Annotated in this window: 45 protein-coding genes (1 of these 45 running past the window's edge); 20 read left to right on the top strand and 25 right to left on the bottom strand. The window is 41.3% G+C overall.

The window, feature by feature from the left end:
- Positions 1–1267, top strand: the 3' portion of a protein-coding gene (nadB, locus tag VK664_RS17025) for an L-aspartate oxidase (RefSeq protein WP_461399890.1). 335 nt of this gene lie to the left of the window's left edge; 1267 of the gene's 1602 nt are visible here — the last part of the coding sequence; its start codon lies beyond the left edge, outside the window; the stop codon is at positions 1265–1267.
- A gap of 22 nt (positions 1268–1289) precedes the next feature.
- Positions 1290–2003, top strand: coding sequence for a nucleotidyltransferase family protein (locus VK664_RS17020; protein ID WP_461399889.1), 714 nt, complete (start codon positions 1290–1292; stop codon positions 2001–2003).
- Between the two features lie 8 nt (positions 2004–2011).
- On the opposite strand, the gene VK664_RS17015 is transcribed toward VK664_RS17020, so the two are convergent.
- From VK664_RS17015 to VK664_RS16975, 9 genes are all read right to left on the bottom strand, one after another.
- A complete protein-coding gene (locus tag VK664_RS17015; RefSeq protein ID WP_461399888.1) occupies positions 2012–2791 on the bottom strand; it encodes a LytR/AlgR family response regulator transcription factor in 780 nt (259 codons plus the stop codon).
- Positions 2788–3906, bottom strand: a complete 1119-nt coding sequence (locus VK664_RS17010; protein ID WP_461399887.1) for a sensor histidine kinase — start codon at positions 3904–3906, stop codon at positions 2788–2790. The genes VK664_RS17015 and VK664_RS17010 overlap by 4 nt, the downstream gene beginning before the upstream one ends.
- Positions 3903–4988: a sensor histidine kinase gene (locus VK664_RS17005; protein WP_461399886.1), complete on the bottom strand. Its 1086-nt coding sequence runs from the start codon at positions 4986–4988 to the stop codon at positions 3903–3905. The genes VK664_RS17010 and VK664_RS17005 overlap by 4 nt, the downstream gene beginning before the upstream one ends.
- A 215-nt stretch (positions 4989–5203) precedes the next feature.
- Positions 5204–6985, bottom strand: a complete 1782-nt coding sequence (locus tag VK664_RS17000) for an AMP-dependent synthetase/ligase (protein WP_461399885.1) — start codon at positions 6983–6985, stop codon at positions 5204–5206.
- Positions 6986–7257: 272 nt separating this feature from the next.
- Complete coding sequence (locus VK664_RS16995; protein ID WP_461399906.1) at positions 7258–8274, bottom strand: tetratricopeptide repeat protein; 1017 nt, start codon at positions 8272–8274, stop codon at positions 7258–7260.
- A gap of 92 nt (positions 8275–8366) precedes the next feature.
- On the bottom strand, positions 8367–9629 hold the full coding sequence (locus VK664_RS16990) for a DUF1015 domain-containing protein (protein WP_461399884.1): 1263 nt from the start codon (positions 9627–9629) through the stop codon (positions 8367–8369).
- 18 nt (positions 9630–9647) lie between these two features.
- Positions 9648–10733: a 3-phosphoserine/phosphohydroxythreonine transaminase gene (gene serC, locus VK664_RS16985; protein WP_461399883.1), complete on the bottom strand. Its 1086-nt coding sequence runs from the start codon at positions 10731–10733 to the stop codon at positions 9648–9650.
- Between the two features lie 174 nt (positions 10734–10907).
- Entirely contained in the window at positions 10908–11873 is a 966-nt protein-coding gene (locus tag VK664_RS16980; RefSeq protein WP_461399882.1) for a zinc dependent phospholipase C family protein, read from the bottom strand.
- Positions 11874–11880: 7 nt separating this feature from the next.
- Positions 11881–12525, bottom strand: coding sequence for a DUF502 domain-containing protein (locus tag VK664_RS16975; protein ID WP_461399881.1), 645 nt, complete (start codon positions 12523–12525; stop codon positions 11881–11883).
- Between the two features lie 188 nt (positions 12526–12713).
- Here VK664_RS16975 and VK664_RS16970 point away from each other — a divergent pair, with 188 nt between their 5' ends.
- The 5 genes from VK664_RS16970 (at position 12714) to VK664_RS16950 (ending at position 20560) form a co-directional block, all read left to right on the top strand.
- On the top strand, positions 12714–13412 hold the full coding sequence (locus tag VK664_RS16970; RefSeq protein ID WP_461399880.1) for a TetR/AcrR family transcriptional regulator: 699 nt from the start codon (positions 12714–12716) through the stop codon (positions 13410–13412).
- Positions 13381–14763: a TolC family protein gene (locus VK664_RS16965; RefSeq protein WP_461399879.1), complete on the top strand. Its 1383-nt coding sequence runs from the start codon at positions 13381–13383 to the stop codon at positions 14761–14763. Before VK664_RS16970 ends, VK664_RS16965 begins: the two co-directional genes overlap by 32 nt.
- Positions 14764–14802: 39 nt before the next feature.
- Positions 14803–15966: an efflux RND transporter periplasmic adaptor subunit gene (locus VK664_RS16960; RefSeq protein ID WP_461399878.1), complete on the top strand. Its 1164-nt coding sequence runs from the start codon at positions 14803–14805 to the stop codon at positions 15964–15966.
- Between the two features lie 118 nt (positions 15967–16084).
- Complete coding sequence (locus tag VK664_RS16955; RefSeq protein WP_461399877.1) at positions 16085–19663, top strand: efflux RND transporter permease subunit; 3579 nt, start codon at positions 16085–16087, stop codon at positions 19661–19663.
- Between the two features lie 105 nt (positions 19664–19768).
- Positions 19769–20560 (top strand): TIGR00266 family protein, encoded by a 792-nt coding sequence (locus tag VK664_RS16950; RefSeq protein WP_461399876.1) that lies wholly within the window; start codon positions 19769–19771, stop codon positions 20558–20560.
- A gap of 162 nt (positions 20561–20722) precedes the next feature.
- Here VK664_RS16950 and VK664_RS16945 read toward each other — a convergent pair whose 3' ends face one another.
- From VK664_RS16945 to radA, 8 genes are all read right to left on the bottom strand, one after another.
- A complete protein-coding gene (locus VK664_RS16945) occupies positions 20723–21478 on the bottom strand; it encodes a Bax inhibitor-1/YccA family protein (RefSeq protein WP_461399875.1) in 756 nt (251 codons plus the stop codon).
- A 116-nt stretch (positions 21479–21594) separates the two neighbouring features.
- Positions 21595–22464 carry an alpha/beta fold hydrolase gene (locus tag VK664_RS16940; RefSeq protein WP_461399874.1) on the bottom strand — a complete coding sequence of 290 codons (870 nt, stop codon included), beginning with the start codon at positions 22462–22464 and terminating at the stop codon, positions 21595–21597.
- Positions 22465–22553: 89 nt separating this feature from the next.
- Entirely contained in the window at positions 22554–24065 is a 1512-nt protein-coding gene (ricT, locus tag VK664_RS16935; RefSeq protein ID WP_461399873.1) for a regulatory iron-sulfur-containing complex subunit RicT, read from the bottom strand.
- Positions 24066–24244: 179 nt separating this feature from the next.
- Positions 24245–25444 (bottom strand): DNA polymerase III subunit, encoded by a 1200-nt coding sequence (locus VK664_RS16930; protein WP_461399872.1) that lies wholly within the window; start codon positions 25442–25444, stop codon positions 24245–24247.
- A 405-nt stretch (positions 25445–25849) separates the two neighbouring features.
- Positions 25850–26359: a glutathione peroxidase gene (locus VK664_RS16925; RefSeq protein ID WP_461399871.1), complete on the bottom strand. Its 510-nt coding sequence runs from the start codon at positions 26357–26359 to the stop codon at positions 25850–25852.
- Positions 26360–26482: 123 nt separating this feature from the next.
- The gene (locus tag VK664_RS16920) at positions 26483–27874 is read right to left on the bottom strand and encodes a choice-of-anchor Q domain-containing protein (RefSeq protein ID WP_461399870.1); all 1392 of its coding nucleotides are present in this window, start codon (positions 27872–27874) and stop codon (positions 26483–26485) included.
- 114 nt (positions 27875–27988) lie between these two features.
- Positions 27989–28687 carry a ComF family protein gene (locus VK664_RS16915; RefSeq protein WP_461399869.1) on the bottom strand — a complete coding sequence of 233 codons (699 nt, stop codon included), beginning with the start codon at positions 28685–28687 and terminating at the stop codon, positions 27989–27991.
- A 60-nt stretch (positions 28688–28747) separates the two neighbouring features.
- Positions 28748–30139, bottom strand: a complete 1392-nt coding sequence (gene radA, locus VK664_RS16910; protein ID WP_461399868.1) for a DNA repair protein RadA — start codon at positions 30137–30139, stop codon at positions 28748–28750.
- Between the two features lie 547 nt (positions 30140–30686).
- On the opposite strand from radA, the gene VK664_RS16905 reads away from it, so the two are divergent.
- From VK664_RS16905 to VK664_RS16895, 3 genes are all read left to right on the top strand, one after another.
- Positions 30687–31379, top strand: a complete 693-nt coding sequence (locus VK664_RS16905; RefSeq protein ID WP_461399867.1) for a zinc metallopeptidase — start codon at positions 30687–30689, stop codon at positions 31377–31379.
- 142 nt (positions 31380–31521) lie between these two features.
- On the top strand, positions 31522–34563 hold the full coding sequence (locus tag VK664_RS16900) for a SusC/RagA family TonB-linked outer membrane protein (protein ID WP_461399866.1): 3042 nt from the start codon (positions 31522–31524) through the stop codon (positions 34561–34563).
- A gap of 42 nt (positions 34564–34605) precedes the next feature.
- Positions 34606–35994: a RagB/SusD family nutrient uptake outer membrane protein gene (locus tag VK664_RS16895; protein ID WP_461399865.1), complete on the top strand. Its 1389-nt coding sequence runs from the start codon at positions 34606–34608 to the stop codon at positions 35992–35994.
- A gap of 234 nt (positions 35995–36228) precedes the next feature.
- On the opposite strand, the gene VK664_RS16890 is transcribed toward VK664_RS16895, so the two are convergent.
- From VK664_RS16890 to VK664_RS16880, 3 genes are all read right to left on the bottom strand, one after another.
- Positions 36229–37782: an Rne/Rng family ribonuclease gene (locus tag VK664_RS16890; protein WP_461399864.1), complete on the bottom strand. Its 1554-nt coding sequence runs from the start codon at positions 37780–37782 to the stop codon at positions 36229–36231.
- A gap of 324 nt (positions 37783–38106) precedes the next feature.
- The gene (locus tag VK664_RS16885) at positions 38107–38952 is read right to left on the bottom strand and encodes a tetratricopeptide repeat protein (protein WP_461399863.1); all 846 of its coding nucleotides are present in this window, start codon (positions 38950–38952) and stop codon (positions 38107–38109) included.
- 23 nt (positions 38953–38975) lie between these two features.
- On the bottom strand, positions 38976–39296 hold the full coding sequence (locus VK664_RS16880) for an HU family DNA-binding protein (protein WP_458922178.1): 321 nt from the start codon (positions 39294–39296) through the stop codon (positions 38976–38978).
- Between the two features lie 286 nt (positions 39297–39582).
- Between VK664_RS16880 and mutY the strand changes: the two genes are divergently transcribed.
- The 8 genes from mutY to VK664_RS16840 all read left to right on the top strand — a co-directional run bounded on the left by mutY (position 39583) and on the right by VK664_RS16840 (position 49037).
- The gene (mutY, locus tag VK664_RS16875; RefSeq protein ID WP_461399862.1) at positions 39583–40710 is read left to right on the top strand and encodes an A/G-specific adenine glycosylase; all 1128 of its coding nucleotides are present in this window, start codon (positions 39583–39585) and stop codon (positions 40708–40710) included.
- Between the two features lie 179 nt (positions 40711–40889).
- Entirely contained in the window at positions 40890–41333 is a 444-nt protein-coding gene (locus VK664_RS16870; protein ID WP_461399861.1) for a single-stranded DNA-binding protein, read from the top strand.
- Positions 41334–41524: 191 nt separating this feature from the next.
- Positions 41525–42859 (top strand): gliding motility-associated protein GldE, encoded by a 1335-nt coding sequence (gldE, locus tag VK664_RS16865; protein WP_461399860.1) that lies wholly within the window; start codon positions 41525–41527, stop codon positions 42857–42859.
- A 38-nt stretch (positions 42860–42897) separates the two neighbouring features.
- Positions 42898–43476 carry a gliding motility lipoprotein GldD gene (gene gldD / locus VK664_RS16860; RefSeq protein WP_461399859.1) on the top strand — a complete coding sequence of 193 codons (579 nt, stop codon included), beginning with the start codon at positions 42898–42900 and terminating at the stop codon, positions 43474–43476.
- Between the two features lie 103 nt (positions 43477–43579).
- A complete protein-coding gene (locus tag VK664_RS16855; RefSeq protein WP_461399858.1) occupies positions 43580–45427 on the top strand; it encodes a tetratricopeptide repeat protein in 1848 nt (615 codons plus the stop codon).
- Between the two features lie 53 nt (positions 45428–45480).
- Complete coding sequence (locus VK664_RS16850; protein WP_461399857.1) at positions 45481–46071, top strand: DUF3109 family protein; 591 nt, start codon at positions 45481–45483, stop codon at positions 46069–46071.
- A 47-nt stretch (positions 46072–46118) separates the two neighbouring features.
- On the top strand, positions 46119–47507 hold the full coding sequence (locus tag VK664_RS16845) for a LutB/LldF family L-lactate oxidation iron-sulfur protein (protein WP_461399856.1): 1389 nt from the start codon (positions 46119–46121) through the stop codon (positions 47505–47507).
- Between the two features lie 195 nt (positions 47508–47702).
- Positions 47703–49037: a polysaccharide deacetylase family protein gene (locus VK664_RS16840; RefSeq protein WP_461399855.1), complete on the top strand. Its 1335-nt coding sequence runs from the start codon at positions 47703–47705 to the stop codon at positions 49035–49037.
- 273 nt (positions 49038–49310) lie between these two features.
- Here VK664_RS16840 and VK664_RS16835 read toward each other — a convergent pair whose 3' ends face one another.
- Both VK664_RS16835 and VK664_RS16830 read right to left on the bottom strand, forming a co-directional pair.
- Positions 49311–49493 (bottom strand): hypothetical protein, encoded by a 183-nt coding sequence (locus VK664_RS16835; RefSeq protein WP_461399854.1) that lies wholly within the window; start codon positions 49491–49493, stop codon positions 49311–49313.
- 164 nt (positions 49494–49657) lie between these two features.
- Positions 49658–49855, bottom strand: a complete 198-nt coding sequence (locus VK664_RS16830) for a hypothetical protein (RefSeq protein ID WP_461399853.1) — start codon at positions 49853–49855, stop codon at positions 49658–49660.
- A gap of 935 nt (positions 49856–50790) precedes the next feature.
- Between VK664_RS16830 and mnmG the strand changes: the two genes are divergently transcribed.
- Positions 50791–52653 (top strand): tRNA uridine-5-carboxymethylaminomethyl(34) synthesis enzyme MnmG, encoded by a 1863-nt coding sequence (mnmG, locus tag VK664_RS16825; RefSeq protein ID WP_461399852.1) that lies wholly within the window; start codon positions 50791–50793, stop codon positions 52651–52653.
- Positions 52654–52733: 80 nt separating this feature from the next.
- On the opposite strand, the gene VK664_RS16820 is transcribed toward mnmG, so the two are convergent.
- Both VK664_RS16820 and VK664_RS16815 read right to left on the bottom strand, forming a co-directional pair.
- A complete protein-coding gene (locus tag VK664_RS16820) occupies positions 52734–54149 on the bottom strand; it encodes an ATP-binding cassette domain-containing protein (protein ID WP_461399851.1) in 1416 nt (471 codons plus the stop codon).
- 439 nt (positions 54150–54588) lie between these two features.
- Positions 54589–55089, bottom strand: a complete 501-nt coding sequence (locus VK664_RS16815; protein WP_461399850.1) for a hypothetical protein — start codon at positions 55087–55089, stop codon at positions 54589–54591.
- A gap of 204 nt (positions 55090–55293) precedes the next feature.
- Between VK664_RS16815 and VK664_RS16810 the strand changes: the two genes are divergently transcribed.
- Positions 55294–55881 carry a hypothetical protein gene (locus VK664_RS16810; RefSeq protein ID WP_461399849.1) on the top strand — a complete coding sequence of 196 codons (588 nt, stop codon included), beginning with the start codon at positions 55294–55296 and terminating at the stop codon, positions 55879–55881.
- 293 nt (positions 55882–56174) lie between these two features.
- Here VK664_RS16810 and VK664_RS16805 read toward each other — a convergent pair whose 3' ends face one another.
- Positions 56175–57245: a methyltransferase gene (locus VK664_RS16805; RefSeq protein WP_461399848.1), complete on the bottom strand. Its 1071-nt coding sequence runs from the start codon at positions 57243–57245 to the stop codon at positions 56175–56177.
- Positions 57246–57671: the final 426 nt, after the last annotated feature.

Genomic DNA, 57671 nt, shown 5'->3' with positions numbered 1-57671 from the left:
TGGAAAAGAAGGTGGACACAGTGAGTTCCGGATCCTGCATCATAAAGATGTAACGGGTAAGGAAATGGAACGTGCATTGGTCGATGCGGTTGAGAAATACCCGAACATCGAAATCGTTAAACATTGTTTTGTTGTTGATCTCATAACCCAGCACCATCTCGGTTATCTGGTCACAAAATCTACTCCGGATATTGTGTGTTATGGCGTTTATGCACTGAACACAGAAACAAATGCTATTGAAACCATTCTTGCACGTATAACAATGATCGCAACCGGGGGCAATGGCCAGGTTTACAGGTCTACTACTAATCCTCTCATCGCCACGGGCGACGGCGTTGCGATGGTGTATCGTGCAAAGGGAAGGATTGAGAATATGGAATTTATCCAGTTTCACCCTACAGCTCTTTATGAACCGGGTGTACGTGGGCAATCATTTCTTATCACTGAAGCTGTAAGGGGTGATGGTGGTATTCTTCGTAATGTGAAAGGGCAGGCCTTTATGGAAAGATATGACCCGCGTAAAGATCTGGCTCCGCGCGATATCGTCGCCAGGGCCATTGATAGCGAAATGAAGATCAGCGGAACAGAACATGTATACCTTGACGTGCGGCATATACCAGTTGAAAAATTTATTGAACACTTTCCCAATATTTATGACAAGTGCAAATCAATCGGCATCGATATTTCACAACATCTGATCCCGGTAGCACCGGCGGCACACTATAGTTGCGGAGGTATTAAGACAGATGAGTGGGGAAGAACATCTATCAGTAACTTATATGCTGCAGGTGAATGTGCCAGTACAGGCCTCCATGGAGCTAACCGGCTTGCAAGCAACTCTTTGCTGGAAGCCATGGTGTTTGCACACCGGGCTTATATGGATTCTGTACAAAATCCAATTCCGGAAATTGAAGTAACCAGGCAAATCCCCGATTGGAATGCTTCCGGAACAACCGAACCAAAGGAGATGATCCTGATAACCCAAAGTTTAAAAGAGGTACAGCAGACGATGAGTGATTATGTCGGGATCGTAAGAACGGATACCAGGCTGGGCAGGGCCATGAAAAGGCTGGATCTTTTATGGGACGAAACTCAACACCTTTATGAAAGAACAACACTGTCTCCGCAATTATGTGAATTAAGGAATATGATTACTGTCAGTTACCTGATTGTTAAGGGTGCTAACTTTCGTCATGAAAGTCGTGGCCTGCATTACAACACAGATTATGAGTTCAAGAATGATATACCACAGAACATTGTGTTATAGCTGAAGAAAATTAATCAATAATATGCGCGCCATTATTTTTTGTGCTGGTCTTGGAACCAGGTTTAAACCCTGGACCGACAAACATCCGAAGGCCCTGGCCATCATCAATGGTAAATCTCTTCTTCAAAGAAACGTTGAATATCTTCAAAAATATGGTATCAAAGATATCATCGTAAATGTCCATCATTTTGCGGAGCAGATTGAAGAAGCAATTGCAAATGCCAATGGATGGGGATCTGAAGTCCGGATCAGTGATGAAAGAAACGAGGTGCTCGAAACCGGGGGAGGTTTGCTCAAGGCTGCGCATCTCATGGGACAGGAAGATTTTGTTGCACTGAATGTTGACATCCTTACAGATCTGGATCTTGGGGTGATGATAGATGCACATAAAACCGGGCACGCAATTGCAACACTGGCAGTTTCAAAGCGCAAAACAAGCAGGTACTTTCTTTTTAATGAAATGAATTTGTTAAGCGGCTGGAGAAACGTAACTACCGGGGAAGAAAAAATCAGCAGGGATACACGAAACCTGGTTGAAAAAGCATTTAGCGGCGTTCATATCATCAGCCCGCGTTTGTTCGGGATGATATCTCAAAGAGGTAAGTTCTCGATTGTTGATGTTTATCTTGAAATCTCTGTCTCTAACCCTATTATTGGTTTTGATCATACCGGGAGCAAACTCATCGACGTCGGAAAACCTGAAGCTGTTCAGACTGCTGAGGCAATGTTTGGATGAAGCCGGCATCATTTTCCCATCCACTTTTTAAAATCACTGACTTTCTCACGGCTAACTATTGCTTCTTTATCCACTTCGGGTTTTAAATTAAGCAGAAGCCGGTTTCCAAAATAATCATGTATCTGATCAACACTGTCAACTGCTATATAAAATGACCTGCTGATACGAAAATATCTTTCGGGGCTAAGCATCTCTTCGAGCTCATCCATAGTATAATCAACAACATATTTTTTGTTGTCGTAAGTCTTAAAAAAATTCAAGCGGCCATCGCTGAAAAAAAATGCGATTTCCTCAACTTCGATAGATACCAGCTTCTGTGCATTTTTAACCAGGAATCTTTTTCTATACTCTTTAGGCTGTAGTTTATTGCGCAGCTCATTGATGAGGCTTTCCACATTCATATCCTTTCCTGCTGGCTCAGCATTGTACATCTTTTTCATTTGATGAAACTTTTTAAGTGCTGCCTCGAGATCTTCTTTCTGAACCGGTTTTAACAAATAATCAATGCTGTTAACCTTAAAAGCCTTCAAGGCATATTCATCATAGGAAGTGGTAAAAATTACAGCACTTTTCAACTGAACCCTGCTGAAGATTTCGAAACTCTGACCATCAGAAAGTTCTATATCCATCAGTATCAGATCAGGTGACGGGTTTTCCTCCAGCCATTCAACCGTTGATTTAATACTATCTGTTATTGCCACTACACTGGCTTCAGGATCTACTGCGGCCAGTGTTTTCTGTAATTTCTTTACTGCAAGTTCTTCGTCTTCTACTATTAAAATGTTCATAACTCAATTTTCGGTTTTGAGGGTCCGGTATTTATGGGATTGGTCTTGTTCTTTGCGATTGATAGTTTCTTTTCAGCATTTACATTCCATATCAATGGAAGTATTACAGTAAAATTTCTTGAATCTTCCATCACCTGGAAGCCCGGCTGATTTAGCAACTCAAATTTATGCCTGATATTTTCAAGTCCAACTTTATTTGAAGGAGCCTTTATTCCTTTGATCTGTGAGTTATTGTTAACCGCCAGTTTGTTACCTACCATGGCAAAAATATCTATCACCAATGGCTGCTGCCTGGAAACCACGTTGTGTTTTACTGCGTTCTCCACAAGTAATTGCAGACTTAACGAAGGGATCAGGTATGGATCATATCTTTTGTCCACTTCAAGCTGTAGTTCGATAGCATCTCCATGTCTCGTTTTCAGCAGGCGGTAGTATGATTCAATAAACCGGAGTTCGTTCTGAACTGTACTTAATCCATCCTCATTGTTTCGTAAAAGATACCTGTACACTTTGCTCAACTCATCCAGGAACTTTTCTGCTCTTCGCGGGTCTTCACTTATAAGAGATGATAATGTATTAAAACAATTAAAAAGGAAATGCGGATTTACCTGGTTCTTTAGCGCATCAAACTCATGTTGGATGGCAAGCTGCTGAAATTGTTCTTTCTCAGAAAGGCTTTCCTTCCATTTTCTCAAAAAATATTCAGCTTCCCAGGTTGTAGTTGCGATAAGAGTTAAACAAATAGACATCCATATAACACTTTTCATAGTTCCTGGTACATAGGTAAAACCAAGGAAATGATTGTAATCATATGCTTTAAATAATACCCAGAAAGTAGTTACGGACATTATTATATGGGTAATAGTCAACAGGCTAAGCCTTAGTAGGGTTTGATTCAACCTTGGTAATCTGACCCGGTACCAATGCATGACCAGGATATGAAAATACCAGAAGAAAAACAGGTCGATAAAAGTCACCGGGAAAGAATAAGCTAAGATCAGTCCATCACTATAAACCCTGTCGCCAAATAACATGATGTTGAAAAGCAGCGTAAGAACCGGTGCCAGCAACAGGAATGTAATGAATTCTATTTTTGTTGGCTTCCAGGGATTCATACAATTGATTTTTCAGATTGACGAATCAGTGGTAACTCAATAATATTATAATCTGCAGTCTTTGTCACAATGATGTTTTGCTGGCATAAAAGCCTGAACTTATTTGCGACATTTTCCAGGGCCGACTGGTCAGCCACTTCATCTACTACCTTTTTCTCAATATTGTTTTTTACACTCAGCCAGCCATTATTTAATGACTTGATTTCGATGCGAAGTGGTCGGTCTTTGTTAACAGTATTCTGGTTATAAGCAGCTTCAACCAACATCTGGAGAGTTAGTGGAGGAAGGGTCAAGGCGAGATCAGATTCATTTACTTCAAAGTGGATCTCTATACCATCACTGTATCTTGACTTCAACAGGAAAAAATATGATTTTACAAACTGCAGTTCAGTGTCAAGGGTCACCAGCTGATCATCTGTATTCCTAAGCAGGTAACGATAAACTTTGCTCATCTCATCAAGAAATTTTTCGGCCTTTTCCTGGTCTTCGCTGATAAGACTCGACAATGAGTTTAGGCTATTGAAGAGGAAATGCGGGTTAACCTGGCTTTTTAATCCAAGCAACTGACTCTGCATGTATTCTTTTTTCAGCTGTTCGGTTTCGATCATGGTAGCTTTCCAGTTTCGGAACCCGGCTTCACCTTCGAGCACTAAAGTAACAAACACGTTTAGGATTATACCAATGAACAGTGACCAGCGATAACGTTTTTCGTCATAGTCGTATCCGAGAAAACCCGTGCTGTCATAAACCCAATGAATCAAGGTTAAAGAGAGAGTGGTCACAATTACATAAAGACAAATCGTGGTAAACATTCTTTTGTAGGGATATTTGTCGCTTGCGAAATGGGTTTTTGTTAGCGCTGATATATTGTTCAATAGGTACCAAAGAAAAGTACCGAAGACAAATCCCAGAAATCCCGATACAAGAAAGACTGAAATGGAAGAGAAAAACCTGAAACCGAATAAAGAAATGTTTAGCAACAGGGCGATTAAAGGTATAACCGCCCAGAAAAGATGAGGTTCGTTACCTGCAAATTTTGGCAGCCTTTTCAGCAATGTGCTATAATTTACTATCGGAGTCATTAATGCGACAAATTACCGCCTTTTTAGACACTTAAAAAGGCGGGAACAAGCGTAATGACCGTTTTTTTGAATGAATTGACAATTCAGGAACATGAACTGTCGGGCACCTACGGAACATGTTCAATTTTGTGACAAGTTGGATGAGAAACGGCCCTGATAGCCAACGAAATGCAATTGATTCGTAGATTATGCCAATTTATACGTATGGAATGAAATCACCCATAGATCCTGTCAATCGCGTCACGGAATTTTTCCATAACTACTTTGCGTTTGATGCTCATCTTCGGGGTCATCTCGCCACTCTCAACGCTCCATTCATTTGGAAGTAATTCAAATTTTTTGATCTGTTCAACATGATTGAAGTATTTATTGAACGATTCAACCAAATCTTTATACATGGCCAGTACCTTCTGATTGTTGATCAATGCCTGGTGCGATGTATCCGTAATTCCATGTTCCCTGGCCCATTCTTTCAGATTGGAGAAAGAAGGTATAAGAAGGGCGCCAACAAATTTTTCCCCGGAGCCAACAACTATTACTTGTTCAATATAACGTGATTCCTTCAACTTATTTTCAATCGGTAGCGGTGCTACATATTTTCCACCACTGGTTTTGAATAGTTCTTTTTTGCGATCGGTAATCTTAAGAAACTTATCGTCGATCATCATACCAATATCACCGGTATAATACCATCCGCCTTTTACGTTTTCGGCGGTGAGTTCTGGTTGTTTATAATACCCTATCATAACATTAGGCCCCTTACAAAGGATTTCCCCATCCTCAGCAATCTTTACTTCAACATTGTCGATCACTGGCCCGACCGTGCCGAATTTCCGGTTATGTACTTCATAACGATTAACGCTTATTACCGGTGAAGTTTCTGTAAGACCATAGCCTTCAAGAATAGGGATTTTGGCAGCGGTAAAAATTCGTATTAGTCTAACCTGGCATGCCGCTCCACCACTTACTATACAGGTGAGATTGTTGCCAAGTGCTTCACGCCACTTGTTAAAAATGAGTTTATTTGCGAGGGCAAGCTGCATCTTATAAACAGCACCCAAAGGTTTATTGATGTCGTACCTGGCAGCAAGACCATGAGCCCAAAAGAAAAGCTTCTTCTTAACGCCTGTGAGTTCTGAACCTTTTGCCATGATTTTATCATACACTTTTTCAAGCAGACGGGGAACAGTTGTAAAGATATCAGGCTTCACTTCTTTCAGATTATCTCCGATTGTATCAAGGTTTTCCGCATAATAGATGGAGGTGCCCGTGAACAGGTAGAAATAACTTATCATTCGCTCAAAGATATGATTGAGCGGAAGGAAGCTGAGTGCGCGCATATTCTTTTTTGGAGGAAGACAGGGGATACAGGCCAGGACATTTGAAACTATGTTCTCATGAGATAACATTACTCCCTTTGGTTTGCCGGTTGTGCCCGAGGTATAAATGATGGTAGCAAGATCTTTGTAATCTATCCTGCTGGCGATTTCCGGAATTGTGGCAATTGTGTCCACACTGCTTTTCTCCATCAGTTCTTTCCAGTATTTCGCATTCACAACATGTTCGAAACTGTAGATTTCTTTGATAGAAGAAACCTTGTCCCTGATGCTGAGAACTTTGTGAAATGTTTCTTCATCATTTACAAAAACAATCTTTGCTGCAGCATCCTGTAAAACAAATTCAAGTTCATTCACATTGATAGTGGGATAAATCGGAACCAATACCGCACCTATCTGTTGAACCGCAAGGTCTGTAATAATCCATTCGGGTCGGTTTTTGGAAATAATAGCGATTTTATCGCGTCCTTCCGGGCTCATGTCACCACAGGTAATTCCTGAATTTAGCAAACCTGCAGACAGCTTGTCTGCAGCATCTTTAACATCCTGGGTACTGTATTTCACCCATTTTCCATTCTCCTTTGCAGCAAGCATATCTGGAATAGGACCATTTTCTAAATGAAACTGAAGGCAATCAAACAATCGTCGGAATTCAGTCATATACGCAAGGTTAATAAATTAAACTGGTGAGCAGGCCTGCTTTGTCGCGACTTAAACTTACGCGACTTAAACTTAATTACAGCAGCCCTTTGAAATTAGTAAATATATGTGAATAGAAATATGAGTTATGAATTATGAATTATGAGATATGTTGTGTGAGCCAGTGCCCATGACTCAGGCGACTGGAATCTGGAAGGAAGCAACCAAAAATTTATCAAATCTGCCGGCAACACGATATATCAGGAACTGAGTAGAAAGGAAGAAAAAAAAATCTAATTGATTTTTTGATAATACTGACCCTTGGGAAGTTTAAAAACCCTGTTTTTCTGAAAGTTGGTGAAATTGTTTACCTCTTCAATATGATTGGCCGCCCATTGCTGGTATTGGGTGGCATTGGCGGCACTGAATACCCATTGATTGTATGCATCGAACATGCCCGCCTTAATCAATTGCTGTTGATGTGCGAAGAGGCGGTAAGGGAATCGTGTTGCATCCTTTTGAAACCAGTCGGCTATAAAGGCTTTGCGAAGTTTATTGAGAGACTCTACCGAAATGCCTCCCGCAACCAGGCCTGCATTTTTCTTCATATTTTCAAGGACCGCATTCGCAAAATCACTACGATGTTGTTGGTTCTTCATGATATCCGGATCAGTAAATAGTTTTTTATAACCGTCGATGAGTTGAGTCTGGATTTCGGTTGTGCGTTGGCTGTAACTTTCAAGATTGATAAAAACCTCACCATATAAAATACCCCATACTTTATCTGCCGAGAAATAGTAAAACTTCGCAGCATTATAATAGTTACCAGGGTAGCTTGGTTCAGATAAAATTCCTCTTTCCCATTGCTTCACCGCATTGGCAAACTCCTGTTTGGTCCAAAGCATCTCACCATATTCATTATAAAGTACGCCGCTGTTTGGGAATCTTCGCAGACCTTCTTTGTACATCTTCTCACATTCTTTTCTTTCCTCGATTGCTTTGAACATCATCCCAAGGATCTGAAAGCTTTGTACATCAGCATCCTTTCTTTTCACAATTGGTTTTGCTAATTCAAGCCCTTTCACAAAATCGCGTTTCATATAATACGCGTAAGCCAGGTCTTTCTGGATTTCCAGGTCATTTGGATTTGATGCGGAGGCCCTGTTAAGGAGCATGATCGCATTGGTATAATCACCCTGGCGAAGGAAAATCTTAGCCTTACCTTCCGGCGAAGTTGAATCTGGTTGCTGGGCGTTAAGGTTGCCGGATATAATTAATAAGAGGCCAGTAACCAGGATGCTATATTTCATACGCGTCAAAGATAAGTGATTGAATGAACAGCCACCCGGTCCAGAAGTTAAAATTGCAATCCGGATTAAGCTGCGATATGAGATGTAACTGACTAAGCACTAATAAGATGAGTGAGTAAACCATCTCTCAGTTTAGGCTCGAACCAGGTACTTTTTGGTGGCATCACCTGGCCACTGTCAGCTATATCGAATAACTGTTGAATGGTTACCGGGTGCAGGCTGAATGCCACTGCCATTTCACCGTTATCAACCCGTTTTACCAGTTCGTTAAGACCGCGTATACCACCCACGAAATCAATTCTTGTGTCTGTACGCTGATCTTTTATACCCAGTAGTGGATCAAGAATGTTTTGGGAAAGAATAGTGACATCCAGGATTCCGATTGGATCTTCATTATAAGTGCCTGGCCTCGCCGTAAGCTGGTACCATGAACCGTCAAGGTACATTCCGAAATCATGCAGGTTAGCAGGGGCTACTGAAGATGATTGTGGAACGATTTCAAATTTCTCTTCCAGCCTGGCGATAAAATCTTCTTTGCTGAAGCCATAAAGATCTTTGACCACCCGGTTATAGTCCATTATATAAAGCTGATTCGATGGAAACAGTGTTGTCAGAAAAAAATCAGCGTTTGTATCAGTCCCTGCTCCCTGCTTACCACCAACAGCAGTGGCTTCTTTTTTATATTCACGCACTTTGGCAGCGGAAGCGGCCCGATGGTGTCCATCAGCAATATAAGTCGATGGAATTTTTTCGGCGAAAAGCGAAGTAATCGCAGAGATCTTTTCATCATTATTAATGATCCAGATAGTATGCGTTATGTCATCTGCAGCTACAAAATTATAAACCGGGTCATGTGTTGATTTCCATCCTTCGATAATTTCATCCAGCTCATCAAGATTACGATATGCGAGGAAAACATTGCCTGTCTGCGCCCCTGAATTCAGGATGTGATTTATCCGGTCCATCTCTTTTTCAGGACGGGTGAATTCATGTTTTTTTATCAGGTTGTTTTCATAGTCGTCTACCGAACTGGTACATACGAGGCCAGTCTGGCTTTTCCCATTCATCACCAGCTGATAAATATAATAACATGATTTGCTTTCACGGAAAAGAATGTCTCTTTGCATAAATGCAGCGAGATTTTCTTTTGCCTTATCATAAACTTCCTGGCTATGGGAATCGACCGATTCAGGTAAATCAATCTCTGATTTTGTTATATGTAGAAATGAATATGAATTACCAGCAGCCTCTTCTTTGGCTTCCCTGGAATTTAAAACATCATAAGGCCTGGAAGCAACCTGTTTTGCGAGTTCCGGTCTTGGTCTGAGTGCTTTGAATGGTGCTATCGTTGTCATTAAAGTTGCTTTGCGGAGTTATCCATGTTTTTGTTCAAATTCCTTCATTAGGTCTGTCAATGCGATTACACTTTCATACTGAAGTGCATTGTACATGGAGATACGGAATCCGCCTGTCGAGCGGTGACCTTTTATTCCATAAAAATTATTTTCCTTGCAGGCCGCCATGAATTTCTTTTCGAGCTCCTGGTCAGGCATCACGAAACAGGCATTCATTTTACTGCGGTCCTCTTTTGCTACATTGGTTTTGAAAATTTTACTGGCATCAAGTGTATCATAAAGCAATGCAGCCTTACGGTTATTCAACTGTTCTACAGCTGAAACCCCACCAATCTTTTTCAGCCACTTCAGCGTAAGCATACAAACGAATACAGCAAACACCGGGGGAGTATTCAGCATTGAACCATTCTCGATATGATTCCGGTAATCCATCATGCTGGGGATTTTTCTATCCACTTGTCCGAGTATGTTCTTGTTTACTACAACGAGATTTACACCGGCAGCACCAATATTTTTCTGGGCACCCGCATATATGATGTCAAAATTGTTGAAATCGATCACGCGGCTGAAAATATCACTGCTCATGTCTGCTACTAACGGCACACCATACTCATAAAAGGGATTCAGATCCTGCCATTGGGTTCCATAAATGGTGTTGTTCGTGGTAATATGCAGGTATTTTGCTGTTTTTGGAACAGTAAACTGCTTGGGCAAATAGCTAAAATTCGCTTCTTTGCTGCTACATACAACTTCAACATGGCCGAACAATTTTGCCTCTTTAATTCCCTTCGTTCCCCATATATCAGTTTCAGTATAAGCTGCTACTTCATTTTCACTGAGCAGGTTGTATGGGATCTGCATAAACTGGGTGGTGGCGCCGCCGTGAAGAAACAACACTTCGTGATCGTTATCCAGCTGCATAAGTTCCCTGACCAGCATCCTGGCATCGTTCATTACATTTTCAAAAAGGGGAGTCCTGTGACCGATCTCAAGAATGGATAAACCGCTGCCGTTGAAATTCAATATGGCGTTGCTGGCTTCCTGGAAAACCTCTGCTGGCAAAACACTCGGGCCAGCATTGAAATTATGCGTTATAAAGTTCACTTGGTATACATATATTGGTGTAAAAGGAATGCAAAAGTATTTAATTCCATTCTTTTAAGGACAATGCAGCTTATTTATTTGCAATTAACTGCTTATCAATTAAAAGAAATTATTATCAGCCACAAATGAATTCAATAGGCTGCAAAAATTCCAAACCGTAGTTTTTGATTCTAATCAGTCGCAGTTTTTGCCTTTCGGGTTGCCGTTTTGCCAGCTAAGGTTCAGTTCTGTGAATTCTTTTAAGGTGGCTTCGTCAGGAGAAGCTGCTGTAAGACCCTTAAGAGATGGTTGGCCGGCATTCGCCCAGGCAGTATACCAAAAGCTGGCTACTGCGTATATGGATAACTTCATCCTACGTTCAATCATGTTGTTCAGCATGGTATTGTACGCCTGCGAATAACCGGATGAGTATTGCCGGATAACAAACCCGTTTCTATCTTCATAAGAAAATTTCTGATCGGCAGGATATTTTGCAGAAAGCATTTTTTCAAATCTCAGGACGGTGTCAGCTGCGGCTGCGCTTTCAATAACCCTGTCCCAGATATAGGCCAGGGGATCATTAATATAGCTTGCATGGCCAATAAAAAAATCCCAGTTTTTTTCCGCGAGCAGTTCAGGAATTCTTGACTCCCAGAAACCGTGAATTCCATGCTGGCCTGTATGCTGGCCATTGTGGTTGCTTGATGCATGCAGTGGAACATGAAGATCAGCAAGGTAATGACCAAGTTCTGCTGAAAGACGCAGAATTTTGGAAGTTTCTTTAGCACGGAATGAGTTAGTTAATCTTGCCATCATTACCTGTATCCACCAGGGTCCGATTCCGTGTTGATTGAGGCTGTCCTCCGAAAATTTGCCAACGGCCTCATTCCATTTTCTTGGCAGATCAGGGTAAGGAGCCTTGCCATAACGATCCATATCGATATAGTGCCTTGGGGCCTCTGCCGTTACTGCATAACGTCGCTTATCCGGGTCCACTGCATGTTCCGTAAGAAAATCTGCATGTTGTTTAAAAAAAATCAACATTTCCGGGGGCAGCAGGAAGATTGCGTGATAATTAATATGCCTGTGCCCAAAAAATCCCCAACACCATGCATTCATGCTTATCAGCAACATGCATGATCCCAACAACCACTTTCTCATCTTTCATTCAGATTTTTTCATGATGAACATGATCCTCTTCAAATTCAGTCACACCACCAGAGATGGCGAACTTCATCGCTTCAGCCGAACTTACGTCTGTGAGCAACCGAACACTTTCTTTTTTTACAAAGTACAACTGACCCGCGAAAGCATATGATTTTGGCACGTAAACGGCCACATATTCTATAAGTCCGAACTGTTCTACTTCCTGTTGTGTTACAAAGCCAATCTGCCAGGTGTCGTTGGCCTGTATGTTAACCAATACCGATTTAGTGAATTTTCTTTTATTCCCCGCAAAAGCTTCAAAAAAATCTTTAACGGTGCTATAGATTACCTTGATGCCAGGTGTTCTTTCAAGTACCTTATCAAAAATCAAAACCAGCCGGCCTATGATAAATGAAGACGATATATAACCCACCACAATAACACTGACCAGAACCAGCACAAACCCGATTCCCGGAATACGAAGTGGATTAAAGTTAGAACCACGAAACAACGCGGGAAACAATTTATTTACCAGGTCAGGCAGAATACTGTCTACAAAAGTGAATAACACAGTAACCGTCCAGACAGTGATGGCAATAGGTGCAAGGATTATTAATCCCTGCAAAAAGTATTGAAACAGGTTTTTCAAAATTAAATTCGCTTTCATCCCTTCATTTTTATTGTTTTTGGGCCGTAGCCATGCAAGCTTCAACTTCTTCTGGCCTCAAAATTACACCGTTCAGATGGCGGACCAAAGTATTATTCGGGAATAAATAAGGGATAAATGGAAAAGGGTGCTACCACTCATATAGATTTTCCACCGTTTATTGAGACAAGTATCAAAACAGAAAAAATATGTATGGAAACTTTGGTTACGAAAAAAGTTTCCATAGTTTTGCCCCCGCAATGAAAGAAAGAATTCGGAAAAAAGCGGATGAGCTCTTTAACAAATATGGGATCCGTTCAGTGACGATGGATGAGATTGCAAGTCAGCTCGGTATGTCAAAAAAGACGATTTACCAGTATTTCTCTGATAAAGATGAACTGGTAGATGCGGTAATAGCGGATGTGATCGAATTTTCGAGTTTGTGTTGTGAAAAGGACCGCCTTGACGCCCCAAACGCCATTGCGGAAATTTTCCTGGCCCTCGACATGGTGAACAAGATATTTAAGAACATGAATCCGGGCATCATGTTTGACCTCGAACGTTATCATCCACGCACTTTCAAAAGATTTCTTGAACACAAGGATAAGTTCCTTTACCAAACCATAAAGCTAAACCTGGAGAGGGGAGTTTCAGAAGGGCTCTACCGTCCCGAAATGCACATTGAGATTGTAGCAAGATTCAGGCTCGAATCAATGATGGTTGTATTTAACCAGGAGGCTTTCCGCGATACAAATTCCAGCCTGGTACAACTACATCGTGAAGTGCTGTTTCAATTTCTCTTCGGCTCAGCTACCTTGAAGGGATACAAACTGATTACAAAATACATTGAAGAAAGAACTAAAAAAGAGACTCATTATGAAGCCTTACCCGCTAACAAAAATAAGTAAGTTATTGACGCTGCTGCTTTTAGCAGCCGTTTCCAGTGAGAAACTATCAGCACAACAGCAACAGGCAGATTCATTGGGACCATTCGCATTATCAGCAAAAGAAAGTGTTGACTATGCAATGAAAAATAATGTCCAGGTAAAAAATGCATTGATAGGTATAAATATCCAGGAGCAGACCAACCGGGAGATTACATCTGCGGCTTATCCGCAGGTAACAGGAAGCGTTGGACTGACAGACTTCCTGAAAATTCCCGTAAACCTGTTGCCGGGTGAACTTGCTGGTCAGCCTGCCGGAACATTTATACCTGTTCAGTTTGGTACAAAATGGAGCGGGAATTATGGAGTAAATGCAACCCAGATGTTATTTGACGGGCAGGTTTTCGTTGGTCTGCAGGCCAGGAAGGCTGCGATGACTTATGCCCGCCAAAACGCTGAGGTTACAAATGAATTAATCAAAGCAAATGTTTATAAGATCTATTATTCGCTGATCGTGTCTAAAAAGCAGATGGAAGTGATTGATGTGAATATTGATCGCGCCAAGAAATTACTGGAAGATACCAGGGCATTGTATAAAAACGGCTTTGCGGAAAATCTTGATATTGATAAGGTTAATGTAAATGTATCAAATCTTCAGACTGAAAAAATCAAGTTACGGAACCAGGTGGAGGCAGGTTATGTTGGTTTGAAATACCTGATGGGCATGCCTGTTAACAGCCAGCTGACGCTCACGGATTCAGTGACTGAGGACCAGATAAAAAAAGATGTGCTTGATGAGAGTAGCTTTAAGTTTGAAGACAGGAAAGAATTCCAGCTTGTTCAGACTGCACAGAAACTAGGCGAATTCAACATCAAGAGATACCGGGCTCAATATATTCCGACTGTATCGTTGACTGGTAATTACACCAGGAATGCCTACCGTACAGATTTTAACTATTTCAAATCAGGTGATGGTTATCCGTGGTTCGCAACGGCTTTTATCGGGGTTAGTATAAACATCCCCATTTTCGATGGTTTTGCCAAAGATGCAAGAATAAAGAAAGCAAGGTATGAGCTGCTTCAAACTAAAAATAATGTAGCAGATACAAAGAATAATATTGTCAATGAAATCGAAACTGCAAAGATTAATATGCGCAGTGCAGTTGTTACAATCGATGAACAACGAAAGAATATGGAGTTGGCAGAAAGGGTTTACAACCAGACTAAAATTAAATATGAGCAGGGCCTTGGCTCAAACCTCGAAATCATTACTGCCGAAAGCGATTTGAAAATTGCACAGAATAATTATTTCTCAGCTATGTATGATGCAGTTATCGCAAAGATTGATTATCTAAAAGCAACCGGTAAATTATAAGTATTAACCTAATCCTGTCAAAGCAAATAAAAATCAGTTATGAATACGATAAATAAAATAGGAGCGCTCGCGGTATCTGTGTCAATGCTTATAGCTTGCGGTGCTTCTGAAAACAAAACTCCGTTAGAAGAAAAAAAGAAACAGTTATCAGCGTTGCAGGCTGAACAAAAAAAGCTGGAGGAGAAAATCGACGCGCTGGAAGAAGACATTGCTAAAGTTGATACCAGTGCTGCAAAAGCTGAAAAAAGTAAGCTGGTCACTACTGCGGTGCTCAATCCCGGCTCATTTTCACATTTCATCGACCTGCAAGGCAATATTGAAGCTCAGAACATCGCTTATGTGACTCCCCGTGGTCCCGGTGGCCAGGTCAGAAACATATATGTCAAACAAGGTCAGTCTGTAAAGAAGGGTCAGCTGCTTGTAAAGCTTGACAATATTGGAATTCAGCAACAGATGGAACAACTGACTGTTCAGATAAATCTTGCGAAAACAATTTATGAAAGAAGAAAAAATCTTTGGGATCAGAAAATAGGAACCGAAGTTGAGTTGCTTCAGGCGAAATCCAACGTTGAAAGCCTGGAAAAGCAAATGGGCTTGCTCAACGAGCAGTCTGATCTTTCTAATGTACACGCTGAAATGAATGGGATTGCAGATTGGGTTACATTGAAAGTCGGCGAATTCTTCAGCCCGCAATCTGCTACTGTCTCGGGCATTCGTGTTGTAAACAACAGCGATCTGAAGGTAACGGTTAACGTTCCTGAGAACTATCTTGACAGAGTTAAAGAAGGAGCCAATATCAGGGTTACTATCCCTGATGTGAATAAAACCATCAATGCAAGAATTACGGTTAAGGGTAAAATCATTGATCCTTCAAGCCGCTCATTTTATGTTGAAGCAAAAATCCCTGCCAACCAGGAATTCCGTGCAAACCAGATAGCTCTTGTTCAGATCCAGGATTATTCAACCAGCAACACAATGACTGTTCCGCTTAATACAATCCAGAATGATGAAAAAGGAAAGTTTGTACTAGTTGCAGTTAAAGAAGGCGACAAGATGTTCGCAAAGAAAAAGCCAGTGCAGATTGGAGAATTGTACCAGGATAAAATCGAGGTCAAATCAGGATTACAACAGGGTGATGTATTGATTACTGAAGGCTTCCAGGGATTGTATGATGGCCAGTTGATAACCACTTCAACTATATAATAGTAAACTTCCTGCATTTAATGTGTGAGAGGTAATTGCGGTTATAGAAAATTCAGAGACAGGATCAGACCAGATATCAGATTAGATAATCAGATGATAACGCTTTCAAAATAATTGTATGAGTGTACTCGAAAATCCTAATGGTCCGCATAAGGAATTTAAGCCGACCACCTGGAGTATAAAGAATAAAACTGCTCTTTACCTGTTCATGTTGATTGTAAGTTTTGGTGGTATCTACCAATTCGTTACTCTTCCAAAAGAGCAGTTCCCCGATCTTGTTATTCCGACAATCTACGTATCTACCATCTATGTTGGTAATTCGCCAAAGGATATGGAGAACCTGGTAACACAGCCTATCGAAAAACAAATCAAGGGTATTACCGGGGTAAAAATTGAAAAAACAACAAGTACTTCGCAACAGGATTATTCTGCAATACAAGTTGAGTTTGATACGGATGTTGATCCGGATATTGCATTACAGAAAGTAAAGGATGCGATCGACAAAGCGAAGCAGGATCTTCCCACCGATCTTACGCAGGAGCCAACGGCGCAATCCGTAAGTTTCAGCGAGCAGCCGGTGATGTATGTGAACCTGAGTGGTGATATTGATCTTATGCGCCTGAAAGCATATGCAGATGACATGCAGGATAGACTGGAAGAATTACCACAACTGAATCGTGTAGATCTTGTTGGCGCACCGGAGAGAGAATTTCAGATCAATGTAGATAATTCGAGAATGCAGGCAAACAATATTACGTTTGATGATATCGCCAATGCCGTTGCCCGGGAAAATCTTGATGTGAGTGGCGGTTTGCTTGATGTTGGTAACATGCGTCGAAACCTCCAGTTAAAGGGGCAGTTCAAAACATCATATGACATTGAACATGTAGTAGTGAGGAATACTTCGGGTTCCCCCATTTATCTGAAAGACATAGCCATTATAAAAGATACCCTGAAGGATAAAGAAAGTACTGCCCGTCTTGATGGCAAAAATGTGATTACACTAAACATTATCAAAAGAGCCGGTGAGAATCTCATCGAAACTTCTGATGATGTTAAAAAGCTGACAGAAGAAATGAAAGCAACCACACTCCCTAAGAATGTGGATGTTGTAATCACCGGTGACCAGAGTAAAGCAGCCAGGACTTCATTTACGGACCTGATCAATACAATTGTATTGGGTTTTCTTTTCGTACTGATAATCCTGATGTTTTTCATGGGTGTTGTAAATGCATTTTTTGTGGCGCTCAGTGTTCCACTAAGTATGTTTGTGGCATTTGTAGCACTACCTGCTGCTGATCTTGTAGTTGGGGGGCATGTAACATTAAATTTCATTGTACTTTTTGCCCTGCTTTTCGGACTTGGTATAATCGTGGATGATGCGATCGTGGTAATTGAAAATACCCACCGTATACTTGTTGAAGGAAAGGGTAAAATCAGTCCGCAAAAATCGGCGATTATGGCCGCTGGTGAGGTGTTTGTGCCTGTTCTTGCGGGTACACTTACAACACTTGCTCCTTTCGTTCCATTGCTTTTCTGGCCAGGTATTATTGGAAAATTTATGATTTACCTGCCGGCCATGCTCATATTTACGTTGAGTGCATCGCTGATTGTAGCGTTTATAATGAATCCAATATTTGCGGTAGACTTTATGAGTCATACCGACCATGATGTAAAAGAGCCGAAATCAGCGATCTTCAAAAAGCCTGTATTCTGGGTAGCTGTTGTACTTGGTATCTTACTCGATCTTGCAGGCCTCACTTTTGCAGGCAATCTTTTACTGTTTATCATAATCCTGGTTCTGCTTAACAGGTTTATATTTGATGGCCTGATACATGGGTTCCAAAACAGGGTTCTGCCATGGATCATGAATCATTATGAAACTTTATTAAGATGGGGGCTTAAAGGTTGGAGACCCGTACATCTTCTGATAGGAACATTCCTGCTTCTTGTATTTTCTTTCGTGTTTTTTCGCGCCCGGAATGTGCCGGTTGTATTCTTTCCCGGTGCGGATCCCAACCAGATTTATGTATATCTCAAGTTGCCTGTTGGAACGAATGTTGACTATACAGATTCTATTACAAAAACTCTTGAGAGCAAAGTTAACCAGGTGCTTGGTATAGCGCCGGGTAAGAAAAATCACGTTGTCGAAAGTGTTATCAGTAACGTTGGTATCGGTGCGGGTGACCCTATGACAGGTGATCGTAGTACAAGAACGGAACTCGGCCGTGTACAGGTTTCTTTTGTAGAATTTGAAAAAAGAGAAGGTATCTCCACGAAACCATATCTGGATTCTATCCGCAAGGTTATTAAAGGTATACCAGGGGCTGAAATCAGTGTTGACCAAGAAGCGAGCGGACCACCAACTGAACCGCCTGTTAATATAGAGGTAGCGAGTGAAGATTTCGATCAGCTTATTAAAACAGCTGTAAATCTTAAAAATTACCTGGATAGCATACAGGTTCCCGGGGTAGAAGAGTTGAAGATGGATATCGATCTGAACAATCCCGAAATAACCCTTACGGTCGACAGGGAACGTGCATTGATTTATGGTGTATCGACCGGCCAGGTGGGTCAACAAATACGTACAGCTTTATTTGGACGTGAAGTTTCAAAGATCAAGGATGGTGAAGACGAATACAAGATACAATTGAGGAACGAAGAATTGCAGCGTCGTAATATTGCGGATCTTCTAAACATGAATATCGTATTCCGGGAAATGACCGGTGGCATAAAGCGTATACCCATAAGTTCCGTTGTAAAAGTCGATTATACAAGCACGTTAGGTAGCGTAAAAAGAAAGGACTATAAACGTGTAATCAGCCTGAGATCAAATGTGCTCGAAACCCAGGGGTATACACCTACTGCTGTTAATACAGAACTGGCAGAACATATCGCTAATTTCAAACAAAAACCAGATGGTGTTACTGTAAGGCAGACAGGTGAAGGTGAGCAGCAGGCTGAAACCGGGGCATTCCTGGGCAAGGCGCTGGTTATAGCACTTGTGCTGATCCTTTTCATTCTGGTAGTGCAGTTTAATTCTGTGAGCAAGTCTGTTATTATTCTAACGGAAATTATTTTCAGTGTGATTGGTGTGTTGTTAGGATTCGGAATTACAGGCATGCAGGTTTCGGTGGTAATGACAGGTGTGGGGATACTTGGATTAGCAGGTATTGTTATCAAAAATGGTATTCTTGTTCTTGAGTTTGCAGAAGAGTTAAGGGCAAGAGGACTTAAAACCAGGGAGGCGATTATTCAGGCAGGTAAAACGCGTATCATCCCTGTACTGCTTACTGCTATTGCCGCGATACTTGGCCTGATACCACTTGCAGTTGGTTTAAACATTGATTTTGTGCGGATGTTTTCAGAACTGAACCCACATATCTTTTTTGGAGGTGATAATGCAGCATTCTGGAAACCACTTAGCTGGACAATTATCTTCGGTCTTATCCTGGCATTCTTTATGACCCTGGTTATAGTGCCGGCAATGTATCTTATCGCGGAAAGATTGAAGCGGCCAATGCGCAATATGTATGGTGGTCGTTGGATCAGCATGCTGGGAATCCCGCCTTTTACTTTCATTTTTATATTTCTGATGCTTTGGACAATGATTGTCCACGGGTATAAAAAAAGAAGGCGGAGAAACAGGTTGCGCAATGAGAGGGTGAATGAAGCTTTCATCGGCAGCTGGTTCTGATAAACTGAAACTCATTAGTCAGGTATTTGTATTATATAAAAAGTTGATCCTTTAGTGATCAACTTTTTTTTTACTTTTAATGTTAGTAAAAGATAAACTTCAGATATGAGAACAAATCATGAAATTGACTATAGGATTTACGGCGAAGAAATGCAATATGTGCAGCTAGAGCTGGATCCCAGTGAAACAGCAGTTGCGGAAAGCGGTGCATTTATGATGATGGATGAAGGAATTGAAATGCAGACAATTTTTGGCGACGGTTCACAACAAAATAAAGGTTTCCTGGGCAAGATTATGTCTGCCGGCAAACGACTGATCACAGGTGAAAGTTTATTTATGACAGCGTTCACCAATATTGGGACAGGCAAAAAGAAAGTGAGTTTTGCTTCACCTTATCCAGGTAAAATCATTGCGTTGGATCTAATGGAGCTCGGTGGTAAAATTGTTGCTCAAAAAGATGCATTTCTTTGTGCAGCAAAAGGTGTAACCGTGGGCATAGAGTTTCAGCGGAAACTTGGAACCGGTTTGTTTGGTGGCGAAGGGTTCATTATGCAGAAACTGGAAGGAGACGGTATGGCCTTTGTTCATGCAGGCGGGCACGTATTTGAAAGAGTTTTACAGCCAGGAGAGTTTCTTCGTATTGATACAGGCTGTCTTGTGGCTTATACAAAAACGATCGATTATAATATCCAGTTTGTAGGTGGAATAAAAAATACCCTGTTTGGTGGTGAGGGATTATTCTTCGCAACTTTAAGAGGACCAGGTAAGATCTGGATACAGACCCTACCGATCAGCAGGCTGGCAAGCCGGATTCTTGCATATGGCAGTTATAACCGCAAAGAAGAGGGAAGTATACTGGGAGGTCTTGGTAATCTCCTGGATGGAGACGGCAGATAGTACATATGGAAAACGTAATAACTAAAAGGTCCGAAACGCCATGCGTTTCGGACCTTTTAGTTATTATAAATTATTGGAAACAGACTCTATCTTTTCGCAAGTCTTAATCTCTTTTAGAGGGGCTTAATTTTATCTGGAAAATTTTAGTCTCTTCTGAAAGTTTTAGTCCCTCCTGGAAAGTTTAGACAATAGCCGAAGAATCTCCAGGTATAGCCATACAATAGTAACAAGTAATCCAACTGCTCCATACCATTCCATATATTTTGGAGCTCCCATTGCAGAACCCTGCTCAATCATATCGAAATCAAGAATAAGATTCAGCGCAGCGATGGCAACAACGACAAGTGAAAATATTATTCCCATTGTTGTGCTTTCATGAATCAACGGCATGGTTACCCCAAACATACCCAGGACAATCGACAACAGGTAAAAAACTGCGATACCAGCAGTTGCCGCAAAAACGACCGACTTAAAACGCTGTGTGGCTTTAATAACACCAAACTTATATAGTACAAACATCGCAATAACTACCCCGAATGTCAGTCCAACCGCCTGCATAACAATATTTGGAGCATAGGCATCAAATGCATTGTTATAATATGCAGAGATAGCTCCGACAAATACACCTTCCAATAATGCATATATAGGAGCAAGAATTGACGAAAGCCGGGGCTTAAAGGAAATAATCAGGATTACAATAAAACCGCCGATTGCACCCCCAATCATCCAGGGTATAACATTTTTCCCTTCTCCTGCTGCCTTCCAGGTAAAACTTGCAGCCGCCATTAAGAGTAACATCATAAGCCCGAACTTATTTAAGGTTCCGCTTTGTGTCATTACGTTGTTGTCGAAACGGTCAACCGTTTTCTCAAACTTTTTTTCACCTAAAACCGGGTTACCGGACTTGAATAATTCCATTTTGAATCAATTTATATAAACAAGATACAAAATTATAGAACAGGCAGGTATTAATAAGAGGTATGCCGGTAGATTAACAAAGTCTTCAATTGGCAACTGTAAAAAAACGTGGAATTTCAATATTTTGCCTGCAGATTCTGCCATGAGCTATCTAGCCCCAGCAGTACTTTTTTGATCTCAGGGTATTTTGTCCAGGGGATAAAATGGTTTCCATCCGGTATCATCAGTTCTTCAACTTTGGGTGAGTTAACAAGTAGTTGTTTTGCGTATTTCACATTGCCGGGTGGAACCCAGGTATCCTTCTCACCATGAATAAAATATACCGGGGCTACGATCTTAGTGAAATTTGACTTCAGATCCACCAGGTCCTTTTTCAGGTACCAAAGTTCTTCGTTTGATGGTCGGAAAGCCCCGGGCACTAGATAATTGAGCGGTGTCTTAAAAATAAAAGGACGCCATTTTTCAGGTTTTTCTTCCAGGGCATCTACAGATCCGGAAATTAATACAAGTCCATTATAATATTCCGGGTTATCTGCAGCCATCAGAACAATCATAGGTCCACCGAGGGAATGCCCGACCAGGTATATTTGTTTGCCATTGCGTAACTTATTCACAGTACTATTCAACAGCACAGACTGTTCGGAAAGGTGCAATGGGTTTCCAAAATCACTATATCCAAATCCTGGCCTGTCGATCGAGATCATACGGTAATGCTTCAGAAGATCTTTGTCCTGCATATAACCGGCAAATGCATCCCAGCTTCCCGGGGTTCCATGAATAAAAATCAGGGTTGGCAAACTATCGTTCCCTGTTTTCGCATAGTGGATATTCCGTTTATTTATTTTTATTGTTTCGGTAATAAGGTTGATTCCCGCCTGGTTGAATTGTGCTTTCATTTCACTGTCTGGCTTCCTGAAAGTCATACAGCCAGGAGCAACTATTATCCAGATGATTAATATAATGGAAAGAATTATCAATGATTTCATAACAAAGCGTCTCATCTATATAAAAATAAGAAACCGTTCCAAATAAAAGGAACGGTCTCTGATATGTATGTATTATTTTTTATAATTCTTTATTGCCCCGGTTGAACATCGTTTCCTGATTGTGGCGGACTTTGCCGGGGACCAGGGTTCTGTTGCGGACCGGGGGTTTCTCCTGGTTTTTGTTGTGAAGACTGCGATTCATTTGGTTGTTGTGACTTTTGCAATGGGAGTCTCTGTTGAGGTTGCCGGGGTTGAGACTGTTGCTGCGGTCTTGCTTGAGGCTGCTGAGGGCCTTGCTGCGCTCTGCCCTGCTGTGGTGGTCGCTTTGGTTGTTGTCCTTTCTGCGGGCCGTTTTTTTGGTTCGGCTGTTTGGGACCCTGGGCATTTCCACGGGGTTGTTGTGGCTTAGCGGGCTGTTGCTGGTTAGGACGCGGTTGTTGTGATTGTTGAGGACCATGACCTTGCTGACCGGAACCAGGACCAGTGAACTTTTTCTTTTTCTCAGCTTTTTCAAGTGTTTTCAAACTGATCTGGCCGACAAGATCGGCATATTCAGGTTCTATTTCCCTGGCTTTAGGCGTAAGGTCTGCCGGCTCAAGTTCCTGGGGAATTTCACCTTTCTGATTAAGCTGTTTTATTTTTTTTACTCTTTCAATTGCGAGGGGATACTGTTTGCTGCTGTCTGGCAGGATGTACCACATCAGGTTCTTGAAAATATCTTTTTTAATAAGAATTGCTGTGCCTTTTGCCACCTGGATTGTGTCGGCATTATCAGGAAATCCCTGTAAGGCGTCCAGGTAAGTGTCCAGTTCATAGTTTAGACAGCATTTAAGCCTGCCGCACTGGCCACTGAGTTTACTTTGATTTATGGATAGATTCTGATAACGCGCCGCAGTGGTATTAACGGATTTAAAATCGGTAAGCCAGGTACTACAGCACAATTCGCGACCACAACTGCCAATGCCACCAACTTTCGCTGCTTCCTGTCTCGCCCCGATCTGGCGCATTTCAACCTTAACCTTAAATTCTTTTGCGTAAATCTTAATCAATTCACGAAAATCAACCCGGTCATCAGCTATATAAAAAAAAGTAGCTTTACGACCATCTGCCTGGAATTCAACTTCACTGACCTTCATGTTCAGGTTCAGCTGTTTTGAAATAGCTCTTGCCCGTATTAATGCTTCTTTTTCACGTGCTTTATTTTGTTGTAAGAGTTCCAGGTCTTTATCGGTTGAACGACGAAGCAGTTTCTTCATTTCTGCATCCTGTTCCTGTAATCCCTTTTTCTTTAACTGAATTCTTACCACTTCGCCTGTCAAAGAAATTTCACCAACGTCAAAGCCACTAATACCTTCAACGGTTACCATGTCACCTTTGTCAAATATCTGCACTGTGCTATTTCTGAAATAATCTTTTCTGCTTCCGTTGTTAAAGCTGATCTCCACAACCCTGCAGGAACTTTCAGCAGAACTTAAAGGAAGATTGGCCAGCCAGTCGTAAGTATTCATCCGGTTGCAACCGCCCGTACTACAACCACCATTACTTTGGCACCCCGACACTTTGCCTCCGGCTGCTCCTGTTCCACATGAACTACATCCCATCGTATTTTAGGTTAAATGAATAAAATAGTTACTACGGAGACAAAAGAAGGGAACAAGCAGGAAGTATGGGTTCCAGACCGGAAATACCCAGGCAAACAACACAAAATATATATAATATACTTAAATCAAAATGCTTCGAAACTCATACTTCAACTTCACAATTCACTCATACTCTTATCTCAGGCTACCAAAATTACGGATTTATCCGCAATGATATGGTACAGTTTAATGGTGAGCGCGAGGAAGAGCATTTTCGCATTAGCATTTCTTTCTATATAGTAGCTTGCCCTGTCCAATTCTTCTATAATTGCTTTCTGTTCGGCTATGCCCGCCCGGTTGTTTAGCCTGGCTGCAAATTCTTTTTCATTGGCCGGCATCAGGTGCTCATTGCCGGGTTCATCATAATAAGCGCTCATTGTTCTGAGACGGATAGATTGTTCAAGGAGATGATTAAAATACCGGAGAAACTGTTTTTGACGTTCCCTGCCAAGTTTAGAAATCTCATCTACCCATTTTACCTGGGCGATAGGACCATTTTTCATAATTGCGTTCAACCATTCCCGAACCAGGGAGATCCAATCTTCGTCGGCATGATGGATCATCTGCAGCGCTTCGCGGTAACTGCCTTCTGAAACGGCGCTGATACGGGCTGCCTGTTCAGGAGCAATTTTCGCCCGGGATACCAGCGACTGTGTGATTTCATGATTCTCAAGTGCCGGAATTTTTATTAACTGGGTACGGGAAAGGATAGTCTGAAGGACCAGTGATTCATTTTCAGAAACAAGGATGAAAAGGGTATTAGCCGGTGGCTCTTCTATCAGTTTCAATAATTTGTTTCCTTCATTACCGAGGTACTCAGGCATCCATAACAGCAGAATCTTGTATTCGCTTTCAAAGCTTTTAAGATTCAGCTTCCGGATGATATCGTTACATTCCTGGGCAGTAATATTGCCTTGTTTGTTTTCGGCACCAATAAACTGTAGCCAGTCGAATGCATTGCCATATGGATATTTCGTTATGAATTCCCGCCATTCCTGTATGTAGTCCGTACTGATGGGGCTCTGACCGGGCTTTTTGGTGATTACCGGGTAAGAAAAATGGATATCCGGATGAACCATCGCCTTTACTTTAGAATAGGATGGATGAGATTCGATCAGTGTGTCGGGATCAGTATCTTCGGCCTGCATTCCTGTAAGCTCAGGATAACCATTGCGGCCTGAAGAAAGACATATATAATTCGCGAATGCGATTGCCAGCGGTAATGCACCTGAACCCTCCTTGCCCAGGAAAAGCAGCGCATGGCTAAGGCGGTTATGGTGAACCATCTCTTTCAGGTGGCTCTTTACTTCTGATTGACCTATTATATCTTTAAATAACATTGGCTACCCGATAAAATCGGCTGCAAAGATAAGGATTGTGAGCAGGCTGTAAAGCAAAACCGCCCCTGTCAGGGGGCGGTTCAGAGATTTTGACTAAGTAACGTACAACGGACGGTTTTAAATGGATTGGATGTTCCTTGGACTTTTAAATGGTTTAAGGTTGGTTAATCGGGATTTCACGGTTTGGATGTGGTTGGTTTTTAATCGGTATCGGATGATGACACAAAGATGTAAAAACAATTACGGTCGATATAATTTATTCGACTGTTGGATTCCCGGTTTCGACGAATGGATCATTTTAGAGGTTTTTTGGAAAAATGCAAAAAAAAACTCCATTGAAAAACGAAGCCGTCTTTCAATGGAGTAATGATATACCTGGTATAATTAAATAAAAACCGGAGAATTCTATTTAAGCCATTTAGTTAATGATTCATCGGAAGGTGGCACCTTGCTCGGAATAACCGCAATGAGTTTACCCTGCTCATCCAGCAGGAACTTTGTAAAGTTCCATTTGATAGGATCTTCAATTCCCAGTTTCGCTGATTCCTCGGTGAGATATTTGAACAAAGGATGTATATCATCACCTTTCACAGAAACTTTTTCAGCCATGGTGAAAGTAACACCATAGTTCTTTTTACAGAATTCATTGATCTCGGAATTCGTGCCATTTTCTTGTTTGAAGTTATTTGCCGGAAAGCCTATCACAACAAGTTTGTCTTTATACTTTTCGTGAAGTGCCTGGAGCTCGGTATACTGAGGGGTCAATCCGCATTTTGAAGCTGTGTTAACAATAAGGACTTTCTTGCCTTTGTATTTCGAGAAATCAATTGTACCACCTTCAAGTGCAGGAACTTTAAAGTCATAGATAGACGCTGTCACTGAAAACAATATCGATAAAATTGCAAGCCGGAGCATAAAATGTGTTTTTAATTGAATAAATATACCGTGTAAATTAGTTAAACAAGGGTAAAGCACCAATTGTTGTATTTATCAAAAACACTGATGCTTTCTTCTCAATTACTGCTGCCTTCTTCTCAATTATTGTAGCTCATAAGCCCCGATATCAGGAACAACCTTACGGATTTTGCCATCCAGGTCGAAGGTAACCCCGGCCGGCTTACCCTTGCCGATCGCCGGAGAGTTTTCTTTCAGACGAAAGTCGTATTGTATTTTATCATTATCAACCAGGTTAAAAAGCGGATCCTGGTTATTAATCATTGCTGAAGTGGTAATGGAACCCGGGACGTCGGACATTTTCCAAAGTGAGTTGGTAAAACTAACTGCAAATACAGAGCTACCTTCTTTTCTGATTGTCACCTCGTTTTTAACAAGTCCATCATCTCCCCAAAATATACAGTTTACAAAAGAAGCGTTAAGATCAGCAGTAAAGACTGCCCCCGCATCTTCAAAAACATTTGTGATTGATAAAATGGCATCCTTATGAGCTATATATCGGTTTGAATAAGCAGTATTAGTCAGATGAGTAAACTCATATTTTCCGCCAAATGCAAGGATCATGTTTTTGCCGCAGTTGGCAATCAAAGTATTTCGTGAACGAATCTCACTGCGGAACGCTATGAGCCCCGCATCAAAACAATTTTGAATTACGGATTCATTCAGGATCAGTTTTGGTAATCCATTTGTCGCCGGCTGGTCAACCACCAGGCCCTGGAAAGCATTATAGATATTTGCATACTCTATGATATTGTCCTGGCTTGAGGCCTGGAAATAAATTCCCGGCCATGCTCCGGGATAGTTGTGATACGGATCATCAAGCCTGTCGCCCTGGAAGCTCACCCTCAAACTATCAGCTTTTTCTCCCTTTACTTCCAGTGTGCCATCTACCAATAAGGGAGCATCTGCATGGAAATAAAGCCTTGAACCTTTTCCAATGGTAAGCTTTGCGTTTTTTTCAATCAACAGGCGATCAAGAATAACATATGGCTTTGTATTGGTCCAGATTTCATGACCGGTAACAATATGATTTCTCAAAAAAACAGCATTTTGTCCCCATGCCTCTAACTGGATAAATTTTTCATTTCCGTTGTAGCTGACACGCAAACTGTCCCGCAATATGAAAGGAAGGTTTTGTGCATCCGGGTTAACCTGTACCGAGACAAACACATATAAACTGTCATTGGGCAGGATCTCAATATCAGAAGCATTTCCGGGAGTGCCATCTACATTTATTCTGAATGGTGAGTTCGATCCTCCACTTAGTTGCACAGAAGTTAAGCGCAGCTTTTGGTCATTATTGTTAAAAATGCGTACAAACTTTGTAATCGAACCAACACTTGTGAAAACGGTATCATAATGCAAGGTATCAGCGGAGAATCTGATCTCTGCATCCGGACTGGTTATAAAAACATCTTTTTTACAACTGCAAACAAAGAGTACAATAAAAAAAACAAATCCGGTTAATGGCTTCATTACGCTTCAAAAGTATTGATATAAATTTTATTAAGTTTTTTTGAACCACTGAATAAACGTTTACCAGCCTGGTTAATTGTCGGGTAGAAAGGGTAAGGGGATAAAATATACTGTTCAGACAGAGGTATAAGCCAGGGTGGCAATGCTTAGCAGCAATCCCCTGGCCTTAAGTAATTCAAGCCCGCAGGCTTCGAGAGTGGCGCCGGTTGTAATTACATCGTCAACAAGGATCACATGTTTGTTTTCAATTAATGAAGGGTGTTTCAGGACGAATTTTCCTTCCATATTCTGCCACCTCGACTCCCGGTTCTTGTGCGTCTGGGTTTCGGTTTGCATAGTTCTGCTTACCGCCTGTTCCAGTACGGGTATCCCCATTGACTCAGCCATACCGCGACAAAGCACTTCTGCCTGGTTATAACCCCTTTTTTTCTGTCTTTGGGGGTGCAGCGGCAGGGGTACCAGGAAATCCGGGGTTTGAAACCTAGGCGCAGAGGAAATCGCCGACCCCATTTTCTTGCCGAAATAAAGCCCTATTTCCTGGTTCCCTTTATATTTAAACTGATGCATTAATTGCTGTACTATTGAATCCTTGTTGAAATATAAATAACTGGTTGCGTGGTTAAGTGGGATACGTCCCCAAAAAGTTTTTTCTACCGGGTTATCCGCATGTGCGTAATAGTTTGTAAGCGGTAGTCTGTCTGTACAGGCAAGACATAGCAGTTGATTTTTATTGATAACATCACTTCCACATCCGGCGCATATATGAGGGAAGAAAAGATGTGTTAATGAGTCAATGGCCGTCTTTATCAGCATAGCTGGCAGATATCTTACAATCTAGTACATGCTGGTGAACGGGTAATGAGTAAAACACAATCAGAAAAAGTATTGATACAATTCTTCTACGCGGCCCATGGTCACTACTTCAATATTGAAGTTTTGCTTATTGATCTCTTTCCCGGATTTTCTTCCTGATGAAATATTATATTTTGAAACAATGATCTTTTCAAATCCAAGTTTCTCTGCTTCTGCTATCCTTTGTTCGATCCTGTTAACTGCCCTTATCTCACCGCTTAAACCGACTTCACCTGCGAAACAAACATGCTGAGGTATAGGAACATCTTCATAAGAACTTAGCAAAGCACAGAGAACAGACAAATCAATCGATGGATCTTCAACCTTCAGTCCTCCGGCTATATTAAGAAAGACATCTTTTACACCAAAATGAAAGCCTCCCCGTTTTTCAAGTACTGCAAGTAGTAATTGCAGGCGCCGAAGATCAAAACCTGAAACAGTACGTTGAGGTGTTCCATAAACAGACTGGGTCACCAGTGCCTGCACTTCTATAAGCAAAGGCCTGATGCCTTCAATACTTGCAGCTATGGATATACCACTGAGGTTATCTTCTTTTTGGGTGATAAGTATCTCACTTGGGTTGTTCACACCCCGCATACCGGATCCAGACATCTCATAGATGCCAAGCTCAGATGTACTGCCAAAGCGGTTCTTAAGCGTTCTCAAAATTCTATAAGCATAATGCCGGTCACCTTCAAACTGGAGAACGGTATCAACCATATGTTCAAGAATCTTTGGTCCGGCTATGCTGCCTTCCTTGGTAATATGACCGATCAGGAATACAGGTGTATTTGTTTCTTTTGCGAAGCGCTGAAACTCGGAAGCCGATTCCCGGATCTGGGATATACTACCGGGTGATGAATCAATATTGGCGGAATGAATTGTTTGAATTGAGTCAACAATGATGATATCCGGCTTTAGTTTTTTAATCTCCTGGAAAATTACCTGGGTAGAAGTTTCAGTTAGCAGATAAAAAGAATCGTTTTGAATCCCGAGCCGGTCCGCGCGCATTTTTATTTGCTGTACACTTTCTTCACCACTTATGTATAATATAGAGTGATCTTTTAGCAAAAGACCATTTTGGAGAAACAATGTTGATTTACCAATCCCCGGTTCACCGGCTACCAATACAATACTTCCGCGTACAATCCCACCACCAAGTACACGGTTAAGTTCAGGGTCAGGGGTTATTATCCTTTCTTCAGCTATGCCCGTGATCTCATTTAAGGCAATAATTTTATTTGGTTTGTTGTCTTCACGATAATCTTTCCAGTTTTCTGATTTCCCTGGATCTTTTTGAATCACTTCCTGGATAAATGTGTTCCAACTATTACATGAAGGACATTTGCCAGCCCATTTTGCACTTTCATATCCACAAGCCGAACAAAAAAATGCAGTCTTTACTTTACTCATTAATATTTAAATGTAATTACAGACTTTTCAGACATTAATGCCCAACGAAAATCTATGATCGATGATTTGATGGGATTTATAAAGTTCTGATAGAATTTAAAACGAAAAGTAGTTTAATGGCGATAATTATAAGGGAAAAACCTTTGGATAATTGATCGGGGCAAGATGAAGTTTCAGGACTTCCTACAAAGTAAAAAGGCCAACATTGCTGTTGACCCCTTACTTACTAACCCATTAAATTCTGCCACTAAATTACAAATTAGTGCCACATAACAAAATTAATTTTTAGCGTTGTGAATAAAATTTAACGCCGGTAATGCATTTCGGAAACTTCATTTTTATTTTGTATAAAATATTGACAATTAACAAATTATCTTCAAAATTGCCACTTAGATGAGTTATTGTGATAAAATGTCAGCCCTTGGCTTTCATTCACTTATCGAGTGCCAAAATCAGTAAAAATAAATGTCTTTTTAGTACAAAACTGCAGGAAAAAAAATTTGGATTTTCGTTTGATGTACTAATCCTGAAATCTTAAAAAAACGATATGTCAACCTCAGTATTATTAGTCTCATTGTTGTTCCTAGGAATCAGTATGCTGGTTTCGGGAGTGTTAAAAGGTAAGTTCAAAACTTACGGCCGGATTCGCCTTTCCGCGAATTTAACTGGAAAGGAAATCGCAGAGAAGATGTTGAGAGACAACGGGATATACGATGTTAAAGTGATATCAGCTCAGGGGTTTCTCAGCGACCACTATAATCCTGCAAATAAAACTGTAAACCTTAGTCCGGAAGTGTATGAAGGAGTGTCGATTTCTGCCGCTGCAGTAGCCGCTCATGAATGTGGTCATGCAGTACAACACGCCACTGCTTATCAATGGCTTATGTTGAGATCCAGGCTGGTTCCGGTAGTTTCATTCAGCTCCGGAATCGTTCAGTGGGTGTTGCTTGCCGGAATTATTATGGTAAACAGCTTTCCCCAGCTTCTGCTTGGAGGTATCATCCTGTTTGCCTTAACCACGCTTTTTTCGGTTATTACCCTCCCGGTAGAGTTTGATGCCAGCCGTCGTGCCCTTGCCTGGCTTGATCGTTCAAGGGTCACCAATGCCCAGGAATATCCTAAAGCCAAGGACGCCCTTAAATGGGCAGCGATGACCTACCTGGTAGCAGCGCTGGCCTCTGTAGCAACCCTGGTTCAGTATATTTTCATTTATCTGAGCGGAAGCCGCAGCCGGGATTAAGTGTATCCCTTTATTTTTACCTTTTATCAAGATAATCATCCACTTATATAAACCGATGCAGCGCCACGCATCGGTTTTTTGTCATTGAATTAGTGTGTTAAGGTATTCTTAATACGTATATTGCGTTCGAAAATTTATATTCATGACAAAACTGTATGGCTTACTTACGGGGCTAGTTATGTTCCTGTGCCAGGACCTTTCTGCCCAAACAAAAGAAGTAACCGGTAAAGTAGTAAGTGCTGTTGATAGTTCAGCACTTGCAGACGTTACGGTGAAAGTTAAAAACTCCCAGATCAACACGGTTACCGATGCCGATGGAACCTTCCGTTTAACGGTTCCTGCAAATGCCACCACAATTGTATTTAGTTATGTCGGATTCAGTGAGGTTGAATTACCCATCTCGGATCTGATGTCGGTTTCCATGAACCCGGGTAAAGGCGCGCTGAATGAAGTAGTTGTGGTAGGTTATGGTACGGCCTCAAAAAGGGAGCTGACGGGCTCTATCGCAAAAGTCGCCGGCACAGAGGTGGCAAATCTTCCATTTCAGTCTTTCGAAGCGGCTATCCAGGGTAAAGCACCCGGGGTTGTGATTGAATCCGGAAGTGGTAAGGTTGGCCAGGCGATGAAAGTAAGGATCCGCGGAACAAGCTCCATCTCGGCAAGCAGTCAGCCTCTTTATGTGGTTGATGGATTACCCGTAGTATCCAACAGCGTTTCAGATGGCACAAACGATCCCACAAATCCTCTGGTTGATATCAACCCAAATGATATAGAATCAATAGAAGTATTGAAAGATGCAGCGGCCTCGGCTATATATGGTGCAAGGGCAGCCAACGGAGTTATACTTATTACAACAAAAAAAGGTAAGCTTGGTAAGAAAACACAAATCGAACTTAACCTGAGTAATACTTTTAGCGAGCCAACTCGCAAACGCAAGTTTATGGATGCCCGGCAATATCTTGAGCTTGTAAGAGAAGCAGGAACAAATGATGGAAAAATAGATTTCGCGGAAGGAATTAACGGATATCCAACTGAACAGGAAGCAATCGACGATTACGTTAATTCATATGAAGGTTATCTTTCCGGGAACTTCGCTCTTGGTACCGATTACAAGAACTATGAAGTAAATACTGACTGGCAGGATCAGTTGTACCGCAAAAATGCTACTTCACAACAGGTCGATCTCTCTGCGACTGGTGGTTCAGATAAAACCCGTTTTTATGTTTCCGGTTTTTATAATAAACAGGATGCGATCGTAATTAATAACACTTTTACCAGGTATGGCGGAAGATTGAATCTTGATCACAAGGCTACTGATAAACTCACCATTGGTTTAAATCTTGCACTTAACAGGTCCCAGTTAGATCGTATCAGTAATGACAATGCCTTTTCCACCCCGGGCCAGCTTGTTGCACAACTTCCAATGTCTCCATTACTTGATCCGGCAACAGGAGAACTTAACGGGCAGACTTTATATGGTAACGCATTATTTGATGCCAAGTACAACAGTGACGAACAGGTTACATTCAGGAGTTTAGGAAATGCATTTGCAGATCTTAAGATCCTGCCTTCTCTTTCTTTCAGATCAGAACTTGGTGCTGATGTACTCAATTTATACCAGGAAAGTTTTTCAGGAAAGCAAACTATCGACGGTGCAGGGATTGGAAGAGCAACTGCAATTACCACTTCAAGTGCAAGTCTGAATACAAATAACTTTTTTACTTTCACTCCGAATATTAATGATAATCATAAGCTGACTTCGATAATTGGTATGAGTTATCTTCAAAATGATACCAAACAGTCAACCACCCAGGGCGAAGGTTATCCAACTGATGCTGTAAAAAATCTTTCAGGTGCTACAGATATCACCTTCGGTACATCGACAAATAACCGTTACACATTCCTTTCATATTTCTTAAGGGCAAACTACAGTTTCCTTGATAAATATCTTTTATCGGTAAGTGCGCGTGCTGACGGATCATCACGGTTTGGTGAAAACAATCGTTATGGCTGGTTCCCTGCAGCATCACTTGGCTGGATCATTTCAGAAGAAAATTTTCTTAAAAATGTAGGATTCTTAAGCTACCTGAAATTGAGGGCCAGTTATGGTCTTACAGGGAATGCAGAAATCGGGCAAAATAATTTTCTTGGTCTGTATGGTGTTTCAAACTATCCCGGACTTCCCGGATTTGTGCCGACGCAGTTACCAAATGATGATCTGAAATGGGAGAAGACAGCACAGTTCGATGCGGGAATTGAATTTGGATTTTTCAAAAGTCGTTTGACTGGTGAGGTAGACTATTATCAGAAAAATACTTCTGATCTCTTGCTGAATGTCAACATTCCCACCTCAACAGGTTTTGCTTCAGTGTTAAGAAATCTTGGCACTATGTATAATAAAGGAGTGGAACTCTCATTGAACTCGCGCAACTTTGATGGTGAATTCAAATGGAGCACATCATTTAATATTGCTTATAACGTAAATAAGGTACAGGATATAGATGGCCAGGTAATTACAAATGGAGTACAACGTGCAATTGAGGGAGAACCAATCGGCGTATTTTTCTTACAGGAGTTTGCTGGTGTTGATCCCGCTAATGGAGATGCGCTTTATTATGATTCTACCGGGAAAACAACCAGTAACTATAGTCAAGCTCAAAGAAGGGCTATTGGTCAATCTAATCCTGATTTCACAGGTGGTTTTGGAAACACATTTTCATACAAAGGATTTGATCTGAACATCTTCTTCACTTTCGTACAAGGGAACAAAATTTTTAACCAGGCTGGTATCTACATGGAGTCGGGCCTTGGTAACGGATTTGACAATCAAACTACGCGTTACCTGGACCGTTGGAAGAACCCCGGCGACATCACTGATGTTCCAAGAACCGGATTTTCATTTGGCACCAACGACCGTTCATCTTCTTTCTGGCTGCATGACGGTTCTTATATAAGATTACGTAATGCAACACTTGGTTATACATTACCATCAAAAGTTTCATCATTGCTGAAATTATCTTCCGCAAGATTATATGTATCTGGAAATAATTTGTGGACCGCTACAAAGTATGAAGGTGATCCGGAAGTGAATACAGCTACTCTTGGTAATATAACCGGCGGAGTTGATTTTTATACAATTCCACAGGCTAGAACTATTTCCCTGGGTTTAAATGTGAAATTTTAATTAAGGACCTTCAAAGGACCAGCGAATCATTAAAGAATTTATATGAACTCATTAAATAAAATATTTGCCCTTATCCTGATTTCCATGATCGGCTTTGGTTGCAATAAAAAACTGGATGTTAAACCGCAACAAAACATCACTCCCGAACAAATTACAAATGGAGATGATGTAAAAGCTGTTTTATTTGGAGCTTATTCATTACTCCAGGGACCAAATGCTTTTGGAGAGCAGTTTTTCCTGGCTTCTGATCTTTTGGCAAACACCAATCACGTTAGTTTTGCAGGAACCTTTATTGATTACAGGGACCTTACAAGGAAAACACAGATCAGCACCAATGCTATTGCTACCGGCATGTGGGCGAGTTCTTATTCTATTATAAACATCGCAAACACTGTAATAGAAAAAGCGAACCTTGTTGATGAAGACGAACGTGATGCGGTTGTAGCAGAAGCAAAATTTATCCGTGGTATTGTTTATTTTGAACTGGTCAAATACTTTGGACTTCCATATTCTAAGGGTAATGTAACATCTAATCTTGCTGTTCCCCTGGTGACTGAGCCGGTCTATGCTTATGATGCATCGAAGCATAATCCGATCCGCGCTACTGTTGATGCTGTATACAAACAGGTCGTTTCTGATCTTAATGCTGCGGTAGCAGACTTGCCGGACTTGGGACCTAATTTTCGTGCAGGTAAATATAGCGCGCTTGCATTTCTTGCGAAAGTTTACATGAATATGTTGAACTACAGTGGAGCTGCTACTGCCGCAAACCAGGTGATAGATGGTGATTTTAGCTTGAATTTTAATTTTTTTAGCGCGTTTAACAACGCTAATAATACCAACGAAGATATTTTTGCGATCCAGCAAACTTCTCAAAGCAATTCGGGAACCACTAACAATGGAATCAACACATTCTACGCCGCATACACTCTGCAACCACCATTGATCAGTGGAAGAGGAGATGTTCAGGCAAGTCCTAATTATCCCAGCATATTCCAGCCAACTGATGCACGCGGAGACTTCTTTTACAACGGTGCGAACATAGCCGGGGTGGGGGGATTATATACCGGGAAGTGGCAACAATTTTATAAAGCAATTCCGATCATACGTCTTTCTGATATGTTTCTTATCCGTGGCGAAGCAAATTATCGGCTGGCAGGCGCTCCAATTGGCGGGGTTTCACCACTCGATGATATCAACACTGTTCGAGAGCGCGCAGGAGCATCTACCCTCCTTATAATAACCAGTGCTGATGCTTTTGTAGATGAGCGTTTCCGGGAGTTTGGGTTCGAAGGGGATAGGTTATGGACCTTAAAACGCACGAAAAAAGCTGTCGGAACCTTAGCCTATGATGATCCAAAACTTGTGCTCCCTATCCCACAACGTGAGATGGATGTAAATAAAAATCTTATTCAGAATTTTCCATATTAGTATCATTTCCTGACCTGATAAGAAATACAGTAAATAATCTATAATAGATTTTCCTTTAAGCCCCGGTTTTCCGGGGCTTTTTTCGCAAATAGAGTTGTAGGTTTCTATAAATTTTTGAATAGACAAACCGAAAAAATGTCAACGTCAAAAAACGTCAATAACTAAATCCACAATAAATTAAAGGCTGATACTGTAAACAAAACGGGATCTGCTAATCAAAGCTTTACAGAGCAATCAAAGCTTGATTTCGTCTTCATGTTTATCAAAGAAATGGAACTCCGTGAGATGGTAGTTTGTATTTTCTTTGATCTGTACTTTTCTGCCATATTTCCATCTCCACTTCCATTGCCTGGATCTGAAGAATCTTCCCTTTGTAAGATAGGCATGCATAATAGGATGTACAACCAGTTTAAGATCTTTGTGCTGATGAGTAAGCAGGTAACTTAAGTTCTTTTCAATTTCATCTTCCAGTAACAGCGTTGATGAAATCTTTCCGGTACCATTACAGGTGGGACAAACCTCCTGTGTATTGATGTTCATTTCAGGTTTCATCCGCTGCCTGGTGATCTGCATCAGGCCAAACTTGGATATAGGAAGCACTGCGTGTTTAGCGCGATCAGGTCGCATAAATTCTTCCATTGATTCCATAAGCTTGCGCTTATTATCAGGAAGTTTCATATCGATAAAATCAACGACTATAATACCGCCAAGGTCACGAAGTCTCAGCTGCCTGGATATTTCAGCCGCTGCTTCGAGGTTGGTTTCAAGCGCATTCAGTTCCTGGTTATTTCCAACGCTTTTGTATCCGCTGTTTACATCAATTACATGCAGTGCCTCGGTATGCTCAATAATGAGATAAGCTCCACTTGGCAGGTTAACCGTTTTTCCAAAAGCAGCCTTAACCTGTTTGGTTATTCCAAACTGGTCGAAGATTGGGAGGCCGTTGTTATAATAGGCTACTATGTCTGTTTTTTCGGGCGCGATGCGTTGAATGTAATTCCTGGTATCGTTGAAAATATTACGGTCATTAACAACGATCTTATTAAAATCTTCATTTAACAGATCCCGCAACATACTGGTGGCCTTGGTTTGCTCGCTCAGTATCTTGGCAGGGGCCACAGCCCCTTTGAGGTTATGTTGTATGATCCTCCATGTTTCCACCAACATTGAGAGGTCCTCATGAAGTTCTGCTGTGTTTTTCCCCTCCGCTGCTGTCCTTACTATCACACCAAAATTTTTTGGTTTGATAGCTTCAACTATTTTCTGCAGGCGTTTGCGTTCGTCCGCAGAATGTATCTTACGCGAAACAGCAACAATATCATTGAAGGGAGTAATTACTACGAAACGACCGGGTAAGGATATCTCGCAGCTTAGCCTTGGGCCTTTTGCGGCGATAGGTTCCTTCAGGATCTGAACCAGTATATTTGGCTTACCACTCAGCACTTCATTGATCTTGCCGGTTTTAATAATTTCCGGTTCTACCAAAAAAGTTCCAAAATCAAAACCATTCTCACTGTTATCATTGATGCCTACCTGGGTAAACTTGAGTAACGAGCGTGCATAAGGACTCAGATCGGTGTAGTGAAGAAACGCGTCCTTCTCAAAACCGACATCAACAAAAGCTGCATTTAACCCGGGTATCAGTTTCTTAACCTTTCCAAGATATAAGTCACCTACGGCAAAATTAGCATCCGTTTTTTCATGATGTAATTCTACCAGTTTCTTATCCTCTAAAAGTGCAATCTCTACACCTTGTGGAGCCGCGTTTATAATTAGTTCCTTATTCAATCGTCAATCATCTTTATCCGTGGTAACCATTCATCTCTGAAAGGAAAGTCGCTGAAGTAGCATTACTTGACAAATATGCGGAGCCTGGCCAGCAATAAATGACAGATAAATTTTTCAGCTATAGTGAAGAAAAAGGGCCGGATCACGGCCCCGTTTCAGAAGAATATTTCTAGCGGCTTTTCTTCTTATGACGGTTCTTTCTTAGTCTCTTCTTACGCTTGTGCGTGGCAATTTTATGACGTTTTCTTTTTTTACCGCAAGGCATAATAACCAGTGATTTAAGTTAATTAATTTGTTTTATGTAGTCCTTCCAAAAATGAAAGGCTATGTTTTTAATAAGCTTATGCGTTGATCAATCTCCTTGATAAAGTCCGGATCTCCGATGAGTTCCTTGCCTTTCTCATACCACATGATCGCATTGGCTTTATCATTTTTTCTTTCAAAAGCATCAGCAAGTGCAAGCACTGCTTCTGCATTATTTGGCTCGTGTCTCGCAACCTTCAACAAACGCTGAATAGCAAGGTCAAGCTGCCCAGAGACCAGTCCACCCATTCCTAACATAAATTGGGCATACATATTTGTTGAATCTCTCGACGCAACTTCGCGAATCAGGCTGATTCCCTGCATCGGATTGTCACTTATGTTACCAAAAAGATAACATGAACCAAGCCCGATTTTGAGGGAATCACTCCCCGGATTTATCTCTAAAGCCTTTTCAAACAACTCTTTAGCCTGTATGGCCATCCACTTTTTTAACGAGGGTTCCTGCTGTCTGCGCATGTTCCCTGCAAAGAATTGGGCTGCAAAGGTGAGACTTTTTTCAGAATTTTCCAATTTAGCTGCTTCAGCAGTGTAATACGAATAGGGTAAAAGCAAGTGAACGGTGTCTTTCCAGAATTCAGCAAGCTGCCGGTAAACGCTGATTTGCTGATCTTTTACATTGCCACGTACAACGGCTGATTCCAACCTGCTGACAAAGGCAGATTGCTCCGGGGTAAGCTGGCGTTTGGAAGCGGATAAAATTGTGTTTATATCAAGGGGAGCTTCGTCCTGGTGAGTTGCGGCCTCGACCGGCTTTTTTTCAATCGGCGGAACATTGTTCCCAAAAAAATAAATAATGAAAAGAAGAGCCATTGCTCCTCCAGTAAGAATAATCTGCTGCTTTTTCAATTAATTTGAATTAGGCTGCAAATTTAAGCTTCATCATCCGGGTTTGGTTGATCTTCTTTAACTGCTTGCAATTTTTTAACTTCCGCTACAAATTCTTTTGCAGGTTTAAAGGCAGGAATATAATGTTCAGGTATATGAACTGCAATATTCTTTTTGATATTCCGGCCAATCTTTGCAGCTCTTTTCTTGGTGATGAAGCTTCCGAACCCCCGTATATAGATATTCTCACCATCAGCAAGTGTATCCTTTACCTCCTTGAACATGGTTTCCAGCGTCACCAGGACATCAACCTTTGGAATACCTGTTTTTTCAGATATTTGGTTAACGAGGTCTGCTTTTCTCATGTTAATGAATTTAAGTGGGTTATTAATTTTGTTTTTGATTAACGCTAAACTGATGGGCAATCTGCACTAAATCAATTCATTAGTGAAATTAACGGTAAATTTTGAAATTTGCAAGAAAAGTGTAAATAATTGATAATGAATTTTATTTCTTTATAATCAGATTCGTATTTCAATGATAATCAATGGCATACACTAAAGAATTATATTGTAAAATTTGATTTTATAGTCAGTATAACACTGTTTTGATGCCTCAAAACGTAATTGTCTATTGATTATCAGGCATTATATGACGATAACAAATGTTGGTTACCGTTATAATGAAAAGCGATTTTGTATTCAGTTTGCGTGGCTTAATATTGCGGTAATGAATGCCATTTTCACTGAAAGGTTGTTGAACTGGAACAGGAATAAAAATAAAAGATCAATGCCCTGGAAAGGTGAAAAAGATCCATACAAAATCTGGCTCAGCGAAATCATTCTTCAGCAAACCAGGGTTGAACAGGGACTTTCTTATTATCAAACTTTTATAGCCAGCTTCCCCACTGTACAAGATCTTGCAAATGCACCGGAAGAAAAAGTGTTCAAACTTTGGGAAGGGCTTGGTTATTATAGTCGTTGCAAAAATCTGATCGCTTCTGCAAAAATTATTGCAAGAGAACGGAATGGGTTGTTTCCGGATACGTTTGAAAGTATCGTAGCACTGAAAGGTGTGGGCCCATACACAGCTTCTGCGATAGCTTCCTTCGCTTATAACCAGCCCTATGCCGTAGTAGACGGAAATGTACAAAGAGTACTCTCACGGTATTTCGGAATAACCACACCTGTTGACACCAGTGCAGGAAAGAAATTGTACCAGGAACTGGCAGAATCGTTATTAGATACAGATGAACCCGGTTTATATAATCAGGCCATCATGGATTTTGGTGCAATAATTTGCAAACCTCAGAACCCTCTGTGTCTGCAATGCCCGCAGCAGGGCGATTGCGAAGCATATAAATTGGGATCAGTGAAGGAATTGCCCGTAAAAGAAAAAAAATTGATCAAAAGACACCGGTGGTTTTATTATTTCATGATCGAAACTTCTGATACTGTTTACATAAGAAAGCGAACCGAAAAAGATATCTGGCAAAATCTCCATGAGTTTGTACTACATGAAACTGAAGACCCTGCACCGTTCCCGCATCAGAGTTATCTGAAACAGTTTTTTGGTGATCAGTTATTTGTTGTGACCTCCCAAAGCCGGGTTTATGTTCAGCAACTGACACATCAAACAATTCATGGTCAGTTTATCCTTGTCACTGCTCCTGAGAACGTTATCCTGCCTGTGTCTTATATGAAAGTGACGAAAAAGCAGCTTGCTGATTTTGCCTTCCCCCGAATGATCAGCATCTTTCTGGAAAATAAATTTATATGACCTGAATTTCCTGTCAACTTTACCAAAAGATTTTAATGTTTCTGCTCTATGAATTTTGTAAATTTATAATACAGGATTCATCCGTAATCTATTGCATGATTTGTCCTTAGACCCTTAGGATATTGAGTTTACAACGAATTGAACAGGCAGGCTGATTATTAACTATCAAAATTGTTATTATGAGAGGCGTAAACAGGGTAATGTTGATTGGAAATCTCGGTAAAGATCCCGATGTCCAGGTGCTTGAAGGAAATATTGCTGTAGCCAAATTTCCGCTTGCAACCACGGAAACTTTCAAAGACAGGGCAGGGAAGTTAATCTCTCAAACTGAGTGGCACACTGTTGTCTTATGGCGCGGCCTTGCAGAGCTTGCCCAGAAATATCTTCACAAAGGCAGCCTTGTTTACATTGAAGGACGACTGAGAACGAGGAGCTGGGAAGATAAGGAAGGCGCTAAAAAATTCTCAACAGAAGTTGTAGGAGATAACCTCATCATGCTTGATAAAAGGACAGATGCAGGACATCATAACGGGCCCGGTGGTGCGCATCACGGTAATGTTGAAGGCTTTCATACCGGGGATCTGCCCCCTATAGATGAACCTTCCCAGGATCTGCCGTTTTGATCTGTTAACCAACGATAATTTTCCCGGGGGTTGCGCTTACCTGATTGTGCGGGCAAAAAAAAATAAAAATGAACGGATGAAATAAGGGTATATATTTCTGCTTCATAACAAATTATTGATAATTTCGCTTACAATGTATTAATAAGGGCAGGCCGTTTGACCTGCCTTTATGTTGAAAAAACCCAATTGCTTTGGATATCCCTTTATTGAATTTTTTTCTGTTTGATCAATTCCAGCCAATACTTCTGGTCGCAAGCATCCAGGCTACAACAATTCTGGCCGCGATTGTGCTATTGTTACTTATTCTTTCATTTTTCATCTCCGGGGCGGAAGTTGCTTTTTTCTCACTTACATATCGCGATATCAATATGTTGAAAACCAAGCAGGACGCCGGCTGGAAACGGATAACAAACCTGCTGGAAGATCCACGCACCCTGCTTGGCTCTTTAAGGGTTGCAAGTATCCTTATCAATATCGCAATTATTATTCTATCAAATATTCTGATAGACCAGATCTTTCCACAACAGCTTGGGTGGCAGATAATAAGATTTTTACTTAAGATCTTTCTTATAAGTTTTGTGCTGATCCTTATAGGACAGGTGCTACCAAAGATCAGGGCCGGTCAGAACAATCTCCGGGTGGCTTATGAAGCATCCTATCTCGTTGAGATTATCTACTATCTTTTTCGCAAGCTCGGCACATCTTTAATGGCCATGTCTGAGCGCATCGAAAAGTTCATGGGAGGGAGTACTTCAAGAGCTTATTCCCAGCAACAACTCGAAGCCGCAATCAAGTCTACTATCCATGAAGAAGAAGAACAGCGCATACTGGCAGGCATATATAAGTTCAGGCATATCACTGTAAAACAAATTATGAGGACGCGTCTTGATGTGAATGGTATTTCATTCAACATCAGTTTCAAAGAACTGAAACAAAAGATCGAAGAGCTGCATTATTCGAGATTACCTGTATACAAGTCGAGTCTCGATGATATTGTCGGTATGATTCATAGCAAAGACCTGATTCCCCATTTGAATCAACCTAATGATTTTGAGTGGAGCAGCCTTATGCGTATCCCATATTTTGTGCATGAACAAAAATTCATTGAAGATCTTCTCAAAGAGTTTCAGACAAAAAGGATTCACTTTGCTGTTGTTGTTGATGAATTCGGTGGAACAAGCGGGATCGTTACGCTTGAAGATGTTCTTGAAGAAATTATTGGTGAGATAAAAGATGAGTTTGATGAAGAGGAAAGTGGCAATAAAAAGATAGATGAAGACAACTATATTTTTGAAGGCAAGACCATGATCAATGATGTCTGTAAGTTGATGAATCTTTCCCTTGATACCTTTGATAAAGTAAGGGGAGAAAGCGATTCGCTTGCAGGTCTTATTCTTGAAATTTCCGGCGAAATTCCTAAAGCAAATGATATAGCCATTGTTGGAGATTTTGAGTTCACAACGCTTGAGGTTGAAAAGAACCGGATCCGTAAAGTGAAGGTTTCGATCGTCAGGCAAAAAAGCTGATTTGTTTGCCGTTCCTTCCTCCTATTAACTATTGAAACATGATCCGATCGATTTTTATACTTGTGTTTATTGCCCTGGTGGCTTGTAACAGCGACTATACTCTCAGGCAGCGCGGATACTTTAAAATCGATTTCCCTGAACATCAGTACCAGAAATACGATCAGCCGGGAAGTCCATATTCATTTGAATATCCTGTATATGCGAAAATTGTCCGCGACACCACTTTCTTCGAAGCCAAACCTGAAAACGATTATTGGATCAATATTGACTTCCCGCAATTTTATGGAAAGATTTATATCAGCTACAAGGAAATAAAAAAGAGCAATTTTGATTCGCTGGTCGCTGATGCTTTTAAGATGACATATAAACATACTTCGAAAGCTACAGAGATCCGGGATTCTCTTATGAAGACCCCGATGGGATTGACTGGTGTTTTTTTCCAGGTTGGCGGGAATGCTGCTACGGCAAAGCAGTTTTTTGTTACTGATTCAGTCAAACATTTTGTGAGAGGTGCATTATATTTTGATGCATCTCCAAATGCAGATTCTTTGGGTGTTGTAAATAATTTCCTTGAACAGGATATGAAGCACCTGATCAATACCCTCAGGCTAAAATAACTTCGCCGGTAGATTTTGTTCTCATATTGAGAATGTTTATTTTAAATTCGGGTGATATTTATTCCAAAACAAACAATCTTCAAAACAAACAATCTCCGGTATAGTGAAGAAACTCCTGCTTAACACTCTTCTGAGCCTTATTCATTTCATGCTTTTTGCTCAGCCAGGTAATATTCAGCAAAACAGCGGTTCACCAGAAATAAAAACAAAGGGAGAAACGAGACTGGAAGATAGTCTGCACCAAAACCTCGCACTGGCTACAAATCCTTACGATTTAGTCAAATGGCAGGGGGAACTGGCCGAATATTATATTGGCATCGATAACAAAAGGTCTGAAGATTTTGGAAAAAAGATGCTGGAAACTGCGGAATCAAGCCGGGATAGAAAACTGATCATTTTGGCGATGCTCAAAAGAGCCGGTAACTTTTATGATAATGGAAACACGCAGGAATTTGTCAGGAAAGGAACAGAGTTTTCACAGAATGCGCTTGATATGGCAAGGAACAGTAATCTTGAAGAACTAATGGCCTGGTGCTATATCTATCTTTCGAGGGGCGCCAGGGCAAATGGTGAAATTGAAAAAGGGCTGGGTTACTCTAATCATGCGATGTCTCTTTCTATATCGATCAAAAGTGATTCGCTTAAAGTATCGGCTTATAATTCTTTAGGTAGTAGTTACCTGTATAAAAAGGAAAAGTTGCTGGCTTATAGAAATTACCTGGCGGCACTGGACCTGGCCGAACAGACAAATAAATATGAACTCGTAAAAAACTGTTACCTGAGGATGATTGATTTCAATCGTTCGCTGGAAAACTGGGACAGGGCCAAAGACTATCAGTTCAGGCTGGATAGCATGGCAAGGAAAAACAATCGGTATTATGATGTGCTGATCGGATATAATTCAATGGGTGCATTGTATGCCGGTGCTAAACAATACGATTTCGCGAGGATGTACTATGACAAGGCAATCGCACTTTCCGACACACTGGAATTCAGGATTTATAAACTTAATAGTTATCTGAGTATTGTTAATCTCTACCTGATGAGCAACCAGTATAAAGAAGCGCTGGCATATTTCGAAGAGAAAAAAGAGCTGCGGGATTTTCTGAATACAGCCGGTATGGGTTATTTACTTGACCAGGGCTACGGTTCGCTATATACATATGTTGGTAAATATGATTCGGCAGCATATTATTTTAAAAAAGCTGAACCATATTTTGAAACATACGGTACCAAACCATATAAGTTCTTTTTTTATACCACTTACTCTGATTACTTCAAAAAGACCGGCGACTTTAAACAGGCAATACACTACTGGGAAAAGGCAGAGGCCATAGGAAAACAGATTAACAGTTTTGATATGATCATTATGGCTGCAGCTAATCTGGATTCTTTAAATACAATGACCGGAGATTATCAGAAGGCCTACCTCTATAAAACATTGCATGATAAATACAGGGATAGCGTTGACAACCTAACCAAAGAAAAGGATCTGTTAATGGCCGAAGTGGATAGTGAAAAACAAAGAGCAGAAAAAATGCAGGCGGCCAGGATGGAAGAAACCAGGCGTCGGCATAACCTCCAATATATGGGCATTACGGCTGCTATTGCCAGTATTTTTATTTTATTGGTAATGGCCGGTGCATTCAGGGTGTCGGCGCAAACAATAAAAATTATCGGCTTCTTTGCTTTTATTTTTCTGTTTGAGTTTATTATCCTGCTGGCAGATAACCAGATACATCATCTCACACATGGAGAACCCTGGATGGTACTTGCCATAAAAATCGTTTTAATCGCCATGCTTTTGCCACTACACCACTGGCTGGAAGAAAAAGCGGTCCATTATCTTACTTCAAAGTCAATTTTAAGACTTAACCGAAACCGCCTCTTTGGACGCGGAGACAAAATACCCGCATCTGTTCCTGTTGAAAATTTTAAGGATACCAATTAGGGCGCTTCAACTTTGTGATTGAGCTTATTGGTTACATTTGTAAAAAAAGCATTGTGATAGCAATAGATAATGTTCTCATTAGTGAAAATGTGATATCCGAGCAATTTGTGTGTGATCTTACAAAATGCAAAGGTGGATGTTGTGAGGATGGTGATGCCGGGGCACCTCTTGAAAAAGAAGAGCTCGCGATCATCAATGAGATCTTCGAGACAGTGAAGCCCTATCTATCCAAAGATGGATTGGGATGGATCGAGAAGCATGGTCGCTATGTGTACGATGTCGAGTTCGGCTGGGTAACCCCGACCATTGAAGGTAAACTTTGCGCTTATGGTTTTCACGATGAAAACGGAGTGATTAAATGCGCCATTGAACAAGCATATCGTGATGGAAAGGTCAGCTGGAAAAAGCCTATCAGCTGTCACTTTTATCCTATTATCACAAAAGCAGGTAAAAAAGGAGACTTTGACCGGATGAATTACGAGCCCAGGGAAGGTTTGTGCAAGCCCGCTTGTTCTCTTGGCAAAAAATTAAAAGTACCGGTTTACCAGTTTCTCAGGGAACCTATCATAAGAAAGTATGGCGAAGATTTCTATAACGCTCTCGACAAGGTTGCACAGGATTATTTTGAAATTAAGAAGAAGTAACCGGCCGCTTTAAGCGACGTTTGTTTGCACCAGGCAGGAAATAAATTATGTCAGAAAACGCTTCCACATTCAAAGCAAAAAGTACAATCAAATCTGCTGACCTTGATCACCGGTTCAAGGTGAATTTCAATATCAGCAAATACAACAATGCCGTGCCCCAGGGCAAACTTCAATTCCCCGATACCGGGCTGGCGAGAGAAAGGGCAAAAAATATCAAATGGCGCGCGCTCGAAACCTTAGATCAGCAACTGGAAGATTTCGAAGCAAATTTTACCAGGCGTGGTGGAAAAGTAATCTGGGCGAACGATGACAAACAGGCGCTGGCCGCGGTATTGGAAATTTGTAAAGCCAAAAACTGCCGTTCGGTCGTGAAAAGCAAGAGCATGGTCACTGAAGAGATCCATCTCAATAAATTCCTGACCGATAATAATATTGAAAGTGTTGAAACCGATCTTGGTGAATACATTCAACAACTGGATGGCGAACCACCTTATCATATTGTAACGCCAGCTATGCATAAAAGCAAGGAAGACGTTGCAAAATTGTTTTATGAAAAACTGGGAACGCCCCCGAATCTCAATCCTCAACAACTCACGCTTGTAGCAAGGGAAAAGCTAAGAACAAAATACCCGGTTGCCGAGATCGGTGTAACCGGCGCGAATTTTATAATAGCCGATACGGGTTCCATTGCGGTTACAGAAAATGAAGGAAATGCAAGGCTTAGTGCTGCATTTCCAAAAACACATATAGTGATTGCCGGGATCGAAAAGATCATTCCTTCGTTGACGGATCTTGCTTTATTCTGGCCATTGCTTTCTACTTATGGTACAGGGCAGAAAGTAACAGTTTACAATACAATTTTCAGCGGTCCCCGTCAACCAGGTGAGTCTGACGGGCCAGAAGAAATGTATGTGATACTGCTTGATAATGGTCGTACCAATATTCTTGATAATCCTGTTTCCAGGGAAAGTCTTTACTGTATACGATGTGGGGCTTGTCTCAATGCCTGTCCTGTTTACAAAAATATAGGTGGTCATGCTTATGGCTCAACCTACAGCGGACCGATCGGGGCTGTGATTACACCCCGGCTCAGCGGGCTGAAGGATTGGAAACATCTTAGCAACGCCTCTTCATTGTGCGGTAATTGCACGGAGGTTTGTGCTGTTAAAATCAATCTGCATGAACTGTTATTGGAAAACCGTTACGAGGCGGCAGATAAGGGACTTACTTCAACTGGTGAAAAACTCGCCTGGAAACTTTGGAGAAAAGCTAGTCTGAATCGTGGGATGATGAACCGGGGAAACAAAAAAATAAAGAACTGGTTGGTTAATAAGGCTTTCAGCGGCTGGACGGCTCACCGGGCGGAACTGGATTTTTCAGAAAAAACCTTCAACCAGCTTTGGAAAGAAAAATTCAGCCCTGCTGAAAAAAAGTGAGCCCCACTGGAAAATTGAGCAGTGAAAAAAATGAGTCCTACTGGAATAAATTGAGCCCTACTGAAAAAAATTGAGCCCTACTGGAATAAATTGAGCCCGTAGTTTGCAAAATCAAAAGATACTTCTTATAAAGGCATAAAAATATTGACATTGAGAGGGGAGAATTGTATTATTGAATAAAAGTCCGCCGGCTTGATGTTATCAGTCTATACCTCAGAAATCACCCCCAGGCTACAATATATTCTTGAATTTATTGGGAAAGAAATATTTGACGAACCCCTGGACATCACTTCTGATAAACAGGCTTTTCTCAGCGCCACCACTTTTAAAATTAATTATTCTAACGAAGCATTTGGAGATGAAGTTTATTGGATTTCCCCGGTTCCGCTCCTGTTTCAAAATGACATAAAGGAACAAGAGCCTGATGTTTTCGCTTTTGAAAAAGGAAAAGCACTCTACAAAACCGATGGCGATTTTGCATTCGATATTTTTGCAGCATCTTTCTTTCTCATCACGAGGTATGAAGAATATCTTAAACATAAAGAAGATGAATACGGAAGATATGCACATACAAATTCTTTGGCTTACCGCGAGCGGTTTCTTGATCTGCCAATGATAAATATCTGGCTGGTCTCTTTTAAAGATTCATTGCAGTCGAAGTTTGCTGGCCTGAAATTTAAACGACAACAGTTTTCCTGCAACATTACCTACGATATAGATATCGCCTATTCTTACCTGCATAAAGGTGCTTTAAAGACCATTGCAGGTTTTGTCCGTTCGTTGTTAAAATGGAAGTGGAAAGAGATTGATGATCGCTGGCTCGTGTTAACAGGAAAAAAGCAGGATCCCTTTGATTGTTTCGAATGGCTTGATGCGCTTCATTTATACTGTCGTATTAAACCCTATTATTTTTTTCTTGTTGCAAAAAAACAAGAGGGCTATGATAAAAATATCTCAACAGATGTTAAGCCTTTCCGTGAGCTCATTGAATACTATGCATCAAAATATGAAGTCGGTCTGCATCCCTCCTGGAGAAGTGGCGACCATCCGCGGTTGTTAAAAGAAGAACTTGAATGGCTTGAAGTAGTAACAGACAAACCTGTTGTTTCAAGCAGGCAGCATTATATAAGATTCAAAACACCGGAAACGTTCAGAACGTTGATTGATGCAGGCTTGAGACATGATTTCTCTATGGGCTATGGTACTATTAACGGATTCAGGGCTTCCGTTTGCTCATCCTACAAATGGTACGATCTGCAGAGGGATCAAACGACCGAACTTGTTATTTGTCCATTTTGTTTTATGGATGCAAACTCATTCTATGAGCAAAAGCAAACACCGGAACAAACCTATATGGAACTGGTAAAGTACTACGAACTGGTTAAAAAATTAAACGGCAACTTCATTCCAATCTGGCACAACCATATTTTAGGCAGTGATTCTCAATTCAAAGGCTGGAAGGAAATGTTTGAATTGTTTATGAAGGAAACTGTTTACTGGGATGCTTATTCGGATATACCGGTTGGGTGATTTTGACTTTTTTTAACCAGCACTATTATGCAAGAGTTTTTGGTCGCTTCTTCGCACCGTTGGGAGCAGGATTGTGCCTTTTTGCGGCTGTGTCCCGTGGTTAATACCTTTGCTCATGCTGGGAGTGGTTGTTGTCTCCGATCGGCTTTTTTGCGCAGGTTTGCTTTCTTTGTTTACTAGCATTATTATGCAAGAGTTTTTGGTCGCTTCTTCGCACCGTTGGGAGCTGGATTGTGCCTTTTTGCGGCTGTGTCCCGTGGTTAATACCTTTGCTCATGCTGGGAGTGGTTCTTGTCTCCGATCGGCTTTTTTGCCCTGATCAGCTTTGTTAGGGTTTCTTCCAGTGCTGGTTGCAGTATCGCCCTGATCGGCTTCAGTAACTCCGACCACGGTACGAAGGCCGCTCAAAGGCACAATCCCGCTCCCAACTAGCTCATCCACTTGGGGGAATATCATACTAGCATAACAATTCTTACCAGTCCGCTATAGCAGGTTCCTTGTCTCATCATTCAATCAGCCTCAAATCATGTGTATAAGCCAATCACTTAATCAGTCATAGATGACAATTGAGCTGATATTCGTTTTGCAATTCTCTTCCCGGTCTAATTTACAAACCGATCTCACATTCGATTGGGGGAAATAACCCGGCTGCTTTCAAACGTAGCCACCCGCAAACACAGCCATCCGTAAACACCGCCACCCGCAAACAATGCTGCCTGCAAACGTAGCAACCCGCAAACGATGCCACTTGCAAACGCTGAATCACTACTGCGCTGAATCATTGCCAGGTTGTAACGAGCAATCGATGCAATACCCATCGTTATTTTTTCCTCTGCGCTATAGGGAATATTATTAATGCACTGGAACCAGATTGCTTGCGAATTAGATGAAAAGAATGCAAATGCAATGATGCACAACCGAAATTTCGGTAGCTAAGATTGTTGCAATCGGATTTTTGACAAGCGTTTTTCCGATAACCGGATGGCTGGCAACAGTAATTCAGAGAACGGTAACACAGCAATGTCATTTCAATTTCTGCAATGCCGATAATGTCAATGCCGGTTATTGCAATAAGAGAATGTTGAATTTTGTTGTATAAGTCGCATATCCCTAAGTGAACGAGATTAGAACGTGCAGGATGGGCCTGAGGTTGGTTTGATTGCCACCTTCGATTCCTGCCCGGAGTTACCGAGGCCGATCAGGGCCCAACAGCGACCACACTACAAGCATACCTAAAAAAGCCGATCAGGGAACAAAAAGCCGATCGGAGACAACAGCAGAGAACGGCATGAACAATGGTATTAACCAGGAATCACAGTGGCAAATCAAACCAACCGAAAGGCCCATCCGGCGAAGGGAAGAACCGAGTGAACGCCATGAACCTGCAACATCAACATCTAGCCAATAAGGCAACCAGCACTACAAGCATACCTAAAAAAGCCGATCAGGGAACTAAAAGCCGATCGGAGACAACAACAGAGAGCGGCAAAACGAAACGTATTAACCAGGAATCACAGCGGCAAATCAACCCAACCGAAAGGCCCATCCGGCGAAGGGAAGAACCGAGTGAGCGCCATGAACGTGCAACGTCAACAATGTTAACAAATTCAATAAGCTCACGGCTTCAGCGAATCAGGCAAAAAATGCCAGTAACCAAAAGGACCAGGTTTGCCATATACTTCCAAGTTTCACGTTCCACGTGGAACATTAACCTTTTGCAGATCATTCGAAAATCAAAATGTAATTTTGCGTCATGTTTCCAGAATATGATGTCATCGTTGTAGGAGCCGGTCATGCCGGTTGTGAAGCTGCCGCTTCAGCAGCAAATCTTGGATCGAAAGTGCTGTTAGTGACTATGAATATGCAGACTATCGCCCAAATGAGTTGTAACCCCGCCATGGGCGGCATAGCCAAGGGACAAATAGTGCGGGAGATAGATGCCATCGGTGGTTACTCAGGGATTGTAAGCGACGAGAGCATGATTCAATTTCGGATGCTGAATCGCTCAAAAGGACCAGCAATGTGGAGTCCCCGATCCCAGAATGATCGAATGCTCTTTGCCACAAGATGGCGCGAAATGCTTGAGCAAACTCCTAATGTGGATTTCTACCAGGACATGGCAAAATCAATCATCGTGAAAGATGGCCGGGCATGCGGTATAATAACCGGACTTGGGCATGAAGTGAGATCGAAATCGGTGGTGATCACAAGTGGCACCTTCCTGAATGGAGTGATACACATAGGAGATCAGAAATTTGGAGGGGGCAGGGTAGCAGAGAAGGCCGCAACCGGCATAACGGAACAACTGGTTAGTCTTGGTTTTGAGGCAGATCGACTCAAAACCGGCACTCCACCCCGGATCGATGGAAGAAGTCTTGATTATAGCAAAATGGAAGAACAGGCTGGTGATGAGTTAATTACCGGCTTCTCTTATCTTGACACGAAAAAACCTAAAATACAAAGGAGCTGTTGGATAACTTATACAAATACAAAAGTGCATGACCTGCTGAAAACAGGCTTCGATCGCAGTCCAATGTTTACCGGCAGAATTGAAGGAGTAGGACCCCGCTACTGTCCAAGTATTGAGGATAAAATCAACCGCTTTGCTGAAAGGGACCGTCACCAATTGTTTATTGAACCGGAAGGCTGGAACACGGTCGAAATTTATGTAAACGGATTCTCTACTTCACTACCGGAAGAAGTGCAGTACGAAGCTCTTCGTAATGTGCCTGGTTTTGAAAAGGTGAGGATGTTCAGACCCGGCTATGCCATCGAATACGACTATTTCCCACCCACACAGCTTAAGCATAACCTGGAAACGAAGTTAATAAAAAACCTATTTTTTGCTGGCCAGATTAATGGCACCACCGGCTATGAAGAAGCTGCATGTCAGGGACTTATGGCGGGAATCAATGCCCACCAGGCCACCCATGACCTGGAACCATTCACTCTTAAAAGATCGGAAGCTTATATTGGGGTACTCATAGATGACCTGATAAATAAAGGCACCGAAGAACCTTACCGCATGTTCACATCACGCGCAGAATTCAGAACACTTTTGCGCCAGGATAATGCAGATCTACGTCTCACGGAAAAAAGTTACCGTTTGGGCCTTGCTTCACAGGAACGTATGGATAAGGTGATAGCCAAAAAAGATGGAGCAGCCAAAATCAGACAAATCCTGAAAGAATTTTCGATTGAACCTGAAGAGTCGAAATCATTTCTTGAAAGCCAGGGAACCACAGGTCTCCTGCAAAAACAAAAAGCTCTGCAGGTTTTATTAAGACCATCACTTAGTCTCCCTGAAATGATGAAAGGGTTACCGAGACTGGCTGATAAACTCAAAGAATTTTCGCTTGAAACAATTGAACAGGCAGAGATCCAGGCCAAATACGAAGTGTACATAGAAAAGGAAAAAGAACTTGTACAAAAAATGGGACAACTCGAAGAACTGGCTATACCCGATAATTTCAATTACGATAGAATTTCATCGCTGTCAACCGAAGCACTTCAAAAATTCAAAAAGATAAAACCAGCAACTCTTGGCCAGGCCAGCCGCATCAGCGGTGTAAATCCAAGTGATGTTCAAATACTCATGGTGTACATGGGAAGATAAAGCAAGAGAATTATGAATTATGAGTTATGAATTATGAAAGGTTTTTCACTCTTCATTTAACTCATAACTAAACTCATAACTCATAATTCCTTAACGGTCTTACCATCGTCGAGCCTTAAATATTTGGTGATGACAGAAGGAACATCTTGTACATAGTGTGAAACATAAATTAACGAGGTTCCGAATCCGATACAAATTGAATTAACCAATGCTATAAAAGCGGCAGTCTGATCTTCATCCAATCCCTGGCACGGCTCATCAAGAACAAGCATTTGTGGTGCCTTGATCAGTGCTCTGCCAAGTAACGCGAGACGCTGCTGACCACGTGACATAGAACGTAAGGACTTATCTTCACAGTCATTGAGATTCAGTATTTTCAACCAGGTTTTAACTGCCGATTTCTGCTCATCATTAAGCAACCTGAATAGTCCAATGGTATCAAAAAACCCGGAAGCAAGTATTTCCCAACATGACGCAGCCTGGTCGAAGAAAAGATGAAGCTCCGGAGAAACATAACCAATATTGCGTTTAATATCCCAGATACTTTCGCCGGTTCCTCTCCTGCGATCAAACAAGTAGATTTCGTTTGCATATGCCTGTGGATTGTCGCCGGTGATCAAACTTAGCAAGGTTGACTTCCCGGCACCATTAGGGCCCGACAAGGACCAGCATTCACCGCGCCTGATTTCCCAATTCAACTTGTCAAGAACAATCTTATCGCCATATTGGATATGTACATTAATCATCCGTACAGCATAAGCAAAATTGGTGGCCTCCGCTGGTTTTAATGAACGCAATAAACCCTGATCAATCGCCGAATCACTATGAAGATGTGAAGCGTGATCGTCCAAAAAATGCTGCCTCAGTCCATAGAAAATAAGTCTCCCTTTTTCAAGGACAGCAACATGAGTGACTAAAGATGAAAGTGCAGCAGGTCCTGATATAAGTATAATCTGGACTCCCTGATCTTTTAGCACACATAAAATATTCTCCAGGATTACACGACCTGAAACATCAAGGCCCAAAAATGGATTATCCAGGATTAAAACATCCGGCTTAGCCTGGAGTTTTTGAGCAAGTTGAAGCCTTTTGTTCTCGCCGTTAGATAATTGTAGAATGGCTCTATCTAACAACTCCCGCAAATGCAATAGGTCTATCCATTTATTATCGCTCGTCAACAAATCTGATACCCTCAAAGACTGATCGGATTCGGATGCATTAAAACGCTGTTGATAATAAAAATCTGAGGTATTGGAAAGATTCTTAAAGTTGTGTTCCTGGGAAATAAACTCAACATGAACGGGATCCCCGAAACCTTTGAATTTAACAGTACCTGAGTGAAACAGATCACCCGTAATAACCTTTGCGAGGCTGGTCTTACCACTACCCGAAGCACCAGTAATAGCAAGTGTCTGTCCTTTATCAATTGTCAGACTAACATCATCCAGCAGCAATTCAGATCCTAGTCTTAAGCAAACTTTATTTAATTCTATCAATACCAATATTTTTGAAAGGGTGATGAATTGATGGTGAAAATTAATGATGAAAATTAATGATGAAAATTAATGATGATGACTAATGGTGATGATTAATAGCGACAACAAATATTGACGACTAATAATGATGCTTAATAGTGACAATAAATACTGACGACCAAATGATGACGGCTAATGATGATGCTTAATAGTGATAATTAATAGTGATTACTAATAGTGATTACTAATGATGATGATTAGTGATGATGATGATTAGTGATGATGATGATTAATGATGAATAATATCAAACAAATAAAGATAATAAATCATGCCTGTGAAGCCGGCTAAACGCACAAGTAAAAAGCCTCCGCAAAAACGTGAGGCTTTAATAACTTTACTGACTTGATAAATCCGAGGGTTAACAACTCAGGTTAACAACTCATGATTATCAGAGTCTCCCTATTTGAATGTAAAGCGTGCTGAAACACCAAAGTTAGGATTGAAGTCTTCATCGTAAGGATTTACGAGATAAAGTGAAGGACGAAAATCCGCAGATACAGCTAAAGGAAAATTAAATTTATATTCAACTCCACCAGTCGGGAACAGGGCAAACCCGAATCCTTCTTCATATCTATCGTTATCGGCAAAACTATTTAAAACGGTAAGTCCTCCACCGACAAACCATTTAAAACCCTCAATACTTCCAATCGGGAAATGATACTGGTAGGCAGCAGATGCGCTGACATTTGTACGCCCATAGGAAAAATGTCGCGCCCCGGCATTAAATTCAAAAGCACTTGGCTCGGAAACAAAAAGTTTGAATGATGCAGAAATAGCGTCGTAATAACTTCCACTAAAGCGCAGCCCGATACCAGCTTTATAGTCCGGTCCGTTAACCTGGGCAAAACTTACACTGGTGATACAAACTCCTACAATCAGGGTTAAAAAGAACTTTTTCATGTTTTTAATCTTTAAACGTTCACAATCAAAAATAGAACCAACCGCATAAACCGATGATTATTATGTTAATGCGTTTTTCGAGTCGCAAAGGTATGTCCCGTAAAGTCTAAAAAAAAATCACATGAATATGTATCTGGTATCTTTAATACCATCCCTCGAATTATATTACTTTAGTGCATTAAATAACCCTAAAATATTCCCAACATGAAATTGCTAAAAGGCGGGGCGTTGTTCGCCCTGGGTTTAATGGCTCTGAGTTCCGCCATTGCACAAAAAGTCAAACTGATCGAAGGAGATTTGTCTGCCGTAAAAAATGAAAAGTCAATTAACACCGAATTTTCTTACGACAAAATGAAAGTCGGCAAGTTTGATGACGAAGCTGAATACGTAAACAAAAAGAAAGAAGAATATAATAAGAAAGAAGCGGGCAGGGGTGATACCTGGGCCACACGCTGGGTTGACGACAGAGAAGAAAAATTCGAACCACAGTTTAATGAGCTCTTCGAAAAAACTTCGATGATGACCATCACTCCCAAATCGAAATACACGTTGATTTACAAAACTACATTTACAGAACCCGGCTTCAACATCGGGGTAATGAGAAAAAATGCAACTATCGATGGTGAAGCCTGGATCGTTGAAACTGCCGACAAAAACAAAGTGATCGCAAAGATCTCCATTGCAAAAGCACCGGGAAGAATGTTCGGTGGTTTTGACTTTGATACCGGCGAAAGAATCCAGGAAGCTTATGCAATGGCAGGTAGAGCCGTTGCTAAGATGATTGTAAAATAAATTGTGTGAAGTAAGTTGTGAGGTAAATATTAATTCAAAAAGCGGAGACCCAAATAAGTCTCCGCTTTTTTCAATGTTATATATAGTTTGTAGCAGCCTCGTTTGTAACAGGCTCACTTGTTACCGTCTCGTTTGGTACCGTCTCGTTTGTTACCGTCTCGTTTGGTACCGTCTCGTTTGTTACCGTCTCGTTTGGTACCGTCTCGTTTGGTACCGTCTCGTTTGTTACCGTCTCGTTTGTAGCCGTCTCGTTTGTAGCCGTCTTGTTTGTTGCTGTCTCGTTTTATTCCGCCTTAACTTTTCTTCCTGCATTTTAGCAAGGTGTGACTAAGCCCTATGCCATCAATATCTTCATAGATTTCAAATCCACCCGCCTTAACAGCATCAATGAATATCCTTGAATCATACATCTGGCTGTTACCATTGGCAAGTGCCGTGAAATATATCGATGTTTGCTGAAGACAAAAAGCTGCAGCTTCAAAACGCTGCCGGTCCCAGAATGCCTCCAGGATAAACATGGTACCTCCCGGTTCAAGCGCCTCATAACACCTCTCAATAATGGATGTTATTTCTGCCTCTGAAAAACAATCAAGGAACTGGCTCATCCAGATTGCATCATGTCCTTTAGGAAGCGGTTGTGTTTTATCCAAAAGATTAACAGGGAAAAATGAAACCCTGTCCGCCAGTCCAAGATCAGCAATTCTTGATTTCGCCATAGTAACCTGTCCTGGCAAATCCACTATTGTTATCCGAACATTTTTATCATAGAGAGATGAAGCAATTGCCCACTTACCTGTGTTACCCCCGATATCCATCAGCTTGTTAATCTTCTGTCCATAAACCAAAGGAAGAACAAGCGGAAATGAATTATCTGAAAAGAAGTGATCAAAAGCGAACCAGCTTTTTTGGATATGAGGTGGCAATTGGGAAAGGCCCTCATAAATGGTGTTCCAGCCTCCCAGCTCTTTAAGCCCTTCTGGTTTACCGGTTTTGATACTTTCTTCCAGGTGAAACAGTCCTTTATAATTTACATCATGGATGAAGTCCATATTGATCCGTGTCAGTGGATCATGTAAAGTGAAATGCCCCGTTTTTGTAATTGAATATTTTCCGTTATTAATAATTACGAGTCCGATACCAAGAGAAGACTCAAGTAACACCCTCAGACCGTAATCCGGGAGATTTACTGCCTGGAGAATCTCCTGGTGAGTTAACCCCTGTTTGCCCGCCTCTTCGATCACAGTTAAAATGCCAGCATCACGCATGATACGCGCTACCTGGAAAACGACCGGCCCAAATGCAATAAATTGAGCCATTTCTTTGGCCTCGAGAGCCGACTTCTTATCCTTGTTAAATAAATTCATCCTTTCATTTTTATTTTAATGGCCTGTCTGACCTGATCTGCAGGTGATTTAATTTAAATACCCTGACTTCCTGCCTTAAGTACCCTGCGACTTTCTGCTTTAAATACCCTGACTTCCTGCTTTAAATAACCAGCCCTGGCAATATTCGTTAAAAAGCTATTTCAGGTGCTTGTATTTATGTGTTTAATAGTTGAAGTCCATTTATTGGAAAAGATATTGGGAAAACTTATAAGGAAGTGTCTGAGGAAGCATTATTGATCGAAATTAATGGCCGGATCCGCCTGCTCCAGGTAATCTCTTATTCTTGCCAGGTCCCGGTATTTGGGAGTGTCCTCGATAAACTTAGGAAATATTTCCCTCATTTCCCGGTAAACACCCGCCGTGACCGGTGATAGTTTTGATGCACAATCCAGGTAGTCTACCCCC

The organism is Flavitalea sp., from assembly GCF_035489435.1.
Lineage (GTDB): Bacteria > Bacteroidota > Bacteroidia > Chitinophagales > Chitinophagaceae > DATHKG01.
The sequence above is the reverse complement of the archived record's forward strand: the minus strand, read 5'-3'. Positions and strand labels throughout refer to the sequence as shown.

What these genes read in the sequence shown, in the direction of transcription:
- VK664_RS17020 (WP_461399889.1), top strand. Translation starts at nt 1,290, where the DNA reads ATGCGCGCCATTATTTTTTGTGCTGGTCTTGGAACCAGGTTTAAACCC.
- VK664_RS17015 (WP_461399888.1), bottom strand. Translation starts at nt 2,791, where the DNA reads ATGAACATTTTAATAGTAGAAGACGAAGAACTTGCAGTAAAGAAATTA.
- VK664_RS17010 (WP_461399887.1), bottom strand. Translation starts at nt 3,906, where the DNA reads ATGAATCCCTGGAAGCCAACAAAAATAGAATTCATTACATTCCTGTTG.
- VK664_RS17005 (WP_461399886.1), bottom strand. Translation starts at nt 4,988, where the DNA reads ATGACTCCGATAGTAAATTATAGCACATTGCTGAAAAGGCTGCCAAAA.
- VK664_RS17000 (WP_461399885.1), bottom strand. Translation starts at nt 6,985, where the DNA reads ATGACTGAATTCCGACGATTGTTTGATTGCCTTCAGTTTCATTTAGAA.
- VK664_RS16995 (WP_461399906.1), bottom strand. Translation starts at nt 8,274, where the DNA reads ATGAAATATAGCATCCTGGTTACTGGCCTCTTATTAATTATATCCGGC.
- VK664_RS16990 (WP_461399884.1), bottom strand. Translation starts at nt 9,629, where the DNA reads ATGACAACGATAGCACCATTCAAAGCACTCAGACCAAGACCGGAACTC.
- VK664_RS16980 (WP_461399882.1), bottom strand. Translation starts at nt 11,873, where the DNA reads ATGAGAAAGTGGTTGTTGGGATCATGCATGTTGCTGATAAGCATGAAT.
- VK664_RS16975 (WP_461399881.1), bottom strand. Translation starts at nt 12,525, where the DNA reads ATGAAAGCGAATTTAATTTTGAAAAACCTGTTTCAATACTTTTTGCAG.
- VK664_RS16970 (WP_461399880.1), top strand. Translation starts at nt 12,714, where the DNA reads ATGTATGGAAACTTTGGTTACGAAAAAAGTTTCCATAGTTTTGCCCCC.
- VK664_RS16965 (WP_461399879.1), top strand. Translation starts at nt 13,381, where the DNA reads ATGAAGCCTTACCCGCTAACAAAAATAAGTAAGTTATTGACGCTGCTG.
- VK664_RS16960 (WP_461399878.1), top strand. Translation starts at nt 14,803, where the DNA reads ATGAATACGATAAATAAAATAGGAGCGCTCGCGGTATCTGTGTCAATG.
- VK664_RS16955 (WP_461399877.1), top strand. Translation starts at nt 16,085, where the DNA reads ATGAGTGTACTCGAAAATCCTAATGGTCCGCATAAGGAATTTAAGCCG.
- VK664_RS16950 (WP_461399876.1), top strand. Translation starts at nt 19,769, where the DNA reads ATGAGAACAAATCATGAAATTGACTATAGGATTTACGGCGAAGAAATG.
- VK664_RS16945 (WP_461399875.1), bottom strand. Translation starts at nt 21,478, where the DNA reads ATGGAATTATTCAAGTCCGGTAACCCGGTTTTAGGTGAAAAAAAGTTT.
- VK664_RS16940 (WP_461399874.1), bottom strand. Translation starts at nt 22,464, where the DNA reads ATGAAATCATTGATAATTCTTTCCATTATATTAATCATCTGGATAATA.
- ricT (WP_461399873.1), bottom strand. Translation starts at nt 24,065, where the DNA reads ATGGGATGTAGTTCATGTGGAACAGGAGCAGCCGGAGGCAAAGTGTCG.
- VK664_RS16930 (WP_461399872.1), bottom strand. Translation starts at nt 25,444, where the DNA reads ATGTTATTTAAAGATATAATAGGTCAATCAGAAGTAAAGAGCCACCTG.
- VK664_RS16925 (WP_461399871.1), bottom strand. Translation starts at nt 26,359, where the DNA reads ATGCTCCGGCTTGCAATTTTATCGATATTGTTTTCAGTGACAGCGTCT.
- VK664_RS16920 (WP_461399870.1), bottom strand. Translation starts at nt 27,874, where the DNA reads ATGAAGCCATTAACCGGATTTGTTTTTTTTATTGTACTCTTTGTTTGC.
- VK664_RS16915 (WP_461399869.1), bottom strand. Translation starts at nt 28,687, where the DNA reads ATGCTGATAAAGACGGCCATTGACTCATTAACACATCTTTTCTTCCCT.
- radA (WP_461399868.1), bottom strand. Translation starts at nt 30,139, where the DNA reads ATGAGTAAAGTAAAGACTGCATTTTTTTGTTCGGCTTGTGGATATGAA.
- VK664_RS16905 (WP_461399867.1), top strand. Translation starts at nt 30,687, where the DNA reads ATGTCAACCTCAGTATTATTAGTCTCATTGTTGTTCCTAGGAATCAGT.
- VK664_RS16900 (WP_461399866.1), top strand. Translation starts at nt 31,522, where the DNA reads ATGACAAAACTGTATGGCTTACTTACGGGGCTAGTTATGTTCCTGTGC.
- VK664_RS16895 (WP_461399865.1), top strand. Translation starts at nt 34,606, where the DNA reads ATGAACTCATTAAATAAAATATTTGCCCTTATCCTGATTTCCATGATC.
- VK664_RS16880 (WP_458922178.1), bottom strand. Translation starts at nt 39,296, where the DNA reads ATGAGAAAAGCAGACCTCGTTAACCAAATATCTGAAAAAACAGGTATT.
- mutY (WP_461399862.1), top strand. Translation starts at nt 39,583, where the DNA reads ATGACGATAACAAATGTTGGTTACCGTTATAATGAAAAGCGATTTTGT.
- VK664_RS16870 (WP_461399861.1), top strand. Translation starts at nt 40,890, where the DNA reads ATGAGAGGCGTAAACAGGGTAATGTTGATTGGAAATCTCGGTAAAGAT.
- gldD (WP_461399859.1), top strand. Translation starts at nt 42,898, where the DNA reads ATGATCCGATCGATTTTTATACTTGTGTTTATTGCCCTGGTGGCTTGT.
- VK664_RS16845 (WP_461399856.1), top strand. Translation starts at nt 46,119, where the DNA reads ATGTCAGAAAACGCTTCCACATTCAAAGCAAAAAGTACAATCAAATCT.
- VK664_RS16840 (WP_461399855.1), top strand. Translation starts at nt 47,703, where the DNA reads ATGTTATCAGTCTATACCTCAGAAATCACCCCCAGGCTACAATATATT.
- VK664_RS16835 (WP_461399854.1), bottom strand. Translation starts at nt 49,493, where the DNA reads ATGATATTCCCCCAAGTGGATGAGCTAGTTGGGAGCGGGATTGTGCCT.
- VK664_RS16830 (WP_461399853.1), bottom strand. Translation starts at nt 49,855, where the DNA reads ATGGGTATTGCATCGATTGCTCGTTACAACCTGGCAATGATTCAGCGC.
- mnmG (WP_461399852.1), top strand. Translation starts at nt 50,791, where the DNA reads ATGTTTCCAGAATATGATGTCATCGTTGTAGGAGCCGGTCATGCCGGT.
- VK664_RS16815 (WP_461399850.1), bottom strand. Translation starts at nt 55,089, where the DNA reads ATGAAAAAGTTCTTTTTAACCCTGATTGTAGGAGTTTGTATCACCAGT.
- VK664_RS16810 (WP_461399849.1), top strand. Translation starts at nt 55,294, where the DNA reads ATGAAATTGCTAAAAGGCGGGGCGTTGTTCGCCCTGGGTTTAATGGCT.
- VK664_RS16805 (WP_461399848.1), bottom strand. Translation starts at nt 57,245, where the DNA reads ATGAATTTATTTAACAAGGATAAGAAGTCGGCTCTCGAGGCCAAAGAA.